The following is a 55,192-nucleotide window of genomic DNA, read 5'->3' as shown; positions in this document are numbered from 1 at the left end:
ACCGCCAGGTGCACGGCTGGTTGGCTACGTTCGGAAGGGATAACCGCTGAAAGCATCTAAGCGGGAAGCTCGCCTTGAGATGAGGTCTCCCACCATGTGAGTGGGTAAGGCTCCCGGTAGACGACCGGGTTGATAGGCCGGAGGTGGAAGCATGGTAACGTGTGGAGCTGACCGGTACTAATAGGCCGAGGACTTGACCACAAAGCATTCTGCCTGAAGTTTGTGTGTGTGCTGCGTTCCGTTACTCTTCGCTGGGTCCGGAACTGCGCCGTGCGCGAAAGTTCGGGTGTGTTGCTCGCGTCCACTAGGCAATTCTGAGGCAGCAAACAGCGGTGTTGTTTGTTTGTTTCATGGGGTTACGGCGGTTATGGCGGGAAGGAAACACCCGGTTACATTCCGAACCCGGAAGTTAAGCTTCCCTGCGCCGATGGTACTGCCTCGGGAGGGTGTGGGAGAGTAGGTCACCGCCGGACAATTGTTTGAGGAGGGCTCCACCGTTTGGTGGGGCCCTTCTCGCGTTTCAGGAGATTTTCAAGGATGAGCCTCCCGAGGTGGCCTTTGGCTGGGAATTGGCCTGGCTTTAGGAACGGAGGACGAAGACGCCCCATCCCAGGTAGTGCCGGCCGTACTCGAGATGAGCGCGACGCGACTGGTTGAGGAAGTCGCGAATGGCCGGAGCGTCAGGGTCCTCTGAGTTCTTCTGGAGCCATTCGCTGAGAGTCCACCATTGGCTGCCGACGTACCTGTCCCAGCTGTCCAGGTTGGACATGACCATTTCCACCAGTTCAAATCCGGCGCTTTCGAACCGTTCGCCTGTGCCCGCGAGCGAAGTGAACGTGTCCTGGGCGATTCCGAGTGATTCGTAAGCCTCTTCTGGTGGCGGGGTCGTCCAGTAGCACTCACCGACCAGGGCCAGCCCGCCGGCACTCAGTGGCGGGCGCATCAGGTCGAGAGTGCCGAGCAGACCATCGCCGATCCAGGTCGCACCGAGACAGGAGACGATGTCGTACGTGCGTGGTTCGTCCTTGTATTCTCCGGCGTCTGCCTCGACGAAGGTCACTTGCTCGGAGACTCCGAGCTCGTGGGCGCGGTCTCTGGCAGCAGCGAGGAAGACTTTGCTGATGTCCACGCCGACCCCCGTCAGGCCATAGCGGGACGCCCAGCGAGCCAGCATCTCTCCCTTACCGCAAGCCAGGTCCAGTTGGCGGGTTCCCGGCGTGATGCCGCAGATCTCCCCCAGCAGCTCGAGCTTGTCGTCCGTGAGGGGGTTCAGTATCCGGTGCCTGGACTCGGCGATCTCGTGGAAACGGAGTGACATGTTCAGCAGTGTTTCGGAAGTGCGCCTTTGAGGCGAATGAATATAGGTCTCGTCAGGCGCATGGACGTTCCGGAGCTTGCTACCCTGAGAAGGAGCGGGCCACCCCCACGGGTGGCCTTCGTCGCGTAAGGCCCGAGGGCGGGCTGCGACCAGCCACGGCAGACCGTGATTTGCGTACGGATCTTGCTGAGTGAGCCAACGAAATGGACCAGAAGTGAACAGAGATAACGGATCGGACGGCGGACAGTCCGGGCGCGGCGACAGCGAGGAAAGGCGGTCGCCCAGAAATACAGAGGGTGGGGCCGGTTCCCGCGGGCGCGAGGAGCGCGAAACCAGGGGCGACCGTCCGTTCCGTTCCGGCGAGCGCTCCACTGACCGTGGCCAGCGGCGTGATGGTGACGACCGCCGCCCGTCGCAGGATCGTGGACAACATACTGAGCGGTCTGGATTCCGCAGCCGGGACGACCGCGGTGGCAACCGTGAGAGCGGCCCGAGAGGCAGCTACGGCAGTGACCGGGGCCCGCGTCGTGACGACGACCGGCGTCCTTTCCGTGAGCGCGATGATCGCGGCCCGCGTCGTGAGGGCGGTTACACCGGCGATCGTGGTCCGCGTCGTGATGACGACCGAGGTTCCTTCCGTAACCGTGACGACCGCAGCCCGCGCAGTGACGGTGGTTACGGTGGCCCGCGCCGTGAAGGCGGTTATGGCGGTGACCGTGGCCCACGCCGTGAGGGCGGTTACAGCGGTCCGCGTCGTGAAGGTGGGCAGACCGGCGATCGTGGCCCGCGTCGTGATGATGAGCGGCGTTCGTTCGGTGATCGTGACGATCGTGGCCCGCGTCGTGAGGGCGGTTACGGCGGCGATCGTGGTCCGCGTCGTGAGGGTGGTTACGGTAGTGATCGCGGCCCCCGTCGTGAGGGTGGATACGGCGGAGACCGCGGTTCGCGCGGTGAGGCTGGTCCGCGTCGTGAGGGTGGATACGGCGGTGACCGTCCGCGTCGTGATGATGAGCGGCGTTCGTTCGGTGATCGTGACGATCGTGGCCCGCGCCGTGAAGGTGGTTACAGCGGCGATCGCGGCCCCCGTCGTGAGGGTGGTTACAGCGGCGATCGTGGTCCGCGTCGTGAGGGTGGATACGGCGGAGACCGCGGTTCGCGCGGTGAGGCTGGTCCGCGTCGTGAGGGTGGATACGGCGGTGACCGTCCGCGTCGTGATGATGAGCGGCGTTCGTTCGGTGATCGTGACGATCGTGGCCCGCGCCGTGAAGGTGGTTACGGCGGCGATCGCGGTCCGCGCCGTGAGGGCGGTTACGGTAGTGATCGCGGCCCCCGTCGCGAGGGTGGCTACACCGGAGATCGTGGTCCGCGTCGTGAGGGTGGCTTCGGCGGAGACCGTGGTTCGCGCGGTGAGGCTGGTCCGCGTCGTGAGGGTGGATACGGCGGTGACCGTCCGCGTCGTGATGATGAGCGGCGTTCGTTCGGTGATCGTGACGATCGTGGCCCGCGCCGTGAGGGCGGTTACGGTAGTGATCGCGGTCCGCGCCGTGAGGGTGGCTACAGCGGAGCTCGCGGCCCCCGCCGTGAGGGCGGTTACACCGGAGATCGTGGTCCGCGTCGCGAAAGTGGGGATCGAGGCTCACGTGGCGAGGGTGGCTACACTGCCGGCCCGCGCCGTGATGACGAGCGCCGTCCCTTCCGCGACCGCGATGATCGCGGGCCTCGTCGTGACGATGACCGGCGTTCGTTCCGTGACCGTGACGATCGAGGCCCACGACGCGAGGGTGCTGACCGTGGTCCGCGTCGTGAGGGTGGGTACGGCGATGACCGTGGTCCGCGTCGCGAAGGCGGCTACCGGGATGACCGGGCGCGTCCTTTCTCACGTGACCGCCAGGAGAACCCCGAGGACGGCACCCGTGCCCGGTATGGCCGGAGTGACCGCGAGGACAGCGCGGGGCGCGAGAGCATGCCGGAGCTCGCGCCTGACATCACCGCCGACGAGCTCGACAAGGAAGTACGCGACGAACTCCGTTCGCTGCCCACCGACCTTGCCGAACTGGTGGGCAGGCACCTCGTCGCCGCGGAGCGCGCACTCGAAGAGGACGACACCGACAAGGCGCACGAGCACACCAAGGTGGCGCGAAAGTTCGCGGCCCGCATCGGTGTCGTACGCGAGGCGGCGGGCATTGTCGCCTACCGCGCCGGCAACTTCGCCGAGGCACTCAGCGACCTGCGTGCCGCCAGGCGGATGACCGGTTCGGATGCGTACCTCCCGATCATGGCTGACTGCGAGCGTGGCCTTGGCCGTCCCGAACGGGCCCTTGACCTGGTCCGGTCACCTGAGGCTGAGCGTCTCGAACGGGCTGAGCGCATCGAGCTGTCGATAGTCGAGTCCGGTGCGCGCCGTGACCTCGGTCAGCACGACGCCTCCGTGATCATCCTGCAGCGCCTGCCCGAGCTCCGTGATCCGCAGCCGAAGCCGTGGTCGGCGCGGCTGGCGTTCGCGTACGCCGACGCGCTGGCCGAAGCGGGCCACCCGGAGGCGGCGACCGACTGGTTCGCCAGGGCGATGGCCTTCGACGAGGACGGCGAGACCGACGCGGCGGAGCGCTACGCCGAGCTCACCGGCAGCGTCATCGAGGACATCGAAGAGGACTTCGACGACGACCTCGAAGCGGACGAACAGGATGCGGAAGCTGTCCTGACCTCTGCCGATGATCTGTCCGGCGAGACGGATGAACCGGCGCCCGCTGACGGCGAAGCCGGAACGCAGGACAGCGCCGAGCCGGAGGATGCCGCAGACGTGGCGACGTCGGAGTTCGGCGGCAAGGAAGGCGTCGCGGAGACACCCGAGGCCAAGGCTGAGACAGTCGAGACCGAGGACGTCGCCGCGAAGTCGCACGGAACGGCGGATGTCCTGGAGTCACCGGAGCCTGGTGACACGACGGACGCCGCTGCGGCAGATGACGTGAGCGAAGCGGCGCAGGCAAAGGATCTCGCCTCGGCGGAGTCCGGTGAAGCGGAGGCCGTCTCCGAGACCACGTCGTCCGCTGGTGCGCACGATGTCCCTGAGTCATCTGATGTCGTCGATGCAGGCGAGTCCGGTGACGAGGTTGACGATGAGAAGCCGGGCGAGGACCGAAACGCCTCCAGCGAGACGGTCGTGGTGAAGGGCGATACGCCCGACATCAACCTGGCGTTCATCGAGCCGGACTTCGGCGACGTCCTGGATGAGCCTGACGAACCAGCCAAGGAACATCCCAAGCACGACGCCTGACGTCTCACGCGGACATGATTACGGCGGGTGGCCCCTAAGGGCTGCCCGCCGTAGCATTGCGAGCTCTACGGTGAGACGCGGTCGAGCCAGTGGATGATGCCGGCGACGTTGGACGCGGCGCCGCTGAGCAACTCGAACTGTTCGGCCGTCTCGTCTTCGGACTTCAGCGCGGTGTAGCGCTCCTTGGTGCGCTCCCTGACCATGGCGACGGCGTGGTCCAGATCCATGCCCTCCGCATGCGCCTGGCGGGTCAGATCGACCCAGACGCGGAGCTCCTCCGCAGACCGTTCCAGTGTCTCCTGTACCGCCTCCACGGGACCGTAGTGGCTGAACAGCAGCCGCTGCGGCCCCAGCGCCCCGAACAACGCGATCGAGTCGAGCGCCGTCCGCAGGTCGAAGTCCGGCGGAGGGGTGGCGGGACGCAGGTCGCCGGTCTGCGGCAGGTAGACCCCGGCCGCGTCGCCCACGTAGAGATCACCGGTGCCCGAATCGATCAGGCCGACGTGGTGCTTGGCATGACCGGGGGAGTAGTGGCTGTTCAGTGTCCTGCCGTTGCCCAGGTCGATGGAGCCGGTGTCGCCCAGCGCCACGATCCGCTCGGCCTCGGTGGGGGACAACTCACCGAAAAGCGTGTCGAGCCGGTCGCCCCACACCATCCGGGCGCTGGCCATCAGCCGCGACGGGTCGGCCAGATGCCTGGCGCCCTTCTCATGCACGACGATCTGCGCGTTCGGGAAGAATCGCGCGATGTCCCCGACTCCTCCGGCATGGTCGAGATGGATGTGCGTGACGACGACGGTCGCCAGGTCCTGAGGTCCCACGCCGAGCGAGGCCAGCGCGTCACGCACGACCGGCGCCGACGTCGAGGTTCCGGTCTCGACGAGACAGGGTCGATCCCCCAGGATCAGGTATCCAGCGGTGATGCCCGAATATCCGGCCATTTTCGTGTCGATTTCATAGACGTCTCCGCCTAGGGCGGTGATGTTGTCCACAGGCAACTCCCGAGCTTCGACCACTGTCCCCAGAACGGCGTTCGGCCGATCCGGCTTTCTGCTCATCGTAGAGAGTGATCCTCACCAGACCACAAATGGGAGGACGACAGTGGACCGCAATGAGGTCGTGCTGGTGGGGAGGCTGTCCATGGCAGCCGAGGACAAGACGCTGCCGAGTGGCGACACCCTGACGAAATGGCGCCTGGTCGTACGACGACGCCGCCGTCACAAGCGAGGTGAGGCACTGACGGACAGCATCCCGTGCGTGACCTTCGACCCCGAGGCGGCCGCCGTCGTTCACAGTCTCGACCTTCACGACACCCTCGAGGTCACCGGCGCCTTCCGCTGCCGCATCTACGGTCCGGCCACGGCCAAGGTCTGGCGTTACGAGGTGGAGGTGCTCACCGCCAAGGCGGTGGAGGAGACGGTCCCGGCTCCCGAGGTGACGACCGAGGATCTCGTGACCCGGCCACCCCGTGCGGTGGCATCTCTCGCCCGGGCGGGCTGACCGCCCGGCCACTCCGCAACGCCATGATGCAGCGCGTCCGTCTATACGGATCACGGCACCCCTCGGGAGGCCGCCTCGGGGGCTCGTGGCGAGGCTCGTGGCGGAGTTCCCGGTGGACGAGCGGGAAGCTCAGTCGATGGCGAAGGTGCGCAGGACGAGGCCGGTGCGGGGTTTGGGGCCGAAGGAGGTGGACTTGCGGGGCACCCGCTCGCCACTGGCCGCCACGGCCAGCACATCCTCTACGGCGAGAGGCTTGAGGATCACGGCCGTGCCGCCCATGCTGACGGCCAGCCGGGCAGCTGCTTCCGCGTCGTGATGCACCACGCGCACGGCCTGCTCGTCATCCCGCATGCCCCACACCCTCGGCATGACGAACTCCGTCAGGATCGAGGTGTTCAGGGAGTTCCAGCGGTCGGAGCGGTCGGCGGGCATCGCGCGGGCCAGCTGCACCGGGTCAGGATTGGTCAGCAGGTGGCAGCCGCCTTCGCCGACGATCAGGAAGGCGGGCTCCGGGGCGGCATCGAGCGCGGCCAGGCCCTGGGCGAGGGCGGGGTGATCCTGGACACGCCACGCCCCCTTGGCCCTGGCGGCCGCCTCGTCCAGCGGCAGGCCGGGGAGGACTCGGTGGATGGCCTTGAGGTCGGGCGGATACGCGGAGGAGTCGACGAGCAACGCCAGCCCGAAGTCCCACGGACCCAGCGCCCGCTCGGTGTCGGAGCCGGAGGCGCCGGGCGGCGACGAGGCGGCGTCCAGTGGGCTGGGCTGAGACGTGGTGCGCGCGGCATGCTCCTGACGTTGGAGCACGCGATACGTCGCGTACCTGTGGTGACCATCGGCGATGAGGGCCTGACGGGCGCGGAGGTCGGCGTTGACGGCGTCGATCTCCGACTGGTCCGTGATCGCCCAGAGGCGGTGGTCCAGGCCGTCCTCTGTGCGGGCGCTCACCAGGGGTACGCGGTGAGAGGCCACCTCGTCCACCAGGGCGGTGGCCGTGCTCTGGGCGCCGTCGTAGAGGAGGAAGATCGGTTCGAGGTTGGCCTGGGTGGTGCTCATGAGGGCGAGACGGTCGGCCACCGGGCCGGGCAGCACATTCTCGTGAGGCAGGATGATGCGGCGCGCGGGGTCGGTGAGGGCCACGTCGCCGATGATCCCGCGTTGCAGCACGCCGGGTCCGCTCTGTTCGTACACGTAGAGCGCCGGGAGCTCGTCCGGTGCCAGCACGCCGGAGTCGAGCCAGGCGCGCAACGTGTCCCGGGCCTCGACATACCTCTCCTCGAGGAGCTTGTCGGGCCGGCTGGCGGGGGAAGGGCCGGACGACGTGCTGCCGGACGCGGGCGGGAAGGATGGTGATGCGCCGGGAAGGATGAGACGGACCACGTTGTTGGGGTGTGCGTCGAGGAGTACGCGGACGTCGCCGTCGGAGATCAGATCGTAAGGCGGGGAGGTCACCCTGGCGGGCTCGTCGACAGTGAAACGGACGCCACGGAAGGGCCGCAGCACCAGTCCATCGGGTACCGGCAGTTCATGAATCCCCATACCGGGCATGCTCCCATAAAGGTCCGAGTCTTCCGGAAATCCCCCACACTCCAGCCGATCCGAGATCGCGGTGATCCAGCGGATCCGTCGTCTGCAGAAGGAGGCCTCACGCATGGTCCAAGGGCGAAACGTCCACGATGATTCCCCTGGAGCCCCGGAGGGTGACGTATACGAGTGGTATCAGCGGGGGGTGAAGCTGCTCCGGGATGGTAGTCCTGCGGCCGCCGCGGCCTTGCTCGAACGCGCCGCGACGGCCGAGCCCCACTCCCGCAGCATCCGGGAGGCCCTGGCCCGGGCGCAGTTCAACTCGCGCCAGTACTCCGACGCCGCCGCGAGCTTTCGTCAGATCGTGGACGCCAATCCGGCGGAGGACTACGCCTATTTCGGGCTTGGCCTGGCGTTGTGGCGGACCGGCGATGTGGAGGGGGCCCAGGAGCCACTCGCGATCGCCGTGGCCATGCGCCCGGACGAGCGCCACTATGTGTCCGCTTTGAAGAGCGTCCGCGCCACCTTGCGTGCCCGCCGCGAGATGTGACCTGGACGACTCAAGGTGAAGCGCGGGTCCGTGAACATACCGCTCGCCGAGGCCGTAGTGGATCTCGTACGTGCACGCGTCCCCTCACCGGCTGAGGTGGGTGCTCCTCGGCCAGGATCGAGTGGCTCGGACATGGTCAGCCTTCCTAGGGTGGGTAGGAGACCCCGACGCTAAGGTCTCACGCGACGTGAGAGTCGACCCGGAATGAGGCGCTGTGCTGATCGACGGCTATGACACCCTGCTGCTCGACCTCGACGGGGTCGTCTACCTGGGCAACCACGCGGTTCCCGGCGCGCCCGAGGCGCTGGAGGCGGCGCGGGGCAGGGGTGTCCGGCTGGCGTACGTCACCAACAACGCCTCCCGCACCCCCGCGGCCATCGCCGGCCATCTGCGCCGGCTGGGCGTGCCGGCGACGGCCGCCGATGTGGTCAGTTCCGCCCAGGCAGCCGCGCGGCTGGTCTCCGAACGGGTGCCGCCGGGGTCTAACGTGCTGGTCGTCGGCGGGTCCGGCCTGCGGCTGGCGATGCGGGACAGAGGGCTCCGGCCGGTGACCACGGCGATGGACGCGCCCGCCGCGGTGGTGCAGGGTTTCGCACCGGGGCTCTCGTACGGCCTGCTGGCGGAGGGCGCCCTGGCGGTGCGGCAGGGAGCGCTGTTCGTCGCGTCCAACGGTGACCACACCATGCCCACCGGCCGCGGTGAGCTGCCGGGCAACGGCTCGATGGTGCGAGTGATCGCCACGGCGACGGGCGTGGAGCCGTTGTACGCGGGCAAGCCAGATCCGCCGCTGCACCGGGAGTCGGTGATCCGCACCGGCGCCCGACGGCCGCTGGTCGTCGGCGACCGGCTGGACACCGACATCGAGGGGGCGGTCAACGCGGGCGTGGACGGCCTGGTGGTGCTCACCGGCGTGGCGACACCGCTCGACCTGCTCACGGCCGTTCCCCGGCAGCGGCCGACGTACCTGTCGGAGGATCTGTCGGCGTTGCTCGAGCCCTACCCGGAGGTACGACAGGGCGCCTGCGGCGGCTGGCGAGCCCGCTGGGTGGACGGCGTGCTGCGGTTGGAGGGCGACGGGAGCCGGATCGACGGCCTGCGGGCCGCCTGCGACGCCGCGTGGGCGCTGGCGGGAGAGGGACGAGCGGAGGAGGACGCGGTCAAGCACGTGCTCGATCGCGTCGCATGACGGCGGCTCGGCTCAGGCGACGCATTCGGCGGTCTGGCGAGCTTATCTGCGAAGTGAATCAGGTCAATGGGCCGTCAGATGAGACGGCGCAGGCGCAGCAGGTCGCTGAAGCTCGCGTCGATCTTCACCTTGCCTCCGAGTAGCGCGCGGGCCAGGTCGAGCTCCCCGTTGACCAGTGACACGAGATCGTCGCTGCCGATCGTCAATCTGACGTCGGCGGATCTGCCGTCCGTGGGAGGTTCCTCACGAAACGGGTCAAGCCCATCATGGTGCAGGCGGCCGTAGAACGTCACGGTGAGGTCGGGAACCCGGCAACTGACCGTGCGCTCGACCACGTGCCTGGCCCGGTCCTGCTCGTCGATCTCGTCGAACTGGGCGACGAGCTTGGCCAGTGCCGCCCGGCACTCCTCGACGCTTGCCATGGTGCCCATCCTTTCTGACCTCTAGGACGTAGCGTTCCACATCAATCGCGGCCGCCATGACCCTTCAACGTCTGACACGCCTGCCAAGGTGCCGGGCGCTCCCGCGAGGCGTTACCGTCGTGTCATGAGTGCGCTGCCGGAGGAGACCGGCGACGAGCGGGTCGACGCCGTGCTCGACGGCCTCGGTCGCCTGGCCGGGCTGCCGGTGAGCGATCACGTGGCGGTGTTCGAGGAGGCGTTCTCCGGACTTGAGGCCACTCTCGCCGACGTGGACGACCAGTGAGCCGCAGGATCCGCCTGGACAGCGAGCTCGTACGACGGGGCCTCGCCCGGTCGCGTGAGCAGGCGGCCCAGCTCATCGAGGCCGGCCGTGTCTCCGTCGGGGGCCGGCGGGCGGGCAAACCGGCCACGCAGGTCGACACCGCCTCACCCATCGTCGTGGCCGAGTCCGCTGACGGGCCCGACTACGTCTCACGCGGGGCGCACAAGCTGCTCGGCGCGCTCAAGGCGTTCGAGGGTCTGAGTGTCAAGGGCCGCCGCTGCCTCGACGCGGGCGCGTCCACCGGCGGCTTCACCGACGTGTTGCTGCGTGCGGGCGCCGCCCACGTGCTCGCAGTCGACGTCGGCTACGGCCAGCTGGCCTGGTCGCTGCGCACCGACGACCGGGTCACCGTGATGGAGCGGGTCAACGTCCGCGACCTCACTCCCGACATGGTCGGCGAGCCGCCCACACTGGTCGTGGGCGACCTGTCGTTCATCTCGCTGCGGCTCGTGCTGCCCGCCCTGGCCGCCGTGGCCGCTCCGCGGGCCGACTTCGTGATGCTGGTCAAGCCGCAGTTCGAGGTGGGCAAGGAGCTCGTGGGAGCCGGCGGGGTGGTGCGCGACCCCGAGCTCAGGGCGGGAGCCGTGCGCGAGGCGGCGGGCAGCGCGGTCCGGCTCGGCCTGGAGGTGCGCGGCGTCACCGCCAGCCCCCTCCCGGGGCCCTCCGGCAACGTCGAATACCTCCTCTGGCTGGGTAAGGGTGAGGGCGAGCCGCCGGTCGCCGACCTCGAGGCCGAGATCCGGCGTGCCGTCGCGGAGGGGCCACAATGAACCGGACCGTCCTGGTCACCGTGCACACCGGGAGAGAGGCGGCCGTCGACAGCGCCCGCCTGGTCATCGGCCGCCTGGTCGACGCCGGCCTGACCGTCAGGGTGCTCGACCTGGAGGCGCCCGAGCTCGGCTGCCCGGGCGCCGAGGTGGTGCCCGGCGACGCCGACGCGGCCAAGGGTGCCGAAGTCATGATCGTGCTGGGCGGCGACGGGTCGCTGCTGCGCTCGGCCGAGCTCGCCCGGCCCACCCGAACGCCGCTACTCGGCGTCAACCTCGGGCACGTCGGGTTCCTGGCCGAGGCCGAGGTGGCCGACCTCGCCGCGGCGGTCGACAGCGTGGTCGCCGGCCGCTACGACGTCGAGGAGCGCATGACGATCGACATCCTGGCCCGGCAGAACGGGCAGATCATCGCCGACACGTGGGCGCTCAACGAGGCGACCGTGGAGAAGCGCGACCGCATGCTGGAGGTCGTGGCCGAGATCGACGGGCGGCCCCTGTCGCGCTGGGGCTGCGACGGGGTGATCTGCGCGACCCCCACCGGATCGACCGCCTACGCCTTCTCGGCCGGCGGCCCGGTGGTCTGGCCGGAGGTGGAGGCGCTGCTCATGGTGCCGATCAGCGCCCACGCGCTGTTCGCCAGGCCGCTGGTGGTCTCGCCGCGCTCCACGCTGGCCATCGAGATCCTGCCCGACACGCCCGGCGGGGTGCTGTGGTGCGACGGGCGACGCCGCTTCGACCTGCCGTCCGGCACCCGGGTGGAGGTCCGAAGGGGCTCCGCCCCTGTACGGCTGGCGCGATTGCACGGGGTGGAGAGCACCGGCGCGCCCTTCACCGACAGGTTGGTCGCCAAGTTCGAACTGCCCGTTCAGGGGTGGCGCGGAAGGGTGCGTCCCTGAGTGAATGAGCGGTGAGACGCGTAGGATTCATGCGCACAGGTGTTCGGAGCGACGGGAGTGGGCAGTGCGACCAAGGGTCGAGGAGGTCCGCATCCAGGGGCTTGGCGTCATCGATGAGGCCGTGCTCGAGCTTTCGCCGGGCTTCAACGTGGTCACCGGCGAGACCGGTGCGGGCAAGACGATGGTCGTCACCGGGCTCGGGCTGCTGTTCGGCGGCCGGGCCGACCCGTCGCGCATCAGGCCGGGTGCCGACAAGGCCACCGTCGAGGGCACGCTCGTCATCGAGACCGGCGGCCGGGTGGCCCAGCAGGTCGAGGACCTCGGCGGCGACGTCGACGACGGCGAGCTCATCATCTCCCGCACCGTCTCCGCCGAGGGCCGGTCGAGGGCCTGGCTCGGCGGTCGCAGCGTCCCCGTCGGCACCCTGACCTACCTGGCCGATGACCTGGTGGCGGTGCACGGCCAGATGGACCAGCAGCGCCTGCTCCAGCCCGCCAGACAGCGCGCCGCACTCGACCGCTACGCCGGAAACGGCCTGGTCAAGCCACTGCGGGCCTACACGCAGGCGTACAAACGGCACAAGCAGGTGAGCGCGCTGCTCGACGAGCTCACCACCCGGGCGCGGGAGCGCGCCCAGGAGGCCGACCGGCTCAGGTTCGGCCTGGAGGAGATCGAGAAGGTCGACCCCAAGCCGGGTGAGGACGTCGAGCTGCGCGGCGAGGAGGAGCGGCTCTCGCACGCAGACGCCCTGCGCGGCGCCGCCACCAGCGCCCACACGGCGCTGCTCGGCGACCCAATGGAGGCGGCGAGCGACGCCCGGGACGTGATCTCGCTGCTCGGTGAGGCGCGCGCGGCCGTCGAGGCGGTGCGCGACTTCGACACGCAGCTGGCCGGGATGGCCGAGCGGCTCGCCGAAGCCGGCTACCTGATCTCCGACGTGGCCACCGATCTGGCCGCCTACGCCGAGTCGATCGAGGCCGACCCCGCCCGGCTGGCCGCCGTGCAGGAACGCCGGTCGCTGCTGTCCGGGCTGATCCGCAAGTACGGCGAGGACAGCGCGGGGGTGCTGGCCTGGGCGCGTGAGGCGGCGGCCCGGCTGACCGAGCTCGAGGGTGACGACGACCGCATCGAGGAGCTGACCCGCGAGCACGAAGAGCTGACCGCGCAGCTCACCGAGCTGGCGGCCAAGCTGACCGCCGTGCGCGAGGCGGCCGCCGAGCGGTTCGGCCAGGCCGTCACCGAGGAGCTCACCGCGCTCGCCATGCCCCACGCCAGGGTCGTCGTCCAGCTCACCCAGGCCGCCGACTTCGGCCCCGAGGGCGTCGACGAGGTCGAGCTGCGCATGGCCGCCCACCCCGCCGCGCCGCCGCTGCCGCTCAACAAGGGCGCCTCGGGTGGCGAGCTGAGCCGCGTCATGCTCGCCATCGAGGTGGTGTTCGCCGGTGCCGATCCGGTGCCCACCTTCGTGTTCGACGAGGTCGACGCCGGAGTGGGCGGCAAGGCCGCGGTCGAGATCGGCCGCAGGCTGGCCCGGCTGGCCCGCACCGCGCAGGTCGTGGTCGTCACCCACCTGCCGCAGGTCGCCGCCTTCGCCAACCAGCACCTGGTGGTCGAGAAGGCCGGTGACGGCAGCGTCGTGCGCAGCGGCGTGCTGGCGCTCGACCATGAGGGCAGGGTCCGCGAGCTGTCCCGCATGCTGGCCGGACTGGAAGACTCCGAGCTGGGCAGGGCACATGCCGAAGAACTCCTCGGGCTGGCCGCGGCAGACCGGTGATCCGATGTGACATAGCGGACACACCGCGTACTGAATGGCCTCCTGGCCGTTTCACTCTGGCAGGATGGTCTTGATGAAGGTTCCGGGGAGCAGAATGCCGGGCCTCCGTGTGCGGAAGGTCGCGGACCTTCCCGGTGTCACGACTGTGGCGAGAGTCGATCGGCGGACGAAGAGGCTGACCAAGCGCCTCCAGCCCGGTGAGATCGCGATCATCGATCACGTCGACGTGGACCGGGTCAGCGCGGAGGCTCTCGTCGCGTGTGGTGTCGCGGCCGTGGTCAACGTGGCGGCGGGCATCAGCGGCCGCTATCCCAACCTGGGGCCACAGATTCTCATCGAGGCGGGCGTGACGTTCGTCGACAACGCCACGCCGGAGCTCTTCGAGCGCGTCCAGGACGGCGACGTCGTCCGCCTGCACGAGGGCGTCGTCTACCTCGGCGACGAGATCGCCGGCAAGGGCGACGAGCAGACGGCCGAGACCGTCGACGCGGCCATGGCCGAAGCCCGCGCCGGGCTCGCCGTGCAGATCGAGGCCTTCGCCGTCAACACCATGGAATACGTCCGCGGCGAGGGCAAACTGCTCATCGACGGCGTGGGGGTGCCCGACATCCGCACCCCCTTGGAGGGCCGGCACGCCCTCATCGTGGTGCGCGGCTACCACTACAAGGAAGACATCGCCACGCTGCGCCCCTACATTCGCGAATACCGGCCGGTGCTCATCGGCGTCGACGGCGGCGCCGACGCGCTGCTCGAGGCCGGCTATCTGCCCGACGTGATCGTGGGAGACTTCGACTCGGTCTCCGCCAAGGCGCTCACCTGCGGCGCCGAGCTGGTCGTGCACGCCTATCGCGACGGCAGGGCCCCCGGCCTGGAGCGGGTCCACCAGCTCGGCCGCGAGGCCGTGCTCTTCCCCGCCACCGGCACCAGCGAGGACATCGCCATGCTGCTGGCCGACGACAAGGGCGCCGAGCTGATCGTCGCCGTCGGCACCCACGGCACCCTGGAGGAGTTCCTCGACAAGGGCCGGTCCGGGATGGCCAGCACCTTCCTCACCCGGCTGCGGATCGGCAGCAAGCTCGTCGACGCCAAGGGCGTCAGCAGGCTCTACCGCAGCCGCATCTCCACGCCGCAGCTGCTGCTGCTGGTGATCACGGCGCTGATCACGATGGGCGTGGCGCTCTTCCTGTCACCGCTCGGCAAGACCTGGCTCAATGGCCTGCAGGACGTCTGGAACGCATTCATCTTCTGGTTGGTCGGACTCTTCTCGTGATCGATTTTCGCTATCACCTCGTCTCCATCGTCGCGATCTTCCTCGCGCTCGCCGTGGGCATCGTCATGGGCACCACGCTGCTGCAGGAGCCGGCGCTCAAGTCGGCCGAGGAGCTGACCGCCCAGCTGGCCAAGACCAAGGAGGAGCTGCGCACCCAGGTCAACCTGCTGCAGGGCAGGGAGGCGGGCAATGACGCGTTCGTCAGCGACCTCACGCCCAAGCTCGTCGCGGGCGAGCTCAACGGTGAGCACGTGCTGCTGTTCGAGGCGCCGGGCTCCAGCACCGCCTACCGCGAGGCGCAGCACCAGGTCCTCCTGCAGGCGGGCGCGGCGATCACCGGACGGGTGACGCTGACCGACAAATACCTCGACCCCGCCAACGCCGGCCTGATCGACGGGCTGGTCAACCAGCTCAAGCCGGCCGACATGGTGTTCACCGAGGGCGCCTCCACCTACGACAAGGCGTCCACCCTGCTCGCCGCCACGCTCATGACCACCGACCAGGGCCAGGCGGGCACCGCCAACCAGGCCACCGCGGCCGTGCTCGACGGCTTCGAGACCGGTGGCCTGCTCAGCGTCGAGGACGAGCCCAAGAAGCGGGCCACCCTCGCCGTGATGTTCGCGCCGGAGGAGCCCTTCGAGGGCAAGTACGCCGCGGTCCAGGCCGGTGCCCTGGCCTCGCTCGCCGGCGGGCTCGACGCGGGCGGCAAGGGCACGGTGATGACCGGCAGCGGGAGCGTCGCGGCCGGCCCCGGAGGCGTGATCACCGCGGTGCGCGACGACGGCGACATCGCCAAGCGCGTCTCCACCGTCGATACCCCCGACATGCCGGCGGGCCAGATCGTGATCGTCTACGCTCTGCGGGAGCAGGCGCGCGGCGGCGTGGGCCAGTACGGCATCGGCGCCGGAGCCTCGGGGCCCATGCCCGCGCTGCCCACCCCGTCCCCGTCCCCCTCCACCGAGTCAGGGAGCTGACATGGCCCGTGGCCTGCTCTACGCACTCGTCGGCGCCGCTCTCGGCGCCGCCGCCGCCCGTGCCGCCTACACCGCGTTCACCCGCACGCGTGGGCAGGGCGACCCGGCTGACCGCTGGACCCGCAAGAACCACCGGGGCGAGCCCATCACCCTGCTCGAAGGGCCCGCGTTCGTGGCCGGCTCGGGCGCCGCGCTCGCGCTCGCGCCCGGCCTGCCCGCCCGGGTGCGGCTGGCGGCGCTGCTCGCCGGGGGCGGCAGCGGGGCACTCGGCGCCTACGACGACCTGTACGGCACGACATCCTCCAAGGGATTCAAGGGGCACCTGAGCGCGCTCACGCGCGGCGAGGTCACCAGCGGCGCGGTCAAGATCCTCGGCATCGGCGCCACCGGTCTCGCCGCCGCCGCGCTCGTCTCGAAGGGCCCTGTCGACACCCTGGTCAACGGCGCCACCATCGCGGGCGCCGCCAACCTGGCCAATCTCTTCGACCTGCGTCCCGGACGGGCGATCAAGGTCGGACTGCTCACGGGCGGGCCACTGCTGGCCGCCTCCCTCCTTCGCGACCGGCCGGTGAGCGCCGCCCTCACGGCGGTGCCCCTGGGGGCCGCCGCCGCGCTGCTGCCCGAAGACCTCGGTGAGCGGGCCATGCTCGGCGACGCCGGCGCCAACGCGCTGGGTGCCCTGCTCGGGCTCGCGGCCGTGACCGGGCTCGGCCGGCCGGGCAGGCTCGCGGTGCTCGGCACCGTCGTCGCGCTCACGGCCGCCGCCGAGAAGGTCAGCTTCACCAAGGTGATCGCGGGCAACCAGGTCCTCAACCGTCTCGACATGCTCGGCCGCCGCCCGGCCGCCGCCGCCGTGTGACCGGACCCGACTCGACGGACCGGACCATCTGCGCGGCCTGCCAGGATGTCAGCGTGACCAGGCACAGGCGGGCGTCGTGACCTTGAGGCTGGCGCGTGGCGTGGCGGGTGGAGCCCTGCTCATCGGTGCGATCACGATTCTGGCGCGCGTCATGGGCTTCGCCAAGCAGTACGCCTTCGCCCAGACCGTGGGCACCAACTGCCTCGCCACCGCCTACGCCACCGCCAACCTGGTGCCCAACATCATCTTCGAGGTGGTGGTCGGCGGCGCCCTGGCCGGCGTGGTGGTCCCGGTCCTCGCGGGCGCGGCCGGTGCGTCGGCGGGGCGGGAGCGGGTGGAGCGGATCAGCTCCGCGCTGATGACCTGGGTGGTCGTCGTGCTGGTGCCGCTCGGCCTGCTCACCGCGCTGTTCGCCGAGCCCGTAGCCGGGCTGTTCTTCGGCGACGCGCTGAAGGGGTGCGACGCCGGCGCGGTCACCGCCGTCGCCACCCGCATGCTGGTCGTGTTCGCCCCCCAGATCCCCCTGTACGGCGTGGCGGTCGTGCTGTACGGCGTACTCCAGTCACACCATCGCTTCGCCTCGCCCGCTCTGGCGCCCCTGGTGTCCAGCGTCGTCGTCATCGTCGCCTACCTGATGTTCGTCCCGCTCAGCGGCGGCGACACCGACCCGGCCACCGTGCCCGCGACAGCCGAACTGGCCCTGTCCCTCGGCACCAGCCTCGGCGTGCTGGCGCTCGTGCTCACCGTGATCGGCCCCACGGCCGGGCTCGGCCTGCGCTGGCGGCCCATGCTGCGTTTCCCCGAGGGCGTCGCGAGACAGGTGCGCAGGCTGGCGCTGGCCGGGGTCGCCGCGCTGCTCGCCCAGCAGGCCGCGATGATCGTGGTGCTGTTGCTGTCCAACAACGCCATCGGCAACGGCGCGATCGTGGTCTACAACTACGCGTGGGCGATCTATCTGGTGCCCTACGCCGTGCTCGCCATGCCCATCGCGACCAGCGCGTTCCCGCGCCTGTCCGCGCGGGCGGAGGCGGGAGACGGCGATGGCTTCGTCACGCTGGCGGCGGGCACGACGCGGGCGGTGGTGCTGGTGTCCGGGCTCGCCGCGGGGGTGCTGGCCGCCGTTGCTGGGCCGGGCGCCGTGGTGTTCCTCGGTTTCAAGAGCGAGGTGCCCGCCGCCGACTTCGCCCGGGCCATCGCGCTGTTCGCGCCCGGCCTCATCGGCTACGGGCTCATCGCGCACCTGACCCGGGTCCTGTACGCCGCCGGCCGGAGCCGGGCCGCGGCGATCGGCACGGTGGCGGGCTGGCTCGTCGTCATGGCCGCCCAGGCCCTCTTCGTGCCGGCCTTCCCCGACGACTGGAAGATCGCCGGGCTGGCGCTCGGCATGACGGTGGGCATGACCGTGGGAGGCGCGCTGCTGCTGGCCTCCGTCGTGTCCGCCCGGGGACGCGGGGCGGCGAAAGGGCTGGGCCGGGCCGCCGTGGCCGCCGTGGCGGGCGGAGGCGCCGGCTACCTGGCCGGTGCCGCCGTGGTGGCCTGGATCGGCGCGCGCGGCATCTGGCCCAACGTGGGCGCGGTCGTTCTGGCCGCGATCGTGGCGACGGCCGCCGGAGGGCTGGTCGTCGCGCTGGTGGACCGGGCCGACGCCCGGGCGGTGGCCGACCGGCTCACGCGCGGCGGCCCGCCGCGCGGGCCCGGCGGGACCTGAGAGGGAGGAACTCCTGTGCGGGTGGCATTCGTGCTGGGCACCACGTCCGGCGGCACGGGCAGGCACGTCCACATGCTGGTGGAGGGGCTGGTCCGGCGTGGTCATCAGGTGCTGGTCGTCGGGCCGCGCAGCGTCGAGGAGCGCTTCTCCTACACCGGTGCGGGCGCCCGCTTCGCCGAGGTGACCGTCTCGGACCGGCCGCATCCGCGGGGCGACGCGCGGGCGGTGCTCGCCATCAGGCGGCTGACCGGCGGCGCCGACGTCGTGCACGCCCATGGCCTGCGGGCCGGCGCGCTCGCCGCACTGGGACGCTCTCCGCGGCGCGGCGTGGCGCGGGCGCCACTGGTGGTCACGCTGCACAACGCACTCACGGCCGGCGGGTTCATCGGGCTCGTCTACGGGCTGCTGGAACGCGTCGTGGCCGGGCGGGCCGATCGTGTGCTGGTCGTCTCGCCCGATCTCGGCGCGCGGATGGCCGCGCTCGGTGCCCGCGACGTGCGGGCCGCCGTGGTGCCCGCGCCCCCGCCGCCGCCCGCGCGGCGCGCCCCCGAGGAGGTGCGGGCCGAACTGGGCGCCGGGCGGCGTCCCGTCCTGCTGACCATCGCCAGGCTCGCGCAGCAGAAGGGCCTCGACACCCTGCTCGACGTCGCGCGCGGCCCGTGGCCGGAGGACGATCCGGAGCGTTCGCCGCTGTTCGTGGTCGCGGGGGAGGGGCCGCTGCGGGAGCGGCTGCAGGCCAGGATCGACGCCGAGCGGCTGCCCGTGACGCTCCTAGGCAACCGCGACGACGTGCCCGACCTGCTCGCCGCCGCCACCGCCGTGGTGGCGACCGCCCGGTGGGAGGGGCAGCCGCTCAGCCTCAGCGAGACGCTCATGGTGGGCAGGCCGGTGATCGCGACGGAGGTGGGCGGGATTCCGGACCTGCTCGGGGGCGCAGGCGTACTGGTCCCGTACGGGGATGTCGAGGCGTTGCGACGAGCCGTAGGGGAGTTGGTGGGGGATCCGGAGGCGGTGGCGAGGATGGCGGAGGCGTCCGCGAGGCGCGGCGCCGAGCTGCCGGACGCGGATGACGCGGTGGAGAGAATTATGTCCGATTATGGACAGGAAGATCGCACGAAGGATTAGGCGGGGGTTAAGCGTTCTCGTATACTGCGTGCGTTAAGGGAGGGGAGTATCCCTTCGCGGCAGCCTCGTCATCACGGTGTAGCCCCGCTCCACGGGGCCCCCGGGGCTGCCGGTCCGCGTGTTCGGCGGGCGGGAGAGACCTCCGGCAGTCTTTCGCGCATGCCGGAGGTTTAGTCACGTGAGCGTACCTGTGTGGGCCTGGATCGCCGTGATCGGCGGTCTGCTGGTCGTCCTCGCCGTCGATCTGTGGATAGTCGACCGGGGCGAAGCCCGCGAATTCTCGATGCGGCAGGCCGGTTACTGGGTCACGTTCTATGTCGCGCTGGCCGTCGCCTTCGGCGTGATGCTCTGGATCACGACGGGTGCCGGCAAGGCGGGTGAGTTCTTCGCCGGTTACATCACCGAATACAGCCTGAGCGTCGACAACCTGTTCATCTTCTTCATCATCATGAGCCGGTTCGCGGTGCCGAAGGCCTACCAGCACAAGGTGCTGCTCGTCGGCATCCTGCTCGCACTGGTCATGCGCGGCATCTTCATCGCCCTCGGCGCGGCCGCCCTCGAGCGGTTCAGCTGGCTGTTCTACGTCTTCGGCGCGTTCCTCATCTACACCGCGTACAACATCGTGCGCCACCACCTCAAGGGTGACGAGGAGGACTTCAGCGAGAACGTGCTGCTCAGGTGGGTGCGCAGGGCCTTCCCGACGACCGAGGGATACGTCGGTTCCAAGGTCACGGTGAAGATCGACGGCAAGCGCATGGTCACCCCGATGCTGATCGTGATGATCGCCATCGGTTCCACCGACCTGTTGTTCGCGCTCGACTCGATTCCGGCCATCTTCGGCCTCACCACCGACCCGTTCGTGGTGTTCACGGCCAACGCGTTCGCCCTGATGGGCCTGCGTCAGCTGTACTTCCTGCTCGGTGGGCTGCTGCAGCGCCTGGTTTACATCAGCTACGGTCTCGCGTTCATCCTCGGGTTCATCGGGGTTAAGCTGATATCGGAGGCCTTGCACACCAGTGGGGTTTCCTGGGCGCCCGAAATCCCCATCTGGTTGTCGCTCACGGTCATCGGCAGCACCATGGTCATCACCACTGTGGCCAGCTTGGTCAAGGCCCGCGTAGACGCGCGCAGGAGCGAGGAAAGCAGCCCTACCAGGGGCTAGCTAAATGGCTTTCGAGGCGCTTTGCTTGTGTAGTTCCGCCGTGTAATAGTTGCTGACCCCGTAGCATCACGGCAAAGCGCCCAGTCCAGTCACCATCAAAGGTTGTCCGTGTCAGACGATTCTGCCCAGTCGAACCGCCTCAGACTCGCGCGCGGGGTGTCCCCGTGGCTCATTCCCACGGTGGCCGCGGCGGCCGCCACCGCGTTGCTGACGCGCCGGGACCGGCGATGGGCGCTCGCGGCGCTGCCGCTGGGCGCGCTCACCGGCGGCATGCTCTGGTTCTTCCGCGACCCCGACCGCACGCCGGGCGAGGGGCGCGTCCTGTCGCCGGCCGACGGGGTCGTGCAGAGCATCGACCCATGGCCCGACGGCCGCACCCGTGTCGCGATCTTCATGAGCCCGCTGAACGTGCACGTCAACCGCGCCCCTCTTGCGGGAAATGTCGCCTCCGTGCAGCATGTGGCGGGTGGCTTCCTGCCGGCTTTCAACAAGGACAGCGACCAGAACGAACGCGTGGTGTGGCATTTCGACACCGCGCTCGGTGACATCGAGATGGTGCAGATCGCGGGCGCGGTGGCGCGCAGGATCGTGCCGTATCTGAGCGCGGGCGCCAAAGTCGCGCAGACCGACCGCATCGGCCTCATCAGGTTCGGCTCAAGGGTCGACATCTACCTTCCCGAAGGGATCTCTCCCGCGGTGTCCGTGGGAGAGAAGACGATTGCGGGGGTGACCAGAATTGACCACGGCTGATGCCGGCAGTTGGCAGGAGGAAGAGGAAGAGCTGCGGGGCCCGGTCGGAAAGGCGTTCCGGCTCTCGGCCGCCGACTCCCTCTCCCTGGGCAACGCCCTCTGCGGTTTTCTCGCGGTCTGTGTTCTGGCCTCCTCCGCCATCCAGTCGCTCAAGGACGGCGGTGACTTCACCCCCGCGCCGAGCTACTTCGCGACCGCGGTGGTGTTGCTGTTGATCGGTGCCACCTGTGACCTGTTCGACGGCCTGGTCGCGCGCCGGTTCCGTGCCTCCGCGATGGGTGCCGAGCTCGACAACCTGGCCGACGTGATCAGCTTCGGGTTCGCTCCCGCGTTCATGGTCGTGATCTGGGGAGGTTTCACGCACCAGGTGCCGTTCGTCGCGGTGCTGGCCGCCGCGGGTGCCCTGCTCGTCGCGGGAGTCGTACGCCTGGCCAGGTTCGCCTGTGTCAAGACCAAGAGCGGCGACTTCATGGGGCTGCCCATCCCGATGGGCGCCATGACCGTGATCTCCATCGTGCTGCTGTTCGAGCCCAGTATCTACGCCCTGCTGGCGGTGCTCGGCGTGGCCTGGCTGATGGTCAGCCGCATCGAGTATCCCAAGCCCAAGGGGCAGCTCGCCGCGGTCGTCCTCGGCTGGATCATGGTGAATGTCGCATTTCTCGCCTTCTGGGTGGCGCGGCCGGAGGGTGGTGACCTGCCCATCATGATCGGCGCCTCCATGCAGATCGCGTTGGTGGCGGCGATCCCGCTGCGGATGCTCTTCTACAAGCGGGCGCAGCGCAGGGAAGCCGAACGGATCATCAGCAACTAAGGCGATTTTTCGGCCTTCTTCGGCTTTGATGGAGCCATGTCGGCCATGCCGCGCGAGCACACGCGCACGTACTTCCTAGGCAAACTGGCCCAGGAGCTCGAGGCCCGCGGGCTGACCGCCATCCTGCGCGCGTATCCGCCCGCGCTGCGGGTCAGCGACCCGGACACCGTGATGCTCGCCGAGACCGTCGACTGCGTGCCGCTGGCCGACGGATGGTTCTACCGCTGGTCGTGGGGCGAGGTCGTCGGACTCGCCGACGACCCCGCGCTCGCGGCCCAGCGGATCGCCAAGGTCCTCGCCGGGCGCTGAGCTACCAGCCCCGCTCCTTCCATTCCTGGAGCGAGGGGCGCTCGGCGCCGAGCGTGGTGTCCTTGCCGTGCCCCGGATAGATCCACGTCTCGTCGGGCAGCCGGTCGAAGACGCGCTCCACCACGTCGGTGTAGAGCTGGGTGAAACGCTCGGGGTCGTTCCAGGTGTTGCCCACCCCGCCGGGGAAGAGCGAGTCACCGGTGAACAGGTGCAGGCCGGAGTCACCCCCGTCGTAGAGCAGCGCGATCGCGCCCGGCGTGTGACCGCGCAGGTGGATCACCTCGAGGGTGATCACGCCGACCGTGATGCGGTCGCCGTGCTCCACGGTGCGGTCGGCCGGGAGCGGCAGCGCGGCCGCGTCGAGCGGATGCACGAGCACCTGGGCGCCCGTCACCTTGACCACCTGCTCCAGCGCCTGCCAGTGGTCGCCGTGCTGGTGGGTCGTGACCACCGAACTGATCGGCTGGTCGGAGATCAGGGCCAGCAGCCGGTCGGCCTCCGCGGCCGCGTCGATGAGCAGCCCGTCGCCGGTCTCGACACAGCGCAGCAGGTAGGCGTTGTTGTCGTAAGGTCCCACGGCCAGCTTGAAGATCGTCAGTTTGGCCAGCTCGCGGACGTCGGCGGGACCGCCGACCTGGACGTCGCCTGTGTAGGTCATGGATAGTCCTTCGGGGGCGTCTCGGGCAGATCAGCGGGAGCGAGCGTCGTCAGCCACGGCGGCGGCGCCGGGACGCTCGCCGGACCGGGCACGGACGGTTGCCCCGCCAGCACCACCCTAACCCCCTGCCCGTCGGACCTGCCCGTAAGCCAGGCCAACAGGGCGGCCGGCCCGCCCTCCACCGCCGGTCCGTCGCCGAGCCCGCGCCACGTGGCGGCTGGAGCCCCGTCCACACCGCCGCGCACCCTGATCTCGCTGACCGTGCTCCGCTCGTACGGCCACGTCCGCAGGCAGTCGTGCAGCTCGCGCTCGACGAACGGCCCGGACCAGTCGGCCGGCCCGAAGCCGGCGTCGAGGTCCACGTGATGCATGCCGATCTCGCGCAGCCGCCTGACCAGGACGTACCAGGCGGGATGCGACGTCGGGCGCACGCCGGCGACCGGAGCGGACCAGGCCTCCTCGGGCAGCCCGTCGACGGCGGCGGCCAGGCGGGCGGCGCTGTCCTCCAGGTCCGCCAGCTGCTCGGCGGCCACCCGGCGGGCTCCGGCCTCGATCCCGGCCTGCCTGGCCTTGGGGGTCGCGTACTGTGGTGTCTTGACGCCGGTCCTGGCCCAGGTGAGCAGGTTGACGTGGCTGTCGGCGTTCCTGGCCACGTGGGTCAGGACGTGGCCCCTCGTCCAGCCGGTGAGACGGGAGGGGGCGGCGACGTCGCCGTCGGACAGGGTCGCCGCCGTGGCCAGTAGGTGGTGGGTGGCCTCGGCCAGCTCGGTCTTCAGTGCCGGAATAACCGTCATGCCATATATTTCATCACCTAGGGTGGAGCGTTGGCCTGGGGCATAAAAGGCCAGGTCATGCGGTTGACTGGCAAAGGCATCCTGCCGGGGTGGCGGGAGGCCGTAACCTGAGAGGGACGGATTTTCGGGGGGTGGACAGCGCCCCGCCGAAATTGTCGGAGCCCCCGTCTACCATCCCCGTGGACCTATCCGCCTCTTCGACATCGGGATCGCCGTGGCAGACCGCCTGATCGTGCGTGGTGCACGAGAACACAACCTCAAGGACGTCTCACTCGACCTCCCGAGAGACGCCCTGATCGTTTTCACCGGCCTGTCCGGCTCGGGCAAGTCGAGCCTGGCCTTCGACACGATCTTCGCCGAAGGGCAGCGTCGTTATGTCGAGTCCCTCTCGGCCTACGCCCGCCAGTTCCTCGGCCAGATGGACAAGCCCGACGTCGACTTCATCGAGGGCCTGTCGCCCGCGGTCTCGATCGACCAGAAGGCCACCAGCAAGAACCCACGGTCGACGGTCGGCACGATCACCGAGGTCTACGACTACCTGCGGCTGCTCTGGGCCCGCATCGGCAAGCCGCACTGCCCGGTCTGCGCCCGCCCGATCGCCAGGCAGACGCCCGAGCAGATCGTCGACAGGGTGATGGACCTCGACGAGGGCACGCGTTTCCAGGTGCTGGCCCCCGTCATCAGGGGCCGCAAGGGCGAGTACGGCGAGCTGTTCCGCGAGTTGCAGACCAAGGGCTTCGCCCGGGCCAGGGTCGACGGCGTGGTCGTGCGGCTGGAGGAGCCGCCGGTACTGAAGAAGTACGAGAAGCACGACATCGAGGTCATCGTCGACCGCCTGTCGGTCAAGGACTCGGCCCGGCGCAGGCTCACCGACTCGGTCGAGACCGCCCTGCAGCTGTCCGGCGGCACGATCACGCTGGAGTTCGTCGACCTGCCCGAAGACGATCCCGGCCGGGAACGCTTCTACTCCGAGCACCTCTACTGCCCCTACGACGACCTGTCGTTCGAAGAGCTCGAGCCGCGCTCGTTCTCGTTCAACTCGCCGTTCGGCGCCTGTCCCGAGTGCACCGGCCTCGGCACCAAGATGGAGGTCGACCCCGACCTGGTCGTGCCCGACCCCGAGCGCGTGCTCGGCGAGGGCGCCCTTCATCCCTGGTCCGGCGGTCACACCAGCGAATACTTCGCCAGGCTGATCGAGGCGCTCGGCCACGCCATGGGCTTCACCCTCGACACGCCCTGGGAGAAACTGCCCAAGAAGGCGCAGAAGTCGCTGCTGTTCGGCCACGACGAGCAGGTCCACGTCCGCTACAGCAACCGCTACGGCCGTCAGCGCTCCTACTACACCACCTACGAGGGCGTCATCCCGTGGGTGCAGCGCAGGCACGCCGAGGCTGAGAGCGACTCCTCGCGCGACCGGTTCGAGGGCTACATGCGCGAGATCCCGTGCCCGGTCTGCCGGGGCGCCCGGCTCAAGCCGGTCTCGCTCGCGGTCACCGTCGCCGGCCGGTCGATCGCCGAGGTGTCGGCCATGTCGATCGGCGAGTGCGCCGAGTTCCTGGCCGCGCTCAAGCTGTCCGACCGCGACATGCAGATCGCCGAGCGGGTGGTCAAGGAGATCAACGCCCGGATGGGCTTCCTGCTCGACGTCGGCCTCGACTACCTCACCATGGACCGCGCGGCCGCCACGCTGGCCGGCGGCGAGGCGCAGCGCATCCGGCTCGCCACGCAGATCGGCTCCGGTCTGGTCGGCGTCCTCTACGTGCTCGACGAGCCGTCGATCGGCCTGCACCAGCGCGACAACATGCGGCTGCTCGACACGCTGGTCAGGCTGCGCGACATGGGCAACACGCTGATCGTCGTCGAGCACGACGAGGACACCATCGCCGCCGCCGACTGGGTGGTCGACATCGGCCCCGGCGCGGGCGAGCACGGCGGCCAGGTCGTCGTCTCCGGCACGGTCCAGGACCTCCTGCGCAGCGAGGAGTCGATGACCGGCCAGTACCTTTCGGGCCGCAGGAGCATCCCGATCCCCGCCAAGCGCCGCAAGCGCGACAAGAAGCGGCAGATCACGGTCAAGGGCGCGCGCGAGCACAATCTCAAGGGCGTCGACATCGACTTCCCCCTCGGGGTCTTCACGGCGGTCACCGGCGTGTCCGGGTCGGGCAAGTCGACGCTGGTCAACGACATCCTCTACACCGCGCTGGCCAAGGAGCTCAACGGCGCTCGCGCGGTGCCCGGGCGCCACTCGCGGATCAATGGCATGGACCTGGTCGACAAGGTCGTCCACGTCGACCAGTCGCCGATCGGGCGCACCCCGCGCTCCAACCCGGCGACCTACACCGGCGTGTTCGACCACGTCCGCAAGCTGTTCGCGGCCACCGCCGAGGCCAAGGTCCGCGGCTACCAGCCCGGCCGGTTCAGCTTCAACGTCAAGGGCGGCCGCTGTGAGGCGTGCGCCGGCGACGGCACGATCAAGATCGAGATGAACTTCCTGCCCGACGTCTACGTCCCGTGCGAGGTCTGCCACGGCGCCCGCTACAACCGCGAGACGCTGGAGGTCCACTACAAGGGCAAGACGATCTCCGAGGTGCTCGACATGCCCATCGAGGAGGGGCTCGCGTTCTTCGAGGCGATCCCGGCGATCAGGCGGCACCTGCAGACCCTCAACGACGTCGGCCTCGGCTACGTGCGTCTCGGGCAGCCCGCCACGACGCTGTCCGGTGGCGAGGCGCAGCGCGTCAAGCTCGCCTCCGAACTGCAGCGCCGCCAGACCGGGCGGACGATCTACGTGCTCGACGAGCCGACCACGGGGCTCCACTTCGAGGACATCCGCAGGCTGCTCGGCGTGCTCGGCCGGCTGGTCGAGGGCGGCAACACGGTGATCGTCATCGAGCACAACCTCGACGTCATCAAGACGGCCGACTGGGTCCTCGACATGGGCCCGGAGGGCGGTTCCAGGGGCGGCACCCTGGTCGCCGCCGGCACCCCCGAGGAGATCGCCCTGGTCGAGGAGAGCCACACCGGCCGCTTCCTGCGCAAGATCCTGGAGATCTAGCAGTCCGTACGAGATCGCGGCGCCGCCCGGGTGGGCTGACGAGGCAGGCGGCGTCGCGTGGCGTCGCCGCGCTCGGGCCACCACCCGGTCGTGCGCCTGCCACCCGATTCCGGGACCGAGGGGTACCGCCCATAAAGTGAAATGTGACACTGCCTGACCTGCAGGAGATCAGGGGCGACGGGGAGGGGCGGCATTACATGAGGAGTTCGGAGCGGGGCTCCGCCATGCCCGAGATCGGGAGGCGTGAGGCGCTGGGGGTGGCCGGAGTAGCGGCGTGTGGCCTGGCGCTGGCCGGTTGCGGCGCGAACGCCGCCGAGCCGGAGCGGGTGCAGGGCATCAAGGGGCAGGTCATCGCCAAGACGGCCGACGTGCCCGTCGGCGGCGGCACGGTCGTCGACCGGTGGAAGATCGTGGTCACCCAGCCCACCGAGGGCGTCTACAAGGCGTTCAGCGCGGTGTGCCCGCACCGCGGCTGCGCGGTCGGCTCTCCCAGGGACAACGTCATGACCTGCCCGTGCCACGGCAGTGAGTTCGCGGTCGACACCGGCAAGGCACTCAAGGGGCCCGCGACCGGCCAGCTGGCCGCCTACCAGGTCAAGGTCGAGGGCGACGGCATCGTGGTGGTGTGAACCGGTAATTGTGCGTGGTTCCCGGGATCGGCTCACGTCAGGCTGAACCAGCCTGAGGGCGCTGGCCGTACCTGTAGTGAGACCCGAACCTGGGAGGACCGACCATGACCGAAACGACGCGCCGGACAGTGGTGCTCGGAGCCGGAAGCGCAGGGCTCGCCGTGGTGCTGACCGCGTGTGCGAGCTACGGCGATCCCGCGACACAGGCGAGTGCCGAGCCTCTGCCCGAGGAGCCGTCGTCCGCGGCGCCGAAGAAGAAGGCGAAGGCGAAGGCGCTCGCCGACACCTCCGACATTCCCTCGGGTGGCGGGAAGATCTTCGAGAGCCAGAAGGTGGTCGTCACCCAGCCGCAGGAGGGTGAGTTCAGGGCGTTCAGCGCGGTGTGCACCCACCAAGGCTGCACGGTGGCCAGTGTCTCCAACGGGACGATCAACTGTCCCTGCCACGGCAGCAAGTTCGACATCGCCGACGGATCGGTGGCCGGTGGGCCCGCCGGCGACCCGTTGCCCGAGAAGAAGATCAAGGTAGATGGCGACAAGATCATGCTCGCTTGAGGCGCCTTTCATGAATTTCTCACCTGCGTGCGGTTACCTGGCCGCATGGCAGATGACCTTCAGAGCCGCCGGGCGGTGATCGCGGGTGTGGGCGCCGGTGGCCTGGCGCTCGCGCTCACCGCCTGCGGGGCGGACACCGACACTCCGAGCAACGCGGCGGCGACCGGTCCAGCCGAGCCCGGCGCGGCGGGCGGCGCACTGGGCAGGACCACCGACATCCCGGTGGGCGGGGGAACGGTCTTCAAGGACCGGAAGATCGTGGTGACGCAGCCCACCGCGGGCGACTTCAAGGCGTACACCGCGATCTGCACCCACCAGGGCTGCACGGTCGCGAGCGTCGCCAACGGCCTGATCGAGTGCCCGTGCCACGGCGGCAAGTACAAGATCGAGGACGGATCGGTGGCGGGCGGGCCGCCCAAGGGGCCGCTCGCCGAGACGGCGATCAAAGTGGAGGGCGACCAGATCACCCTGGCCTGACCCCGGGCCCGCCGTACCAGGACAGAGCGTACGGCGGGCCTTCCTGTCGGTGCGGGCCATTAGGCTTTGGTCGTGGTGAGATCAGTGGGCAGCTCCCTGAGTTTCCGGCCCAAGCCAGGCTCGATCCCTGATTCGCCGGGGGTCTACCGGTTCCGGGACGGTCACGGCCGCGTGATCTACGTCGGCAAGGCCAAGAGCCTCCGGCAGCGGCTCAACTCCTACTTCACCGACATCACCGCGCTCCACCCGCGCACCCAGTCGATGCTCAACACCGCGACCGGGGTCGACTGGACCGTCGTGGGCACCGAGGTCGAGGCGCTACAGCTCGAATACTCCTGGATCAAGGAGTTCGACCCCCGCTTCAACGTCAAATACCGCGACGACAAGTCCTATCCCTACCTCGCGGTCACGATGAGCGAGGACTTCCCGCGCGTGCAGGTCATGCGCGGCGCCAAGCGCAAGGGCACCCGCTACTTCGGCCCCTACTCCCACGCCTGGGCCATCCGCGAGACCGTCGACCTGCTGCTGCGCGTCTTCCCGGTCCGCACCTGCAGCGCCGGGGTGTTCAAGCGGGCGGGCCAGATCGGCCGGCCGTGCCTGCTGGGCTACATCGACAAGTGCTCCGCGCCCTGCGTCGGCAGGGTCACCCCCGAGGAGCACCGCGCCCTCGCCGAGGACTTCTGCGACTTCATGGCCGGCAACACGAGCCGCTTCATCCGGCGGCTCGAGAAGGAGATGCGCGAGGCCGCGAGCGAGCAGGAGTACGAACGGGCCGCCAGGCTGCGCGACGACATCCAGGCGCTGCAGCGGGCCCTGGAGAAGCAGGCCGTCGTGCTCGGCGAGGCCACCGACGCCGACGTGATCGCGCTCGCGGAGGATCCGCTCGAAGCCGCCGTTCAAGTCTTCTACGTGCGCGCCGGCCGCATCCGCGGCCAGCGCGGCTGGGTCGTCGACAAGGTCGAGGAGACCTCGCCCGGCGAGCTGATCGAGCAGTTCCTGCTGCAGATGTACGCCGAGGCCAGCCCCGAGTCGATGCCCCGCGAGGTGCTCGTGGCCGCGCTGCCGCCCGACGCCGAGGCGGTCACCGAACTGCTGTCCGAGCAGCGCCGGGCCCGGGTCGAGGTGCGGGTGCCGCAGCGAGGCGACAAGAAGGCGCTGATGGAGACCGTCGAGCGCAACGCCAAGGAGTCGCTCGCCCAGCACAAGATCCGCCGGGCCGGCGACCTGACGACGCGCAGCAAGGCGCTGCAGGAGATCGCCGACGCGCTCGATCTCGACCAGGTGCCCCTGCGCATCGAGTGCTACGACGTCTCCCATCTGCAGGGCGAGAACGTCGTGGCGTCGATGGTGGTCTTCGAGGACGGCCTGGCCCGCAAGAGCGAATACCGTCGCTTCGCCATCAAGACCAAGGAAGGCGACGTCGCCTCGATCCACGAGGTGATCATGCGGCGGTTCCGGCGCTACCTGGAGGAACGCTCGGCCACGGGCGAACTGGCCCCCGACGACGACGCCCACAGCCCCATCGACCCCGAGACGGGCAAGCCCCGCAAGTTCGCCTACCCGCCCAACCTCGTCGTGGTCGACGGCGCGGGCCCGCAGGCGGCCGCCGCCCAGCGCGCGCTCGACGAGCTCGGCATCGACGACGTCGCGGTCTGCGGCCTGGCCAAGCGGCTGGAGGAGGTGTGGCTGCCCGGCGACGACCAGCCGGTCATCATGCCTCGGTCAAGCGAGGGCCTCTACCTGCTGCAGCGTGTCAGGGACGAGGCGCACCGGTTCGCCATCACCTACCATCGTTCCAAGAGGTCAAAGACCGTCAAGGAGAGCGCGCTCGACAGCGTGCCGGGTCTCGGCCCGGCGCGGCGACAGGCGCTGCTCAGGCACTTCGGCTCCGTGAAGAAGCTGCGCGAGGCCACCGTCGCCGAGATCTGCCAGGTCCCCGGCATCGGCCCGTCGACCGCCGACGTGATCGCGTCAACGCTGAAGGGGGAGTCATCGTGAACACCCCGCCACCGCGACGGAGTGCTGCGACCGAGCGGCCGAGCGGAGTTCGGCAATGCGGCAATGAGCAGGAGTGAGGCAATGAGCATGGAGCCGGCGTTCGTCATCGTCACCGGCATGTCGGGGGCGGGACGCAGCACCGCGGCCAAGGCCCTGGAGGACCTCGGCTGGTTCGTCATCGACAACCTGCCGCCCGGGCTGCTGTTCGCCATGGCCGAGGAGGCGGGCAGGGTCAAACTGGCCGCCGACAAGGTGGCCGCGGTCGTCGACGTGCGCAGCCTGGCCTTCACCACCGACCTCAACGCCGCCATCGAAGAGCTCGAGACCCGGGGCGTGCGGGTGCGCGTGGTGTTCCTCGAGGCCAGCGACGAGGAGCTGGTGCGCCGCTTCGAGAACGTCCGCCGTCCCCACCCCCTGCAGGGCGAGGGCAGGCTGGTCGACGGCATCACCCGCGAGCGCGGCATCCTGCGCGAGGTGCGGGCCAACGCCGACCTGGTCATCGACACCTCCTCGCACAACGTGCACGAGCTGCGCAACAAGATCGTAAACTTCTTCGGTGGTGAGGATCGCCCGGGTCTGCGGGTCAACGTGGTCTCGTTCGGGTTCAAGTACGGCCTGCCGGTCGACGCCGACCTCGTCGTCGACTGCCGATTCCTGCCCAACCCGCACTGGGTGCCGGAGCTGCGGCCGATGAACGGTCTCGACGCGCCGGTCCGCGACTACGTGCTCGGTCAGCCCGGTGCCAAGGAGTTCCTCGACGCCTACGAGGAGGTCCTGCGGGTGGTCGCGACCGGCTACGCCCGAGAGGGCAAGAGCTACGCGACGCTGGCCGTGGGCTGCACGGGCGGCAAGCACCGCAGCGTGGCCATGGCCGAGCAGGTCGCCGGCCGGCTGCGTGACCGCGGCATGGAGGTCCAGGTGAGTCACCGGGATGTGGGCCGGGAGTGACCGATGACAGCGAAAGCTCAGGCGCCGCCCGTCCCTCTGCGGCGTCCGGCGGTCCGGCCTCGGCCTATCCCCTCCGTCCGGCCACGGCGCACGTCCCCATAACCGGCACGCCGGTGGACGGCGTCTCCGGGAGCGCGGCTGGGGCACCGCGCTCCGGAGAGCGGGCGCCGCGGGTGGTGGCTCTCGGCGGCGGGCACGGGCTGCACGCCTCGCTGTCCGCGCTCCGGTCGGTGACCGACGCCCTCACCGCCGTGGTGACCGTGGCCGACGACGGCGGGTCCAGCGGCAGGCTCAGGCGGGAGCTCGGCGTGCTGCCGCCCGGCGACCTGCGGATGGCCCTGGCCGCGCTCTGCGGCGACGACGAGTGGGGCATCACCTGGAGCGAGGTCGTCCAGCACCGCTTCCGTAGTGAGGGTGACCTGCACGGGCACGCCGTCGGCAATCTGCTGATCGTGGCGCTGTGGGAGCTGCTCGGCGACCCCGTGCAGGGGCTCGACTGGGTGGGGCGGCTGCTCGGCGCGCGGGGCCGGGTGCTGCCGATGGCGTCGGTGCCGCTCGACATCGTGGCCGAGGTGGAGCTCGACGGCGTCATCTCCACCGTGTGCGGGCAGGTGGCCTGCGCGCTCACCCCCGGCCGGGTGCAGGCGATCTCGCTGGTCCCGGAGGACCCGCCCGCCCGTCCCGAAGCCGTGGAGGCGATCCTGCGGGCCGACTGGGTGGTGTTCGGGCCCGGATCGTGGTTCACCAGCGTGCTGCCGCATCTCAAGGTGCCCGAGCTGGCCAGGGCGCTGCACGAGACCAGGGCCAGGCGGCTCGTCACGCTCAACCTCGCCCCGCAGGCCGGCGAGACCGACGACTTCTCGCCCCAGCAGCACCTGGAGGTGCTCAGACAGCACGCTCCCGACCTTTCGGTGGACATCGTGCTCGCCGACACCGGCGTGGTCGACGACCCCGGCGCGCTGGACAAAGCCGCCGCCGCACTCGGTGGGCGACTTGTCATGGCCGACGTGGCCGCCTCCGACGGCTCGCCCCGGCACGACCCACGACGTCTTGCCTCCGTCCTTGACGAGATTTTCCTCCAGAAGCGTTGATCCTGGTCGGCGGGGCTTGAAGGTACGAGAGACTGGGAGCCGGTCTGAATGGGGGAGGACTAAACGCTTATGGCGATGACGGGTGTGGTCAAGGACGAGCTGAGCCGACTGCCGGTGCTGAAGCCCTGCTGCCGAAAGGCCGAGGTCTCCACGCTGCTGCGGTTCGCCAGCGGCCTGCACCTGGTGGGCGGGCGCATCGTGATCGAGGCGGAGCTCGACACCAATGCCACCGCGCGGCGGCTGATCAAGGACATCAGCGAGGTGTTCGGTCACAAGGCGGAGGTGCTCGTGCTCGCGCCCGCCGGGTTGCGCAAGGGCTCTCGCTACGTCGTACGCGTCTACCGCGACGGTGAGGCGCTGGCCCGGCAGACGGGTCTGATCGACAACCACGGCCGGCCCGTGCGCGGGCTGCCCCGCCAGGTCGTGGCGGGTGCCTCCTGCGATGCCGAGGCCGCCTGGCGGGGGGCGTTCCTGGCGCACGGGTCGCTCACCGAGCCGGGCCGCTCGATGTCGCTCGAGGTCACCTGCCCGGGGCCGGAGGCGGCGCTGGCGCTGGTGGGGTCGGCGCGGCGGCTGAAGATCCACGCCAAGGCCCGCGAGGTGCGCGGTGTCGACCGGGTCGTGGTGCGAGACGGCGACGCGATCAGCGCGCTGCTGACCCGGCTGGGGGCGCACGACAGCGTGCTCGCCTGGGAGGAGCGCCGGATGCGCCGGGAGGTCCGGGCGACGGCCAACCGGCTGGCCAACTTCGACGACGCCAACCTGCGGCGCTCGGCGCGGGCCGCGGTGGCGGCGGGCGCCCGGGTGCAGCGGGCGCTGGAGATCCTCGGCAACGAGGCGCCGGACCACTTGGTGGTGGCCGGGCGGCTGCGGGTCGAGCACAAGCAGGCGTCTCTGGAGGAGCTGGGGCAGATCGCCGACCCGCCGCTGACCAAGGACGCCATCGCGGGCCGCATCCGCAGGTTGCTCGCCATGGCCGACAAACGCGCCTCCGACCTGGGCGTCCCCAACACCGAGGCCAACCTCACCGTGGACATGCTGGCCCCCTGACCGCCCCGGCCGCGAGGCACGCCGCAGCTTCGCCCGCCAGGTGCGCCACGGGTCCGTCTCCGGGCGGGCGGGCCGTTGCCAGGTCCCTGCGGGCCTTCGGTTGCCGTGAGCGTGGTGCTCGCGCGGGCGTGGCGTGGTGCTTCCGTGGGCGTGGCGTGGTGCTTCCGTGGGCATGACATGGCGATCGTCCCGAAGCCGGTTGTGGCGCTCACGTGACCCTGTGGTGGGCTGGGCGTGGCACCCTGCGGCGGATCACTCCTGGGAGGGCTTTCGGGGGGCGAACAGGTCGCCCACGGGCGGGACCGGCGTGCTGGTGGACTGGGCCGGTTCGAAGGGAGCCCGATACTCCGGCTCGGGCCGCACCTTCACGGGCTCGTCCTTCGAGGTGCCCTTGGCCGCTGCCCGGGTGCCGCGGCGCATGCGCAGCGCGCGGGCGAGCACGAGCGCCGGGATCGCCGCCGCCGCCAGGGGCGCCCATGGCTCCCACGAGCTCGTGAACGCCCTCCAGATGGACTGCGCCGCGTAGGGCAGGCCGTTCAGGAAGTCGTCGACGGTCAGCGTGAGCGGATCGGCCCGGCCCCCACCGAGCGTCAGGTGGCTGTACGGTGCGGATCCCCCGATCCAGCCCATCGGCACGGCCGCCGTCGCGTACAGCGCCGCGGCCCAGGGCAGCACCAGGCTGCGCGCCCTGACCAGGCGGATCGCCCAGCCGACCAGCAGGCCGGCGACGAACGCGAGCGCGGACAGCAGCGGGACGCCGTCACCGTAGGTGCGTGCGAACACCGGCAGGTAGTCCCAGAACACGATGACGGACCCGAGCCCGACCCCGCAGACGAGCATCGCGATAAAACCCATGACCAGGCCAGACAGCAGGCCGGACCGGCGTTGTGACATCTCAGCCCCCCAGAGAATGCCGGAATTTACTCTGATGAGTCGGGCACTTTACTCGAAGCTCGCAAATCACGCTCCCCGAACCGCCATTCACACACCGGGGGTGCACGTGGTCTAAACCAATTACGGTCCGATAGGGTTCATGGTTGAGGATTAGCCCGCCATCATGCACGAGGAGATCGGTTTCCGTGAGCATCCGCGTAGGCGTCAACGGCTTCGGCCGTATCGGTCGCAACTTCTGGCGTGCTGTCGCTGCCAGCGGTAAGGACATCGAGATCGTCGCGGTCAACGACCTGACCGACAACGCGACGCTCGCCCACCTGCTGAAGTACGACAGCATCCTCGGCCGCCTCCCCTACGAGGTGAAGGCGTCCAGTGACGAGATCACCGTCGACGGCAAGGCGATCAAGGTCTTCGAGGAGCGTGACCCGGCCAAGCTGCCCTGGGGCGACCTGGGCGTCGATGTGGTGGTCGAGTCGACCGGCCTGTTCACCGACGCCAACAAGGCCAGGGTGCACGCCGACAACGGCGCCAAGAAGGTCATCATCTCGGCTCCGGCCAAGAACGAGGACATCACGATCGTGATGGGTGTCAACCAGGGTCTCTACAACCCGGCCACCGACACGATCATCTCCAACGCCTCCTGCACCACCAACTGCCTGGCCCCGATGGCGAAGGTGCTCCACGACACCTTCACCATCGAGAAGGGCCTGATGACCACGATCCACGCCTACACGCAGGACCAGAACCTCCAGGACGGCCCGCACAAGGACCTGCGCCGCGCCCGCGCCGCCGCGCTCAACGTGGTGCCCACCTCCACCGGCGCCGCCAAGGCCATCGGCCTGGTGCTGCCCGAGCTCAAGGGCAAGCTCGACGGCTTCGCGATGCGCGTGCCGATCCCCACCGGCTCGGCCACCGACCTCACCGTCGACCTCGCCCGCGAGGTCACGGCCGAGGAGGTCAACGCCGCGGTCAAGGCCGCCGCCGACGGCCCGCTCAAGGGCATCCTGTCCTACACCGAGGACGACATCGTCTCCTCCGACATCGTCACCGACCCGGCCTCCTGCATCTTCGACGCCGGCCTCACCAAGGCGCTCGGCAACCAGGTCAAGGTCGTCGGCTGGTACGACAACGAGTGGGGCTACTCCAACCGCCTCGTCGACCTCATCGAGCTGGTGGGCACCGACCTGTGACGCGGCAGCCGCTTCCGCGGGCAGGAGCGCGCCACGACGAGGACGCACGAAGGAGCACAGTTGCGCACGCTTGACGATCTCGACGTGAAAGGGCGGCGCGTGCTCGTGCGCGCCGACCTCAACGTCCCCCTCGACGGTGAGACGATCACCGACGACGGGCGCATCCGCGCGTCGGTGCCGACGATCCGGACCCTGGTGGACCGGGGCGCGAAGGTCATCGTCTGCGCCCACCTGGGCCGTCCCAAGGGCCAGGTGAAGCCCGAGTTCTCGCTGCGGCCGGTGGCCCGGCGCCTGGGCGAGTTGCTCGGCCAGGACGTGGTCTTCGCTACCGACGTGGTCGGCCCGAGCGCCCAGGGCGTCGCGGAGGAGCTCCAGGAGGGCCAGGTCGCCCTGCTGGAGAACCTCAGGTACGAGCCCGGCGAGGAGTCCAAGGACGACGCCACGCGCCAGGCCTTCGCCGAGCGGCTGGCGGGGCTCGCCGAGCTCTACGTCGGCGACGGGTTCGGGGCGGTGCACCGCAAGCACGCCAGCGTCTACGACGTGCCCCGGCTGCTGCCGCACGCCGCGGGCGGGCTGGTAGTGGCCGAGGTCGAGGTGCTGCGCAAGCTCACCGAGGCCACCGAGCGGCCCTACGTGGTCGTGCTCGGCGGCGCGAAGGTGTCCGACAAGCTCGGCGTCATCGCCAACCTGCTGACCAAGGTCGACCGGCTGCTCGTCGGCGGCGGCATGGCCTACACCTTCCTCAAGGCCCAGGGCCACGAGGTTGGCGGCTCGCTGCTCCAGCAGGACCAGCTCGACCAGGTGCGCGGCTTCCTCAACGAGGCGGCCAAGCAGGGCGTCGACCTGGTGCTGCCGGTCGACGTGCTGGCCGCCACGCACTTCGCCGAGGACGCGCCCTACGACGTGGTGGAGGCGACCGCGATCCCGGCCGACCGGCAGGGGCTGGACATCGGGCCGAAGACGCGCGAGCTGTTCGCGGGCAAGCTGGCCGACGCCCGCACCGTCTTCTGGAACGGCCCCATGGGCGTGTTCGAGTTCGACGAGTTCGCCGATGGCACCCGGGCGGTGGCCGAGGCGCTGATCGGCTCGGAGGCGTTCACCGTCGTCGGCGGCGGCGACTCCGCGGCGGCCGTGCGCAAGCTGGGCCTGCCCGAAGACGGCTTCTCCCACATCTCCACCGGTGGCGGGGCGAGCCTCGAATACCTTGAGGGCAAGACCCTCCCCGGACTCGCCGCCCTGGAGGACTGACGTGCGAAAGCCGCTCATCGCCGGCAACTGGAAGATGAACCTCAACCACCTTGAGGCGATCGCGCTGGTCCAGAAACTGGCCTTCGCGTTCTCCGACAAGGACTTCGACAAGGTGGAGGTCGCGGTCCTGCCGCCCTTCACCGACCTGCGCAGCGTGCAGACGCTCGTCGACGGCGACAAACTGCGGGTCGTCTATGGCGCGCAGGACCTGTCCCAGCACGACGCCGGGGCCTACACGGGCGAGATCTCCGGCGCCATGCTGGCCAAGCTCAGCTGCACGTTCGTCCTGGTCGGACACTCGGAGCGGCGCCAGTACCACCGCGAGGACGACGACATCGTCAACCTCAAGGTGCAGGCGGCCTACCGGCACTCGCTCACCCCCATCCTGTGCGTGGGCGAGGGGCTGGCGGTGCGCCAGGCGGGCGAGCAGGTGGCGCACACGCTCGCCCAGCTTGAGGGCGCGCTGCGCAAGGTCTCGGCCAAGCAGGCACAATCGATAGTGGTGGCCTACGAGCCCGTGTGGGCGATCGGCACCGGCGAGGTGGCCACGCCCGAGGACGCCCAGGAGGTCTGCGCGGCTCTGCGAGTGCGACTCGCTGAGCTGTACGACCCCGAAGTGGCCTCGGCGGTACGTATCCTTTACGGAGGATCGGTCAAGTCAGGCAACATCGCCGGCATCATGGCTCAGCCGGATGTCGACGGCGCGCTCGTGGGCGGTGCCAGCATCGATGCCGGTGAGTTCGTGAAGATCTGCCGGTTTTCCGATATGCCCGGCTAACTGAGCCGTTCGGAGGGTGCGACTTGACAGCAGGCCGTACCCTCTAGAAGCAAGTTTGAATCGTCGCGCGTAACAGAGCATTGAAGGAACAGGCATACCGTGGAACTCGGAATCTCCATCGCCCTCATCCTGGCGAGCCTTCTCATGATCCTGCTCGTCCTGCTCCACAAGGGCAAGGGTGGCGGCCTGTCTGACATGTTCGGCGGTGGCTTCTCGTCGAACTTCGGAGGTTCCTCCGTGGTGGAGCGCAACCTCGACCGGCTGACGGTCATCACGGGCGTGATCTGGTTCATCTGCATCGTCGCTCTCGGTCTGCTCGTGAGGCCCTGAGCCGTCTGACGCGTGACAGTGTTTCTCTCCCCGCCCCGTGCGGGGCGATCAAGCGAGGAGTTCATCCGTGGGTAGTGGCAACGCGATCCGTGGCAGCCGTGTCGGCGCCGGCCCGATGGGGGAGGCCGAGCGCGGCGAGGCAGCTCCGAGAGTGCGGGTCTCGTTCTGGTGCGCCAACATGCATGAGACGCGCCCCAGTTTCGCGAGTGACGCGGCGGTTCCCGAGATGTGGGACTGCCCGCGTTGCGGCCTCCCGGCCGGACAGGACGAGCAGGCCCCGCCTGCCCCGCCCAAGAACGAGCCGTACAAGACGCACCTGGCTTACGTGAAGGAGCGCAGGAGCGACAAGGACGGCAAGGCGATTCTCGAGGAGGCGCTCGAGCGCCTGCGCAACACCAAGTCCCCCTGGTAGGCGAGTCCTTCCCGCAGGACGGTCGAGAGGCCCCGGCACGTGCCGGGGCCTTTCGCATGCCGGGGTAGATACGAGCAGGGCCGTTACGAGCCGGGCCGCCGGTAGACGGCCTCGCCGTCCACGAACGTCATGGCGACCCCGGTGGTCCAGATGTCCTGGGCGGGCAGTGTGAACGGGTCACGGTCGAGCACGACCAGGTCGGCCGGGCGGCCCGGCTCGATGGCCCCCGCCGGCGAGTGGTTGATCCACGCCGAGCCCGTCGTGTAGGCGCTCAGCGCGGCCGCGAGAGCGATGCGCTGGCCGGGCAGGAACGGCGTGCCCGCGGTGGGATAGCCCGCGTGCACCGAACCACCCGGCTCGGTCCGGTTGACCGCCACGTGCAGGCCCTGCAGCGGGTCGGCGCTCGACACCGGCCAGTCGCTGCCCGCGCAGAGCCTGGTGCCGTGGGCCAGCAGACCGGCGAACGGATACTGCCAGGACGAGCGCGGCTCGCCGAGGAACGGCAGCGTCAGCTCGTCCATCTGGGCGTGGTGCGTGGCCCACAGCGGTTGCAGGTTGGCCGTGACGCCGAGGGCGGCGAAGCGCGGCACGTCGGACGGCTCGATGATCTGCAGGTGCGCGATGTGGTGGCGGTTGGCCGGGTCGGTGCCCTCGAAGCTGTCGAGCGCCTCGCGCACCGCCCGCTCGCCGATCGCGTGGAAGTGCACCTGGAAGCCGAGCCGGTCGAGCTCGGCGACGTACTCCTTGAGCTTGGCCGGGTCCACGTAGGACAGGCCGGTGCCGCCGCACCGGCAGTAGGGCTCCAGTGTGGCGGCCGTGAAGTTCTCGGTGATGCCGTCCTGCATGATCTTCACCGAGGTGGCCGCGAACCGGTCGAGCCCCTCGGCCGAGGCACGCCGGGCGACCAGCTCCTCGATCTGGTCGAGGCCGCGGGTCCTGTCCCACCACAGCGCCCCCACCACGCGCGCCCTGAGCCTGCCGGAGCGGGCCCCGGACAGGTAGGTGGGCAACTGGTCGTCGGAGCCCGCGTAGGAGCCCACGATGGCGTCCTGCCATCCGGTGACACCCAGCGAGAACAGGTGGCGCTCGGCCTCGGCCAGCGCCGCGTCGAGGTCGCCGGCCGAGGGCCGGGGCGTGAGCAGGCCGACCAGGTCCATCGCGCCCTCGTGCAGCACGCCGCTGGGAGTGCCGTCGGGGTCGCGCTCGATGCGGCCGTCGGCCGGGTCGGGGGTGTCGCGGGTGATCCCGGCTCGTTCGAGCGCGCGGGTGCTGACCCAGGCGGCGTGGTGGTCCCGCTGGATCAGGTAGACGGGCCGGTCGGCGAAGTCGAGCAGGCTCCGGTGCGGCAGCCCGCCCGGGAAGGCCGACATGTCCCACCCACCGCCATCGATCCACTCCTTTTCAGGATTTTCCGCCGCATAGTCTGCGATCTTCTCGATGTACGCGTCGAGTCCGTAGATTTCTGACAGGTCGCACTTGGCGCGCTCCAGGCCCGCCTGCACCGGATGCACGTGCGCGTCCGTGAACCCCGGCACCAGTAGCCCGCCCGCCAGGTCGACGGTCTCGTGGGCCGGCGACAGCCGCGCCAGCTCCCGCTCGCCGCCCACGGCGGCGATCACGCCGTCGCGGACCAGCACGGCCTCGGCGAAGCCGCCCGTCGGGGTGAAGGCGCGCCCGCCCCGGAAGAGGATGTCCATCGATCTCCTGTCTGGCTGTGCCGGCCGGGGCACGACCGGGGTTTCCGGCCCGGAGCACCGGGGGAGCGGGGCGTCCAGCGGACCGTGCGGCCGGGATGAAGCACCTCACCGCCGGTCAATCCGGGCGAAGAGACATTTACACATATATGGCCACATATCTTGCTACATGAAACGCGGTGGTAGCGATCGCGTAACAGCCCTCCGGCATGCTCGTGGCCATGGGATTCTTGCGCATCCGCACCACGGTTGACGAGCGGCCCGGCCGGCTCGCCTCCCTCGCCGCCGCCCTGGCCGCACGGGGCGGCAACATTCTCGGCCTGAGCGTCCAGTCCGATGCCGACGGCACCGTCGACGAGTTCGTCGCCGACATCCCCGCGACCCCCGAGACCGTTCGCGAGGCGCTGGAGGCGGCGGGCGGGCGCAGGGTGCAGGTCGTCCCCGCGACCGCCCACGAGCTGACCGACGAGCCGACCCGCGCCCTGCTGCTGGCCTCCAGGCTGAGGTCCATGCCGTGGCGGCTGCCCGAGCTGCTGGCCGAGCTGCTGCGCGCGGACGACGCGCGGTGGATCTATGGTGAAGCGGTGAGTGACCTGCCGGATCCGACCCAGCTCATCGTGCCCGTGGCGGCCAGGCGAGCCGTGCGCCTGCGCCGTGGCGAGCTGCCCTTCACGCTGACCGAGGCCGCCAGGGCGGCCTCCTTCGCCCGGCTCGCCCAGCCGCCCGCGGAACGAGCGGGCGCCGAGCGCTCGGCCAAGCTGGCCGACGGCGCGGAGGTCACCGTCCGCCCGCTCACCACGATCTACCGCGAGGCCGTGCGAGACCTGCACGATCGCTGCTCGCCGGAGGCGCGCCGGTTCCGCTACTTCACCTCGATGCCGACGCTGCCTCCGCGCATGTTCGACCGGCTCTGCGACCGCAATCGCGGCCAGTCCCTGGTCGCCGGGCACGACGGGCAGGTGGTCGCGATGGCCAACCTGATGTTCACCCCCGATCCGGGCATCGCCGAGATGGCGTTCCTGGTCGAGGACCGCTGGCAGGGGCGCGGTCTGGGCAGGGCACTGGCCACGATGCTGGTGAGGGAGGCGCGCGACCTCGGTTACGCCGAGGTCAGGGCCTCGATGCTGTCCGACAACGTACGCATGCGCAGACTGCTGCTGTCGCTGGGCGCCACGATCGGCTACACCGAGGACCCCGGCGTCGTGGAGGCCCGGCTGCCCGTCGGCGCGCTGGCGTCAGCCTGACTCCTCCCGCGCCGCGTCCTCCGGCCCGGGCGGCCGCCGGATCCCGAGGTGGCGCTCGATGCGGTCGAGGCTCTCCTGGATCCGGGCGAGCCGCTCGCCCAGCATCGAGGCGCCGGCGAAGGGGAGGTCGCCCGGCCTGTCCCTGTGGCGGCCCACGCGGTGGATCACCCGCTGGCGCGCCTCGGCCAGGTCGACTCCCGCGTCGGTGAGCGCCTGGGCGCCCAGCCCCTCGCCCTCGCGCAGCAGGCCCAGCAGGATGTGCTCGGTGCCGATGTAGGTGTGCCGCAGTTGCAGGGCCTCGCGCAGCGAGAGCTCCAGCACCTTCTTGGCGCGCGGGGTGAACGGGATGTGGCCGCCCGGCTCCTGGTCGCCGGGCACCACCTCTCGCGCGATGAACGCGCGGACGCCCTCCAAGTCCACGCCGAAGCTCTCCAGGGTCGTCCCGGCCACCCCTTCGCCCTGGTGGAGGAGGCCGAGCAGGAGGTGCTCGGTGCCGATGTAGGTGTGGCGCATCGTCCGGGCCTCCTCCTGGGCGAGGACGACGACCTTGCGGGCACGGTCGGTGAAGCGCTCGAACACCTGCGGCCTCCGTTCGAATGCCTGCCTCCACTATGCGCTACAAAACGGCGAATGTGGGGTATCTCACCATTGTGGATCTTGACGAGGTGGCCGACCGGCTCTACGCGCTCCCGCCGTCCGAGTTCACCGCCGCGCGTACGGCCGAGGCGGGCGAGGCCAAGGCCGCGGGCGAGGCCGGGCTGGCCCGCGAGATAACCGGGCTGCGCAAGCCCACGGTCTCGGCCTGGGCGCTGAACCGGGCCGCCCGCCTGCACCCCGGCGAGCTCCAGGAGCTGTTCGACCTGGGGGAGCAACTGCGGGCCGCGTGGGAGGGGCACGACGCCGACGCGCTGACCGAGCTCACCCGGCGGCGCGGCGACCTCACCGGCAGGGTGAGCCACCTGGTCAAGGAGGGCGCCCGGCTGTCGGCCGCGGCGGCGGCCGAGGTCGACCAGACGCTCGACGCGGCCGTGGTGGACGCCGACGCGGCCGCCCAGGTGCGGCGAGGCCGCCTGGTCAAGCCGCTCAGCTACAGCGGCTTCGCCCCCGCTCCCGTGCTCCGGGACGGGCCCGCGGCCCGGAGGGGGAAACAGGGCGCCGAGGGCGAGGGTGAGGGGATCGGGGCCAGGGGAGGGCAGGAGGCCGAGGAGCGGCGGGCTCGGGAGCGCCAGGAGGCGGAGGAGCGGCGGGCTCGGGAGCGCCAGGAGGCGGAGGAGCGGCGGGCTCGGGAGCGCCAGGAGGCCGAGGCGGCCTACGAGGAGTGGCGGGACGCGGTGGCCGCCGCCGCTGAGGAGCATCGCGTCCGCGCCGAGAAGGTCGCCACGGTCGAGAAGAAGCTGGCGAAGGCGCGCAGGAAGCTCGGCGAGGCCGAACAGCGGCTGGAGGTGGCCCGGCGCGAGGAGCGCCTCGCGCGCCGGAGGCTCGAACGCTGACGGCTCGAACGTTGACGGCTCGAACGCTGACCGCATTCCCCTCATGAACCGAAAGCTGACAGTTTCATGTGAGATTCGGCCGTGAAAGCTGTCCGGATGGCGAAACGCAGGCTTATGGTCGTGGCCATGATCTTCGACGCGTCACTCGACGCCTTCATCGTCGCGCTGCCCAAGGTCGAGCTGCATGTCCACCTGATCGGCTCCGCCTCCGTCGCCACGGTCCTGGAGCTGGCCCGCCGCCACCCGGACGGCGGCGTGCCCACCAACGAGGAGGAGCTGCGCGCGTTCTACGCCTTCACCGACTTCCCGCACTTCGCCCGGGTGTACGCGGCGGTCAACGCCCTGGTCAGGGAGCCGGAGGACGTGGCCGCCCTGGTGCTCGGCCTGGCTCGCGACCTGTCGGAGCAGGGGGCCCGCTACGCCGAGCTCCAGGTCACCCCGTACGCCCACCATCAGGTCGGCATGCCGATGCGCGAGGTGACCGAGGCGCTGGACATCGCGGCCCGCCGCGCGCCGGTCGAGTACGGGGTCGAGATGGCCTACATCTTCGACATCCCCGGCGAGTACGGCGCCGAGGCCGCCAAGGTGACCCTGGCCCACGCGCTGGAGGAACCTCCCGCCGCGCTGGTAGGTTTCGGCCTCGGCGGGATCGAGCAGGAGCGTCCGCCCTACCGTGACGCCTTCCGCGACGCGTTCGCCGCCGCCCGAGCCGCCGGGCTGCACAGCGTCCCGCACGGCGGCGAGATGACCGGTCCCGAGACGATCTGGGAGGTCGTCGACGGCCTCGGGGCCGAGCGCGTCGGACACGGCATCTCCTGCCTCCAGGACGACCGCCTGGTGGCCTGCCTGCGCGAGCGGCAGCTCCCGCTGGACGTCTGCCCGACGTCCAACGTCCGCACCGGCCAGGTGGCCCGCATCGAGGACCACCCGCTGCCGCGGCTGCTGGAGGAGGGCCTGTTCGTGACGCTGGGCAGCGACGACCCGCCCATGTTCGCCACCACGCTGGCCGATGAGTACCGGACCGTGGCCCGCGTCTTCGGGTTCGGCAGGGAGCGGCTGGCCGGGTTCGCCCGCGACGGCGTGACCGCGTCCTACCTGGCCGCGGACCGCAAGCAGGCACTCCTGGCCGAGATCGACGCGCTCGTCGCGACAGGTTAGGGAGAGGCGATGCGGCCCAGGCCCGGCGGGATCTTGCCGGCGGCCGCACGGTCCAGCAGGAACAACGTCCGGCCCCGGCCACGCGCCCCCGCGGCCGGCACCTGGACCGGGCCCGATTCCGACAGCGCGAGTCGCACGGCGCCCGACTTCTCCTCGCCCGCCGCGATCACCCACACCTCGCGCGAGGCCTGGATGACCGGGAGCGTCAGCGAGATGCGCGTGGGCGGCGGCTTGGGGGAGCCGTGCACCGCCACCACCGGCCGCGTGTCGTAGAGCGCGGGCATGCCGGGGAACAACGAGGCCACGTGCGCGTCGGGGCCCATGCCGAGCAGCATCACGTCGAACGACGGCGCCGGGCCGTGGTCCTCCGGCCTGGCCGCCTTGCGCACCTCGGTGGCGTAGGCGTCGGCCGCCTCCTCCGCCGTCAGGCCGGAGTCGGGGCCCAGCATCACGTGCACCCGCTCCGGATCGACGTCGACCTGGTCGAGCAGCGCCCGGCGGGCACCGGTCTCGTTGCGCTCGGGATCGCCCGAGGGCAGGAAACGCTCGTCGCCCCACCAGATGTCGAGCCGAGGCCAGTCGACCGCGTCACGGGCGGGCGTGGCGGCGATCGCGGCCAGGGTCGCCGTGCCGACCGTGCCCCCGGTCAGCACCAGCGACGCCGAGCCCGTCGCGGACTGCGCGTCGACCAGCCGGGTGATGATCCGCGCGGCCACGGCCTTGGCCAGGACGTCGGCATCGCGGTGGACGACAATCGTGGGGACGCTCACGCAACCACTCTTTCACGGGTGAAAAGACCAGGGCAGGACCTGGTCGGGTCAGGACTTACTCGGGTCGGGTTTGTACGAGCGGGCCAGCCGCTTGACCGCCGCCGCGTAGGTCTCGTCGGAGTCGAGCCGCCGCAGCTCCTCGGCCAGCAGCTCCGAGGTGTGCCGCCGGGCCAGCGCGACGTTCCGGTCGGGCTGCCCCGGACGCGACAGCGTGGCCAGCCGGGCGTCGCTCCTGGCCACCGAGAGATCGCCGTCGGCCACGCTCAGCCGTACGCAGGTGATGCCGGGCCCGGCGGAGTCGGCGACCTTGACCGGCGCGCCGAGGCGCTCCGACAGCCAGGCCGCCATGAGCGGGGCGCTCGGGTTGCCGGGCGACGCCTCGATCAGGCCCCGGCGCACCTTGCCCACGGGCTGGTCGAACGCCGCCGCCAGCAGGCTGCGCCACTGCGTCAGCCGGGCCCAGGCCAGGTCGGTGTCGCCGGGGGCGTATCCCTTGGCTCTGGTGGCCAGCGTCTTGACGCCGTCGCCGGTCGCGCGCCTGGCGTCGGTGATGCGCCGCTGGGCCAGCATCCCGACCGGGTCCTTGGACGGCACCGCGGGCGCGTCTCCCGGCCACCACACCACGACCGGCGTGTCGGGCAGCAGCAGCGGGCTGACCACTGAGTCGGCGTGCCGGGTCAGCTCGCCGTACAGGCGCAGCACCACGACCTCGCCCGGCGTGGACTCGCCGATGCGCAGCTCCGCGTCGAGACGGGTCTGCTCGTCGGTCTCGCGGCTGATCACCACGAGGATGCGCGACGGGTGCTCGCGCGCCGCCTCGGTGGCCGCGCGCAGCGAGTCGTACTGGTCACGTTCCTCGCAGACCACGACCAGCGTCAGCACCATGCCGACGGCGGGCGCGCCCATTTGGTGGCGCAGCATCATGAGCTGGGAAGAGATCTTCCCGGCCGTCGTGTCGGCCAGCATGAAGGTCGTCATGCGCGCTCCTTCGCCGGTGTCGTCGCCGCCTCGGTCCGCCCGCCCACTAGAGCCTCCTCCACACGCGGCCGTCGCGTGCCATCATCGCGTCCGCGGCCGGCGGCCCCCACGAGCCCGCCGGATAGGGCTCGGGCTGGCCCAGCGTGGCCCACAGGTCCTCGATCGGGTCGAGGATCTTCCACGACAGCTCGACCTCGCGCTGGTGCGGGAAGAGCGGCGGGTCGCCGATCATCACGTCCAGCAGCAGCCGCTCGTACGCCTCGGGCGAGGACTCCATGAACGACTCTCCATAGGCGAAGTCCATCGACACATCGCGCACCTCCATCTGGGTGCCCGGCACCTTGGAGCCGAACCGCACCGTGATGCCTTCGTCCGGCTGCACCCTGATGACCAGGGCGTTCTGGCCCAGGATCTCGGTGTCGTCCTTGGAGAAGGGCAGGTGCGGCGCCCGCTGGAACACCACGGCCACCTCGGTCACCCGGCGCCCCAGCCGCTTGCCGGTGCGCAGGTAGAACGGCACGCCCGCCCAGCGCCGGTTGGCGATCTCCAGCTTGACGGCCGCGTAGGTCTCGGTGATGGAGTCGGCCGGGATGCCCTCCTCCTCCAGGTAGCCGACGACCTTCTCGCCGCCCTGCCAGCCCGCGGCGTACTGCCCGCGCGCGGTGTTGGCCACCAGGTCGGACGGCAGCCGCACCGCCTTGAACACCTTCTCCTTCTCGCGGCGCAGCGCCGAGGCGTCGAAGGACGTCGGGTCCTCCATGGCCACCAGCGCGAGCAGCTGGAGCAGGTGGTTCTGGATCACGTCCCGGGCGGCGCCGATGCCGTCGTAGTAGCCGGCCCGGCCGCCGATGCCGATGTCCTCGGCCATGGTGATCTGCACATGGTCGACGAAGCCGCGGTTCCAGATCGGCTCGTAGAGGTTGTTGGCGAAGCGCAGCGCCAGGATGTTCTGGACCGTCTCCTTGCCCAGATAGTGGTCGATCCGGAAGATCGAACTCTCGGGGAAGGCCGAGGTGGTGATCTCGTTGAGCTCGTGGGCCGACTTCAGGTCATGGCCGAAGGGCTTCTCGATGACCACCCGGCGCCACGAGCCGGGCGGCGCGTCGGCCACACCGGTGCGCTTGAGCTGCTCGACCACCACGGGGAAGAACTTCGGCGGCACCGACAGGTAGAACGCATAGTTGCCGCCCGTGCCGCGGGTCTCGTCGATCTCCTTCAAGGCCATCGCCAGCGCGTCGAACGCGCCGTCGTCAGAGAACTCTCCGGGCACGAAGTGGATGCCCTCGCAGATCTGCTTCCAGACCTCCTCGCGGAACGGCGTCCGCGCGTGCGCCTTGACGGCGTCGTGCGTGAGCCGGGCGAAATCCTGGTCCTTCCAGTCACGCCGGGCGAACCCGACGAGCGAGAACCCCGGCGGCAGCAGCCCCCGGTTGCCCAGGTCGTAGATCGCCGGCAGCAGCTTGCGCTTGGCCAGGTCTCCCGTCACGCCGAACAGCACCAGCACGCACGGCCCCGCCACCCGTGGCAACCGCTTGTCACGCGGGTCGCGCAACGGGTTGGCCTCCTCCACCTCCAGGGTCGTGGACGTGGCCGCCACGGCCGCCGCGACGGTCGCGGCCTCGGAGGCGGACGCTCCCGGGTCTGTCATCTCAAGCCTCCTGTGCGGCTGCGAGCAGGTGCGCGACTCCCGCCGCGCGGTCGGTCAGATGCACGCGTACGGCGGGCCGCCCGCGGTGCTCCAGCGCTTCGAGGTCGCCGAGCGCCTGGGCCAGCTGGAGCGTGCCCAGGGTGTAGGGCTTGCCCGGCACCGGCACGTCGTCGGCCACGGCGCCGGTGACCTGCAGGAAGACCCCGTTCTGGGGACCTCCCCTGTGGTATTGCCCAGTGGAGCGCGCGAAACGCGGGCCCCAGCCGAACGTCACGGGCCGGTCGGTGCGCAGGGCGAGCAGCGGCCGCAGCGTGGCCGCGTCGGCCGCCATCCACGCGTCGGTCATCTGCTCGAAGTCGGCGCCCTCGGCCACCGGCGCGTCGAAGGCCGCCAGCCGGTCGAGATAGGCCGTCACGGCCAGGTAGCCGCCGTCGGGCACCGACCTCAGCAACTCGGTCAGCACGCCGGGCAGATCCTTGGCCCGGGTGCGGCCGTAGACCTCGACAGGCCCGTCGACCAGCGCGGGCTCGCCCACCGGCAGCGCGGGCAGGGCCAGCAGCCGGCCGGTGGCGGCCGTGGACTCGGCGAGGCCGGGCTCGTCGAACGGGTCGACGCCGAGCAGCAGGCCGGCCACGGCCGTGGCGTACTCCCAGACCAGGAACTGCGCGCCGAGCGGCCCGTCCACCCGGACGTCGCCGTCGTCGGCGTCGAGGGTGACGAGCAGCTCGTCGCCGGTGCCCTGCGGCTCGCCGCCGACGACGGGCAGGATGCCCCGGCCGCGCTTGCCGGTCGACGCGGCGACCAGCTGCTCGATCCAGTCGGGCAGTCCGGTCGCGGCCGACAGCCGGTCGTCCATGAGCAGCTTGTCGCGGCCGGCGAGGGCCGCGCCGCCGAGTGCCGCGCCGAGGTCGAGCCCCGGGTTGCCGGTGTCCTTCGACAGCAGCGGCAGCACCTCGGCGGCCTCGTCCAGCAGCCTGCCCGCGTCGGCGCCCGCCAGCGCGCTCGGCACCAGGCCGAACGCCGACAGCGCGGAGTAGCGGCCGCCCACGTCGGGGGCGGCCAGGATCAGGTGATAGCCCGACTCGGCCGCCAGCCGCTCCAGCGGGGAGCCGGGGTCGGTGACGACCGTCACCCGCGTGGCCGGGTCGATACCGGCGTCGAGGAAGGCCCGTTCGTAGACCCGCAGCAGGGCCTCGGTCTCGACCGACGCGGCGCTCGTGCCGGCCACGACCAGGACCGTGGAGTCGAGGCCCTCGGCCAGTGCCCGGCGCACCTGGCCGGGGTCGGTCGTGTCGAGAACGGTCAGCGGCGCGTCGGCGGAGGCGCAGATCACCTCGGCCGCCGGCGACGAGCCGCCCAGCCCGGCCAGCACCACGTTGGTGAGCCCGTCGGCGCCGGCGCGCCGCGCCAGCGCCGCGAGCTCGGGCAGCAGCTCACCGGACGCGCGCGGCAGCGTGAGCCAGCCCAGCCGGGCGGCCGCGACCGGCGCGGCGTCCTCCCCCCACAGCGTGGGATCGCCGCCGGCGAGCCTGGCGGGCACGCCGTCGGCGATGAGCCGCTCCGCGACGGAGGCGGCCGAGTCGGCCACCTCCTGGTCGCGGTAGGTGACCTCCATCAAGGGACCAGGTTCTTGGTGACGCTCTCCAGCAGCTCGTTCCAGGAGGCCTCGAACTTGTCCACACCCTCGTCCTCGAGCACCCGGACGACGTCGTCGTAGTCGACCCCGGCCTCCTTGAGCTCGGCCATGATGTTCCAGGCCTGCTCGTAGAAGGGCCGGATGGTGTCGCCCGAGATCTGGCCGTGGTCGGCGACCGCGTCGAGCGTCTTCTCCGGCATGGTGTTGACCGTGCCGGGGGCGACGAGCTCGTCGACGTACATCGTGTCGGAGTAGTCGGGGTTCTTGACGCCGGTCGAGGCCCAGAGCGGACGCTGCGGGCGGGCGCCCGCGGCGCGCAGCGCCTGCCAGCGCTCGGAGTTCATCACGTCCTCGAACGCCGCGTAGGCCAGGCGCGCGTTGGCGACGCCCGCCTTGCCCTTGAGCTCGGGCCGGCCGAGCCCGTCGAGCCGCTTGTCGATCTCGGTGTCGACGCGGCTGACGAAGAACGAGGCCACCGACTCGATCGTGGCCAGGTCGAGACCCTTGGCCCGCGCGGCCTCCAGGCCGGCCAGCCAGGCGTCCATGACCTGGCGGTAGCGCTCCAGCGAGAAGATCAGCGTGACGTTGACGCTGATGCCCTCGCTGATCGCCTGGGTGATCGCCGGCAGGCCCTCCAGGGTCGCCGGGATCTTGATGAACAGGTTGGGCCGGTCGACCAGCCACCACAGCGCGCGCGCCTCGGCGATGGTCTTGTCGCTGTCGCGCGCCAGGCGCGGGTCGACCTCCAGCGAGACGCGCCCGTCGGTGCCGCCGGTGGCCTCGTAGACCGGACGCAGCACGTCGGCCGCCCACCGGATGTCGTAGGTGGTGATGGCGCGCACCGCCTCGCCGACGTCGACACCGCGCACGGCCAGGTCGTGCATCTGCATGTCGTAGGCGTCGCCCTTGCTGAGGGCGCCGGCGAAGATCGTCGGATTGGAGGTGACCCCGACCACGTTCTTCTCGCGGATCAGCTGCTCAAGGTTGCCCGTGCGCAGCCGCTCGCGGCTGATGTCGTCGAGCCAGATGGACACACCCTGGCCGGACAGCTTGTTGAGGATCTCACTCATCGTTCAGTTTCCCGTCGTCTCGCCCTTGTCGTGACCCAGCTTGGCCAGGCTCGACCTGGCCGCCGCCGCCACGCGGTCGGCCGTCAGGCCGAACTGCTCGTACAGCGTCTTGTACGGCGCGGACGCACCGAAGTGGTCGAGGCCGACCACTTCGCCGCACTCGCCGACGAACTCGCGCCAGCCGAGCGCGACTCCCGCCTCGACCGCGACCCGAGCCTTGATCTCCGAAGGCAGAACGGTCTGCTTGTACGCGATGTCCTGCCCCTGGAACCACTCGACACACGGCATCGACACGACCCGCGTCGAGATGCCCTGTGCCTCCAGCAGCTCGCGGGCGTTGATCGCCACCTCCACCTCGCTGCCGGTGGCGATCAGGATGACCCGCGGCCGGGCGTCGGACGCCTCGTGCAGGATGTAGCCACCGCGGGCCACGCCATCGGCGCTGGTGCCCTCGAAGACCGGCAGGTTCTGCCTGGTCAGGGCCAGCGCCGCGGGCCTGTCGCTGTGCTCCAGCACCGTCTTCCAGGCGTGGGCCGTCTCGTTGGCGTCGCCGGGGCGCACCACGTCGAGGCCGGGGATCGCGCGCAGCGCCCACAGGTGCTCGATCGGCTGGTGCGTCGGGCCGTCCTCGCCGAGACCGATCGAGTCGTGCGTCCACACGTAGATGACCGGCAGCTTCATCAGCGCCGCCAGGCGTACGGACGGGCGCATGTAGTCGGAGAAGACCAGGAACGTGCCGCCGTAGGGGCGGGTGCCGCCGTGCAGCGCGATGCCGTTGAGGATGGCCCCCATGCCGTGCTCACGGATGCCGAAGTGCAGGGTGCGGCCGAAGCGATTGCCGGGGAACTCCTTGGTTTGGTACTCCTCCGGGATGAACGACGGCTCGCCCTTCATCGTGGTGTTGTTGGACTCGGCCAGATCGGCCGAGCCGCCCCACAGCTCGGGCAGCACCGGGGCCAGCGCGCTGAGCACCTCGCCGGAGGCCTTGCGGGTGGCCATGGAGGCGCCGGGCTCGAACGAGGGCAGCGCCGAGGCCCAGCCGCCGGGCAGCTCGTGACGCGAGATGCGGTCGAGTTCGGTCGCGCGCTCCGGGTTGGCCTGGCGCCAGGCGGCGTAGGACTTCTCCCACGCGACGTGGGCCTCGTGACCGCGCCGCGCCACGTCACGGCTGTGGTCGAGCACGTCGCCGGGCACCGCGAAGCTCTGCGTGGGGTCCATGCCGAGGATGGTCTTGGTGGCGGCGACCTCGTCGGCGCCGAGGGCACTGCCGTGGATCTTGCCGGTGTTCTGCTTGTTGGGCGCGGGCCAGCCGATGATCGTGCGCAGCCGGATGAAGGTCGGCCTGTCGGTCTCGGCGCGCGACTCCTCCAGGGCGGCGTGCAGGGCCGCGACGTCCTCGACGTACTCGCCGGTCTGGGTCCAGTCGACCTCCAGCGTCTGCCAGCCGTAGGCCTCGTAACGCTTGACCACGTCCTCGGACTTGGCGATCAGCGTGTCGTCCTCGATCGAGATGTGGTTGTCGTCGTAGACGACGGTCAGGTTGCCCAGCTTCTGGTGGCCGGCGATGGCGCTGACCTCGTGGCTGACGCCCTCCTCGATGTCGCCGTCGCTGACGAAGCACCAGATGTGGTGGTCGAAGGGCGAGGCGCCGGGGGCGGTGTCGGGATCGAACAGGCCGCGCTCGCGGCGGGCCGCCATCGCCATGCCCACCGCGTTGCCCAGGCCCTGGCCGAGCGGCCCGGTGGTGGTCTCCACGCCGGCCGTGTGGCCGTGCTCCGGGTGACCGGGCGTCACGCTGTCCCACTGACGCAGCCGCTTCAGGTCGTCCAGGTTGAGGCCGTAGCCCGACAGGAACAACTGGATGTACAGCGTCAGGCTGGTGTGCCCGCACGACAGCACGAAGCGGTCACGCCCGATCCACGTGGGGTCCGTCGGGTCGTGGCGCATCGTACGCTGGAACAACAGGTATGCGGCGGGGGCCAGGCTCATGGCGGTGCCGGGATGACCCGAGCCCGCCTTCTCCACTGCGTCCATCGCCAGGGCTCGAACGACGTCGACCGCCTTCTTGTCGAGGTCGGTCCATTCGAGGGCTGGCACGAGTTCGGTGCTCAAGTGCTCGATCTCCGGAATCTAGTTGTCATTGGTGGTGCCGGTTGGCATATCCCGCCCACACCGGACCCTAACCGAGTGGAGCTGGCGATCGATTCCCATCCACTCATGCGGGTCCATGAATGGCCGAAGCCCCCCATTGGCCGGACCGGCCGTCCCTGCGACTACAGTTTGGTTGTCGCAGGGGCGTCACGGCGCCCATCCACGGATCCGCTCTATTCAGAGGTTACGCGTTGACTCCGCACGTGCTGGAAGCGCCTTGACGGTGCTGACCAACAGGCAGACGACGGCCCCCGCCACCGCGGCCGAGGAGCCGCGGACGATCGGCACGGTCGTCAAGGCCTACATCGCCCTCATGAAGCCGCGGGTCATCGAGCTGCTCCTCATCACGACCCTGCCGGTGATGTTCCTCGCGGCGGGCGGTCTGCCCCCGCTGTGGACGTCGATCGGGGTCATGGTGTTCGGCACCCTGTCGGCGGGCAGCGCCAACGCGCTCAACTGCTACATAGATCGCGACATCGACCAGAAGATGCGCCGCACCCGGCGCAGGCCGCTGGCCCAGCACCAGGTCTCGCCCCGCGCCGCGCTCATCTTCGGCATCGTGCTCGGCATTTTGTCGACACTTGGCCTCTGGGTGACCACCAACTGGCTGGCCGCGATGCTGTCGCTCGGCGCGATCCTGTTCTACGTGCTGGTCTACTCGCTGGTCCTCAAGCGGCGCACCGTCCAGAACGTCGTGTGGGGCGGCATCGCCGGCTGCATGCCGGTGCTGATCGGCTGGGCCGGCATCACCGAGCGGCTCGACTGGGCGCCGCTGGTGCTGTTCGGCGTGGTGTTCTTCTGGACCCCGCCGCACACCTGGACTCTGGCGATGCGCTACAAGGAGGACTACGCGGCGGCCGAGGTGCCGATGCTGCCGGTGGTCGCCACCGAGCGCCGGGTCATCCTGGAGTCGGTCGCCTACACCTGGGCCACCGTGCTCTGCTCGCTGGCGCTCTGGCCGGTGGCGGGCACCACCCTGTTCTACCCGGCCGTGGCCGTGCTCCTGGGCGCCATGTGCCTGTGGGAGGTGCACCGCCTGCTGGCCCGCCTCAACTCCGGCCTGACCGGGGTCGCGCTGCGCCCGATGCGCTTCTTCCACTGGTCCAACGCCTACCTGGCGCTGCTCTTCCTGGCCGTGGCGATCGACCCGCTGCTGGCCTGAGCTTCCTCTCGGGGGCCTCGCCGCTCGATGGGACAGTGTCTTTTTGATCCGTTACAGTCACCGTATGGCGTCCCGTGATCCACGCTGGGTGTTGAAGGACCGCCCGTCGTTCACGTTGATCATCGGGCTGGTCGCGACCGGCATCTGCGCGCTCGTCTCGTTCTCCTTCGACGTGCTCAACGGCGCGCCCGTGCAGTTCTTCATCGCGCTCGGTCTCGCCCTGGCGCCGGTGCCGCTGCTGCTGGCCGCCGTGCTGGCGCTCGACCGCATGGAGCCGGAGCCGCGCGGCGACCTGGTCTTCGCCTTCGCCTGGGGGGCGGGCATCGCGGTGCTCGTCGCGGGCGTCATCAACTCGCTCAACCTGCACTACATCATCGACATGGCCAAGCTGTCGGAGCCGAGCGCGCGCAACATCGCCGCCACCTTCGGCGCGCCCGTGGTCGAGGAGACGATGAAGGGCCTGGTGCTGCTCGGGCTGCTCAAGTTCCGCCGGGCCGAGTTCGACGGGCCCACCGACGGCGTCATCTACGCCAGCATGGTCGGCCTCGGCTTCGCCATGAGCGAGAACGTCAGCTACTACGTCGCCGCCCTCAACTCCGAGACGGGCGCGATGGGGCTGGCCGTCACCGTGGTGCTGCGCGGCCTGCTGTCGCCGTTCGCGCATCCGCTGTTCACCTCGATGATCGGCGTGGCCGTCGCCTACGCCGCCCAGCGTCACGGGCCCGAGCGGGTGTTCTACGTCATGGCCGGCTGGGTCGGCGCGATGGTGCTGCACGGCCTGTGGAACGGCCTGGTCTCCTACGGCGGTTTCCCCGGTCTCGTGATCGCCTACCTGGCGCTGATGGTCGTGCTCATCGTGCTGATCGCGGTGGTCTTCCGCGACCGGCGGCGCATCGTCGCCCTCATCCAGCGCTACCTGCCGCCGTACGAGCCGACCAAGCTGGTCAACAGGGCCGACATCCACATGCTGTCGGCCCTGCAACGGCGCCGGCAGGCCAGGCAGTGGGCCAAGGCCCACGGCGGCAAGCGGGGCCTGCGGGCGATGAAGGACTACCAGCTGGCCGCCACCGAGCTGGGCCTGCTGCACGAACGGGCCGCCCGCCGGATGGTCGACGAGCACACCTTCCACGAGGAGCAGCGCGCCCTGCTCGAGTGCATGAGCGTCGCGCGGGCCGATTTCCCGGTCCCGCCCGCCCACCTGCGGGCCGCGGCCCGCGGCATGCCGCCGCCGGGCTACGCCCCGGGCGCGCCGAGCTGAGGGCACGACCGTCAGCGTGGCTCGGCCCGCCCGGCACTACGGCCCGGGTGTCCCCGGGTGCGGGCTGCGGGCCAGGATCGTCGTGAGCGACGTCTCACGCGGGCCCGGGAAGACCGGGTCGGAGCGCAGCAGGAGCGCGTCGGCGAACCCCTTGGCCGTCGCGGCGAGCTCGCGGGCGGCGTACTGGTAGGTGGTGGCGGCCCACCGCCTGCTCGAGTCCTCGCCCACGCCGAAGGCGTCGAGCCCCGCCGTACGGCACAGCGTCACCGCCCTGGGCAGGTGGAACTCCTGCGTCACCACGGTCACCCGCTCGGCTCCGAAGACCT

At 70.4% G+C, this 55,192-nt stretch carries 51 protein-coding genes, 2 rRNA genes and 1 pseudogene (1 of these 54 running past the window's edge); 38 read left to right on the top strand and 16 right to left on the bottom strand.

Going from position 1 to position 55,192, the window contains the following annotated elements; genetic code table 11:
• Together AB0I38_RS28060 and rrf are read left to right on the top strand one after the other, a co-directional pair.
• Positions 1 to 201: ribosomal RNA gene (locus AB0I38_RS28060) — 23S ribosomal RNA — on the top strand; the annotation flags it as partial.
• Between the two features lie 156 nt (positions 202 to 357).
• Positions 358 to 473, top strand: a 5S ribosomal RNA gene (gene rrf / locus AB0I38_RS28055).
• A gap of 107 nt (positions 474 to 580) precedes the next feature.
• Here rrf and AB0I38_RS28050 read toward each other — a convergent pair.
• Positions 581 to 1,318: an SAM-dependent methyltransferase gene (locus tag AB0I38_RS28050; RefSeq protein ID WP_358479462.1), complete on the bottom strand. Its 738-nt coding sequence runs from the start codon at positions 1,316 to 1,318 to the stop codon at positions 581 to 583.
• Between the two features lie 389 nt (positions 1,319 to 1,707).
• On the opposite strand from AB0I38_RS28050, the gene AB0I38_RS28045 reads away from it, so the two are divergent.
• Positions 1,708 to 3,567, top strand: a complete 1,860-nt coding sequence (locus tag AB0I38_RS28045) for a hypothetical protein (protein WP_358479455.1) — start codon at positions 1,708 to 1,710, stop codon at positions 3,565 to 3,567.
• A complete protein-coding gene (locus AB0I38_RS28040) occupies positions 3,450 to 4,592 on the top strand; it encodes a hypothetical protein (RefSeq protein WP_358479448.1) in 1,143 nt (380 codons plus the stop codon). Before AB0I38_RS28045 ends, AB0I38_RS28040 begins: the two co-directional genes overlap by 118 nt.
• Before the next feature lie 65 nt (positions 4,593 to 4,657).
• On the opposite strand, the gene AB0I38_RS28035 is transcribed toward AB0I38_RS28040, so the two are convergent.
• Complete coding sequence (locus AB0I38_RS28035) at positions 4,658 to 5,584, bottom strand: MBL fold metallo-hydrolase (protein ID WP_358479442.1); 927 nt, start codon at positions 5,582 to 5,584, stop codon at positions 4,658 to 4,660.
• A 109-nt stretch (positions 5,585 to 5,693) separates the two neighbouring features.
• On the opposite strand from AB0I38_RS28035, the gene AB0I38_RS28030 reads away from it, so the two are divergent.
• Positions 5,694 to 6,092, top strand: a complete 399-nt coding sequence (locus tag AB0I38_RS28030) for a single-stranded DNA-binding protein (protein ID WP_358479422.1) — start codon at positions 5,694 to 5,696, stop codon at positions 6,090 to 6,092.
• Between the two features lie 129 nt (positions 6,093 to 6,221).
• Here AB0I38_RS28030 and AB0I38_RS28025 read toward each other — a convergent pair whose 3' ends face one another.
• Positions 6,222 to 7,628: a DUF1015 domain-containing protein gene (locus AB0I38_RS28025; RefSeq protein WP_358479405.1), complete on the bottom strand. Its 1,407-nt coding sequence runs from the start codon at positions 7,626 to 7,628 to the stop codon at positions 6,222 to 6,224.
• A gap of 112 nt (positions 7,629 to 7,740) precedes the next feature.
• Between AB0I38_RS28025 and AB0I38_RS28020 the strand changes: the two genes are divergently transcribed.
• Together AB0I38_RS28020 and AB0I38_RS28015 are read left to right on the top strand one after the other, a co-directional pair.
• Complete coding sequence (locus AB0I38_RS28020; protein WP_358479555.1) at positions 7,741 to 8,163, top strand: tetratricopeptide repeat protein; 423 nt, start codon at positions 7,741 to 7,743, stop codon at positions 8,161 to 8,163.
• A 214-nt stretch (positions 8,164 to 8,377) separates the two neighbouring features.
• The gene (locus AB0I38_RS28015) at positions 8,378 to 9,349 is read left to right on the top strand and encodes an HAD-IIA family hydrolase (protein ID WP_358479383.1); all 972 of its coding nucleotides are present in this window, start codon (positions 8,378 to 8,380) and stop codon (positions 9,347 to 9,349) included.
• 74 nt (positions 9,350 to 9,423) lie between these two features.
• Here AB0I38_RS28015 and AB0I38_RS28010 read toward each other — a convergent pair whose 3' ends face one another.
• Entirely contained in the window at positions 9,424 to 9,771 is a 348-nt protein-coding gene (locus AB0I38_RS28010) for an SCP2 sterol-binding domain-containing protein (RefSeq protein WP_358479356.1), read from the bottom strand.
• 124 nt (positions 9,772 to 9,895) lie between these two features.
• Here AB0I38_RS28010 and AB0I38_RS28005 point away from each other — a divergent pair, with 124 nt between their 5' ends.
• From AB0I38_RS28005 to AB0I38_RS27945, 13 genes are all read left to right on the top strand, one after another.
• A complete protein-coding gene (locus AB0I38_RS28005; protein ID WP_358479333.1) occupies positions 9,896 to 10,054 on the top strand; it encodes a hypothetical protein in 159 nt (52 codons plus the stop codon).
• A complete protein-coding gene (locus tag AB0I38_RS28000) occupies positions 10,051 to 10,863 on the top strand; it encodes a TlyA family RNA methyltransferase (RefSeq protein WP_358479321.1) in 813 nt (270 codons plus the stop codon). Before AB0I38_RS28005 ends, AB0I38_RS28000 begins: the two co-directional genes overlap by 4 nt.
• Complete coding sequence (locus AB0I38_RS27995; RefSeq protein ID WP_358479297.1) at positions 10,860 to 11,759, top strand: NAD kinase; 900 nt, start codon at positions 10,860 to 10,862, stop codon at positions 11,757 to 11,759. Before AB0I38_RS28000 ends, AB0I38_RS27995 begins: the two co-directional genes overlap by 4 nt.
• A gap of 64 nt (positions 11,760 to 11,823) precedes the next feature.
• Positions 11,824 to 13,533 (top strand): DNA repair protein RecN, encoded by a 1,710-nt coding sequence (gene recN / locus AB0I38_RS27990; protein ID WP_358479285.1) that lies wholly within the window; start codon positions 11,824 to 11,826, stop codon positions 13,531 to 13,533.
• A 73-nt stretch (positions 13,534 to 13,606) separates the two neighbouring features.
• Positions 13,607 to 14,803 (top strand): putative cytokinetic ring protein SteA, encoded by a 1,197-nt coding sequence (gene steA / locus AB0I38_RS27985; protein ID WP_358479281.1) that lies wholly within the window; start codon positions 13,607 to 13,609, stop codon positions 14,801 to 14,803.
• Positions 14,800 to 15,777, top strand: coding sequence for a copper transporter (locus AB0I38_RS27980; protein ID WP_358479277.1), 978 nt, complete (start codon positions 14,800 to 14,802; stop codon positions 15,775 to 15,777). Before steA ends, AB0I38_RS27980 begins: the two co-directional genes overlap by 4 nt.
• Before the next feature lies 1 nt (position 15,778).
• Entirely contained in the window at positions 15,779 to 16,636 is an 858-nt protein-coding gene (locus tag AB0I38_RS27975; RefSeq protein ID WP_358479275.1) for a hypothetical protein, read from the top strand.
• 76 nt (positions 16,637 to 16,712) lie between these two features.
• The gene (murJ, locus tag AB0I38_RS27970) at positions 16,713 to 18,344 is read left to right on the top strand and encodes a murein biosynthesis integral membrane protein MurJ (protein ID WP_358479269.1); all 1,632 of its coding nucleotides are present in this window, start codon (positions 16,713 to 16,715) and stop codon (positions 18,342 to 18,344) included.
• Between the two features lie 15 nt (positions 18,345 to 18,359).
• Positions 18,360 to 19,469 (top strand): glycosyltransferase family 4 protein, encoded by a 1,110-nt coding sequence (locus tag AB0I38_RS27965; protein WP_358479258.1) that lies wholly within the window; start codon positions 18,360 to 18,362, stop codon positions 19,467 to 19,469.
• A 178-nt stretch (positions 19,470 to 19,647) separates the two neighbouring features.
• Complete coding sequence (locus AB0I38_RS27960; protein WP_358479246.1) at positions 19,648 to 20,631, top strand: TerC family protein; 984 nt, start codon at positions 19,648 to 19,650, stop codon at positions 20,629 to 20,631.
• A gap of 108 nt (positions 20,632 to 20,739) precedes the next feature.
• Positions 20,740 to 21,381, top strand: a complete 642-nt coding sequence (locus AB0I38_RS27955) for a phosphatidylserine decarboxylase (RefSeq protein ID WP_358479241.1) — start codon at positions 20,740 to 20,742, stop codon at positions 21,379 to 21,381.
• Complete coding sequence (gene pssA, locus AB0I38_RS27950; protein WP_358479236.1) at positions 21,368 to 22,192, top strand: CDP-diacylglycerol--serine O-phosphatidyltransferase; 825 nt, start codon at positions 21,368 to 21,370, stop codon at positions 22,190 to 22,192. The genes AB0I38_RS27955 and pssA overlap by 14 nt, the downstream gene beginning before the upstream one ends.
• Before the next feature lie 36 nt (positions 22,193 to 22,228).
• Entirely contained in the window at positions 22,229 to 22,501 is a 273-nt protein-coding gene (locus tag AB0I38_RS27945; protein ID WP_358479232.1) for a hypothetical protein, read from the top strand.
• A 1-nt stretch (position 22,502) separates the two neighbouring features.
• Here the strand turns inward: AB0I38_RS27945 and AB0I38_RS27940 are convergent, their stop codons facing one another.
• On the bottom strand, positions 22,503 to 23,159 hold the full coding sequence (locus AB0I38_RS27940; protein ID WP_358479226.1) for an MBL fold metallo-hydrolase: 657 nt from the start codon (positions 23,157 to 23,159) through the stop codon (positions 22,503 to 22,505).
• Complete coding sequence (locus AB0I38_RS27935) at positions 23,156 to 23,953, bottom strand: maleylpyruvate isomerase family mycothiol-dependent enzyme (protein WP_358479217.1); 798 nt, start codon at positions 23,951 to 23,953, stop codon at positions 23,156 to 23,158. Before AB0I38_RS27935 ends, AB0I38_RS27940 begins: the two co-directional genes overlap by 4 nt.
• A 214-nt stretch (positions 23,954 to 24,167) precedes the next feature.
• Here AB0I38_RS27935 and uvrA point away from each other — a divergent pair, with 214 nt between their 5' ends.
• From uvrA to whiA, 8 genes are all read left to right on the top strand, one after another.
• Positions 24,168 to 27,008 carry an excinuclease ABC subunit UvrA gene (gene uvrA / locus AB0I38_RS27930; RefSeq protein ID WP_358479206.1) on the top strand — a complete coding sequence of 947 codons (2,841 nt, stop codon included), beginning with the start codon at positions 24,168 to 24,170 and terminating at the stop codon, positions 27,006 to 27,008.
• A 143-nt stretch (positions 27,009 to 27,151) separates the two neighbouring features.
• Entirely contained in the window at positions 27,152 to 27,637 is a 486-nt protein-coding gene (locus AB0I38_RS27925; RefSeq protein WP_358479197.1) for a Rieske (2Fe-2S) protein, read from the top strand.
• 104 nt (positions 27,638 to 27,741) lie between these two features.
• The gene (locus AB0I38_RS27920; RefSeq protein ID WP_358479192.1) at positions 27,742 to 28,191 is read left to right on the top strand and encodes a Rieske (2Fe-2S) protein; all 450 of its coding nucleotides are present in this window, start codon (positions 27,742 to 27,744) and stop codon (positions 28,189 to 28,191) included.
• Between the two features lie 45 nt (positions 28,192 to 28,236).
• Entirely contained in the window at positions 28,237 to 28,668 is a 432-nt protein-coding gene (locus tag AB0I38_RS27915) for a Rieske (2Fe-2S) protein (RefSeq protein ID WP_358479180.1), read from the top strand.
• A gap of 84 nt (positions 28,669 to 28,752) precedes the next feature.
• Entirely contained in the window at positions 28,753 to 30,666 is a 1,914-nt protein-coding gene (gene uvrC / locus AB0I38_RS27910) for an excinuclease ABC subunit UvrC (RefSeq protein ID WP_358479541.1), read from the top strand.
• A gap of 81 nt (positions 30,667 to 30,747) precedes the next feature.
• Complete coding sequence (gene rapZ, locus AB0I38_RS27905) at positions 30,748 to 31,614, top strand: RNase adapter RapZ (RefSeq protein ID WP_358479166.1); 867 nt, start codon at positions 30,748 to 30,750, stop codon at positions 31,612 to 31,614.
• Positions 31,615 to 31,787: 173 nt separating this feature from the next.
• Complete coding sequence (locus AB0I38_RS27900) at positions 31,788 to 32,705, top strand: gluconeogenesis factor YvcK family protein (protein ID WP_358479158.1); 918 nt, start codon at positions 31,788 to 31,790, stop codon at positions 32,703 to 32,705.
• Positions 32,706 to 32,774: 69 nt separating this feature from the next.
• Positions 32,775 to 33,755 carry a DNA-binding protein WhiA gene (gene whiA / locus AB0I38_RS27895; protein WP_358479144.1) on the top strand — a complete coding sequence of 327 codons (981 nt, stop codon included), beginning with the start codon at positions 32,775 to 32,777 and terminating at the stop codon, positions 33,753 to 33,755.
• A 252-nt stretch (positions 33,756 to 34,007) separates the two neighbouring features.
• Here the strand turns inward: whiA and AB0I38_RS27890 are convergent, their stop codons facing one another.
• Positions 34,008 to 34,649: a hypothetical protein gene (locus AB0I38_RS27890; protein ID WP_358479134.1), complete on the bottom strand. Its 642-nt coding sequence runs from the start codon at positions 34,647 to 34,649 to the stop codon at positions 34,008 to 34,010.
• 185 nt (positions 34,650 to 34,834) lie between these two features.
• Between AB0I38_RS27890 and gap the strand changes: the two genes are divergently transcribed.
• The 5 genes from gap (at position 34,835) to AB0I38_RS27865 (ending at position 38,607) form a co-directional block, all read left to right on the top strand.
• A complete protein-coding gene (gene gap, locus AB0I38_RS27885) occupies positions 34,835 to 35,839 on the top strand; it encodes a type I glyceraldehyde-3-phosphate dehydrogenase (RefSeq protein WP_358479121.1) in 1,005 nt (334 codons plus the stop codon).
• Positions 35,840 to 35,899: 60 nt separating this feature from the next.
• Positions 35,900 to 37,087 (top strand): phosphoglycerate kinase, encoded by a 1,188-nt coding sequence (locus AB0I38_RS27880; protein ID WP_358479102.1) that lies wholly within the window; start codon positions 35,900 to 35,902, stop codon positions 37,085 to 37,087.
• Between the two features lies 1 nt (position 37,088).
• Positions 37,089 to 37,865, top strand: coding sequence for a triose-phosphate isomerase (tpiA, locus tag AB0I38_RS27875; RefSeq protein ID WP_358479092.1), 777 nt, complete (start codon positions 37,089 to 37,091; stop codon positions 37,863 to 37,865).
• Between the two features lie 99 nt (positions 37,866 to 37,964).
• Complete coding sequence (gene secG, locus AB0I38_RS27870; protein ID WP_189126854.1) at positions 37,965 to 38,195, top strand: preprotein translocase subunit SecG; 231 nt, start codon at positions 37,965 to 37,967, stop codon at positions 38,193 to 38,195.
• 67 nt (positions 38,196 to 38,262) lie between these two features.
• Entirely contained in the window at positions 38,263 to 38,607 is a 345-nt protein-coding gene (locus AB0I38_RS27865; RefSeq protein ID WP_113703949.1) for an RNA polymerase-binding protein RbpA, read from the top strand.
• A gap of 83 nt (positions 38,608 to 38,690) precedes the next feature.
• Here the strand turns inward: AB0I38_RS27865 and AB0I38_RS27860 are convergent, their stop codons facing one another.
• Entirely contained in the window at positions 38,691 to 40,304 is a 1,614-nt protein-coding gene (locus tag AB0I38_RS27860) for an amidohydrolase (protein WP_358479064.1), read from the bottom strand.
• A 218-nt stretch (positions 40,305 to 40,522) separates the two neighbouring features.
• Between AB0I38_RS27860 and AB0I38_RS27855 the strand changes: the two genes are divergently transcribed.
• On the top strand, positions 40,523 to 41,545 hold the full coding sequence (locus AB0I38_RS27855) for a GNAT family N-acetyltransferase (RefSeq protein WP_358479060.1): 1,023 nt from the start codon (positions 40,523 to 40,525) through the stop codon (positions 41,543 to 41,545).
• A gap of 162 nt (positions 41,546 to 41,707) precedes the next feature.
• On the opposite strand, the pseudogene AB0I38_RS27850 reads toward AB0I38_RS27855, so the two are convergent.
• Positions 41,708 to 42,124 (bottom strand): annotated as a pseudogene (locus tag AB0I38_RS27850) (Clp protease N-terminal domain-containing protein); the annotation flags it as partial.
• Between the two features lie 71 nt (positions 42,125 to 42,195).
• Between AB0I38_RS27850 and AB0I38_RS27845 the strand changes: the two are divergent.
• Both AB0I38_RS27845 and add read left to right on the top strand, forming a co-directional pair.
• Positions 42,196 to 43,035: a hypothetical protein gene (locus AB0I38_RS27845; RefSeq protein WP_358479054.1), complete on the top strand. Its 840-nt coding sequence runs from the start codon at positions 42,196 to 42,198 to the stop codon at positions 43,033 to 43,035.
• Between the two features lie 126 nt (positions 43,036 to 43,161).
• A complete protein-coding gene (gene add / locus AB0I38_RS27840) occupies positions 43,162 to 44,193 on the top strand; it encodes an adenosine deaminase (RefSeq protein WP_358479051.1) in 1,032 nt (343 codons plus the stop codon).
• Here the strand turns inward: add and pgl are convergent.
• The 6 genes from pgl to tkt are packed head-to-tail and all read right to left on the bottom strand — an operon-like array spanning position 44,190 to position 52,329.
• A complete protein-coding gene (gene pgl, locus AB0I38_RS27835; RefSeq protein WP_358479046.1) occupies positions 44,190 to 44,963 on the bottom strand; it encodes a 6-phosphogluconolactonase in 774 nt (257 codons plus the stop codon). The genes add and pgl overlap by 4 nt on opposite strands.
• A gap of 48 nt (positions 44,964 to 45,011) precedes the next feature.
• A complete protein-coding gene (locus AB0I38_RS27830; protein WP_358479038.1) occupies positions 45,012 to 45,941 on the bottom strand; it encodes a glucose-6-phosphate dehydrogenase assembly protein OpcA in 930 nt (309 codons plus the stop codon).
• Between the two features lie 46 nt (positions 45,942 to 45,987).
• Positions 45,988 to 47,589, bottom strand: coding sequence for a glucose-6-phosphate dehydrogenase (zwf, locus tag AB0I38_RS27825; RefSeq protein ID WP_358479032.1), 1,602 nt, complete (start codon positions 47,587 to 47,589; stop codon positions 45,988 to 45,990).
• Position 47,590: 1 nt separating this feature from the next.
• Positions 47,591 to 49,204, bottom strand: a complete 1,614-nt coding sequence (locus tag AB0I38_RS27820; protein WP_358479530.1) for a glucose-6-phosphate isomerase — start codon at positions 49,202 to 49,204, stop codon at positions 47,591 to 47,593.
• Positions 49,204 to 50,295: a transaldolase gene (gene tal, locus AB0I38_RS27815; protein ID WP_358479028.1), complete on the bottom strand. Its 1,092-nt coding sequence runs from the start codon at positions 50,293 to 50,295 to the stop codon at positions 49,204 to 49,206. The genes AB0I38_RS27820 and tal overlap by 1 nt, the downstream gene beginning before the upstream one ends.
• 3 nt (positions 50,296 to 50,298) lie before the next feature.
• Positions 50,299 to 52,329 (bottom strand): transketolase, encoded by a 2,031-nt coding sequence (gene tkt, locus AB0I38_RS27810; RefSeq protein ID WP_436838788.1) that lies wholly within the window; start codon positions 52,327 to 52,329, stop codon positions 50,299 to 50,301.
• A 334-nt stretch (positions 52,330 to 52,663) separates the two neighbouring features.
• On the opposite strand from tkt, the gene AB0I38_RS27805 reads away from it, so the two are divergent.
• Both AB0I38_RS27805 and AB0I38_RS27800 read left to right on the top strand, forming a co-directional pair.
• A complete protein-coding gene (locus AB0I38_RS27805) occupies positions 52,664 to 53,608 on the top strand; it encodes a heme o synthase (protein ID WP_358479020.1) in 945 nt (314 codons plus the stop codon).
• Between the two features lie 64 nt (positions 53,609 to 53,672).
• Positions 53,673 to 54,866 carry a PrsW family intramembrane metalloprotease gene (locus AB0I38_RS27800; protein WP_358479017.1) on the top strand — a complete coding sequence of 398 codons (1,194 nt, stop codon included), beginning with the start codon at positions 53,673 to 53,675 and terminating at the stop codon, positions 54,864 to 54,866.
• Between the two features lie 36 nt (positions 54,867 to 54,902).
• Here the strand turns inward: AB0I38_RS27800 and AB0I38_RS27795 are convergent, their stop codons facing one another.
• Positions 54,903 to 55,192, bottom strand: partial view of a SanA/YdcF family protein gene (locus tag AB0I38_RS27795; RefSeq protein ID WP_358479014.1) — the 3' portion only. It continues 427 nt past the right edge of the window; only the last 290 of its 717 coding nucleotides appear in the window; the start codon falls outside the window, past its right edge; its stop codon occupies positions 54,903 to 54,905.

The organism is Nonomuraea cavernae (assembly GCF_040655715.1).
GTDB lineage: Bacteria > Actinomycetota > Actinomycetes > Streptosporangiales > Streptosporangiaceae > Nonomuraea > Nonomuraea cavernae_A.
This window is presented reverse-complemented; position numbering and strand designations above follow the sequence as displayed.

Coding starts and splice junctions, on each gene's coding strand:
- AB0I38_RS27890 (WP_358479134.1), bottom strand. CDS start 34,649: ATGTCACAACGCCGGTCCGGCCTGCTGTCTGGCCTGGTCATGGGTTTT.
- AB0I38_RS28025 (WP_358479405.1), bottom strand. CDS start 7,628: ATGGGGATTCATGAACTGCCGGTACCCGATGGACTGGTGCTGCGGCCC.
- AB0I38_RS28050 (WP_358479462.1), bottom strand. CDS start 1,318: ATGTCACTCCGTTTCCACGAGATCGCCGAGTCCAGGCACCGGATACTG.
- AB0I38_RS27935 (WP_358479217.1), bottom strand. CDS start 23,953: ATGACGGTTATTCCGGCACTGAAGACCGAGCTGGCCGAGGCCACCCAC.
- AB0I38_RS27995 (WP_358479297.1), top strand. CDS start 10,860: ATGAACCGGACCGTCCTGGTCACCGTGCACACCGGGAGAGAGGCGGCC.
- tkt (WP_436838788.1), bottom strand. CDS start 52,329: ATGGACGCAGTGGAGAAGGCGGGCTCGGGTCATCCCGGCACCGCCATG.
- rapZ (WP_358479166.1), top strand. CDS start 30,748: ATGAGCATGGAGCCGGCGTTCGTCATCGTCACCGGCATGTCGGGGGCG.
- AB0I38_RS28020 (WP_358479555.1), top strand. CDS start 7,741: ATGGTCCAAGGGCGAAACGTCCACGATGATTCCCCTGGAGCCCCGGAG.
- steA (WP_358479281.1), top strand. CDS start 13,607: ATGAAGGTTCCGGGGAGCAGAATGCCGGGCCTCCGTGTGCGGAAGGTC.
- whiA (WP_358479144.1), top strand. CDS start 32,775: ATGGCGATGACGGGTGTGGTCAAGGACGAGCTGAGCCGACTGCCGGTG.
- AB0I38_RS27975 (WP_358479275.1), top strand. CDS start 15,779: ATGGCCCGTGGCCTGCTCTACGCACTCGTCGGCGCCGCTCTCGGCGCC.
- add (WP_358479051.1), top strand. CDS start 43,162: ATGATCTTCGACGCGTCACTCGACGCCTTCATCGTCGCGCTGCCCAAG.
- AB0I38_RS27945 (WP_358479232.1), top strand. CDS start 22,229: ATGTCGGCCATGCCGCGCGAGCACACGCGCACGTACTTCCTAGGCAAA.
- AB0I38_RS28010 (WP_358479356.1), bottom strand. CDS start 9,771: ATGGCAAGCGTCGAGGAGTGCCGGGCGGCACTGGCCAAGCTCGTCGCC.
- AB0I38_RS28005 (WP_358479333.1), top strand. CDS start 9,896: ATGAGTGCGCTGCCGGAGGAGACCGGCGACGAGCGGGTCGACGCCGTG.
- AB0I38_RS27820 (WP_358479530.1), bottom strand. CDS start 49,204: ATGGAGGTCACCTACCGCGACCAGGAGGTGGCCGACTCGGCCGCCTCC.
- AB0I38_RS27920 (WP_358479192.1), top strand. CDS start 27,742: ATGACCGAAACGACGCGCCGGACAGTGGTGCTCGGAGCCGGAAGCGCA.
- AB0I38_RS27915 (WP_358479180.1), top strand. CDS start 28,237: ATGGCAGATGACCTTCAGAGCCGCCGGGCGGTGATCGCGGGTGTGGGC.
- AB0I38_RS27800 (WP_358479017.1), top strand. CDS start 53,673: ATGGCGTCCCGTGATCCACGCTGGGTGTTGAAGGACCGCCCGTCGTTC.
- AB0I38_RS27830 (WP_358479038.1), bottom strand. CDS start 45,941: ATGACGACCTTCATGCTGGCCGACACGACGGCCGGGAAGATCTCTTCC.
- AB0I38_RS27940 (WP_358479226.1), bottom strand. CDS start 23,159: ATGACCTACACAGGCGACGTCCAGGTCGGCGGTCCCGCCGACGTCCGC.
- tal (WP_358479028.1), bottom strand. CDS start 50,295: ATGAGTGAGATCCTCAACAAGCTGTCCGGCCAGGGTGTGTCCATCTGG.
- AB0I38_RS27855 (WP_358479060.1), top strand. CDS start 40,523: ATGGGATTCTTGCGCATCCGCACCACGGTTGACGAGCGGCCCGGCCGG.
- zwf (WP_358479032.1), bottom strand. CDS start 47,589: ATGACAGACCCGGGAGCGTCCGCCTCCGAGGCCGCGACCGTCGCGGCG.
- AB0I38_RS27860 (WP_358479064.1), bottom strand. CDS start 40,304: ATGGACATCCTCTTCCGGGGCGGGCGCGCCTTCACCCCGACGGGCGGC.